We start from the raw sequence: 55,727 nt of genomic DNA, 5'->3' as shown, positions 1-55,727 counted from the left end.
GGGACGCGCGAGGTCGTTCATCGCGGCATCGACGATGGCGAAGTTCTTTTCCTCGCCCGGCTTCAGGAACTCGACGCGCGTCAGCAGCACGCCCGCGTTGCCGACGAGCGAGCGCCCCGGCTCGAAATACACTTCGCGCTGACCGTGGCCGCGCTTCTCGATGTGATCGAGCAGCGTCTTCACGAACACGCCGATATCGGGCGGCGTTTCGTCGTCGTAGGTGATGCCGAGACCGCCGCCGACATCGACGTGACGAATGCTCATGCCGTCCGCTTCGATCTGCTCGACGAGTTCGAGCAGCTTGTCGAGCGCGTCGAGATACGGGCTGATTTCGGTGATCTGCGAGCCGATATGGCAATCGATGCCGACGACATCGAGATTCGGCATGGCATGCGCTTGCGCGTACGTCGCGCGCGCATCGCTGAACGCGACGCCGAACTTGTTCGACTTGAGGCCGGTGGAGATGTACGGATGCGTTTTTGCATCGACGTCGGGATTCACGCGCAGCGAAACCGGCGCTTTCTTGCCGAGCGACTTCGCGACTTCGTTGAGCGCGTGCAACTCGGGAATCGACTCGACGTTGAAGCACTTGACGCCCGCTTCGAGCGCCTCGCGCATTTCGGCCACCGTCTTGCCGACGCCCGAAAACACCGTGTTCTCCGCCTTGCCGCCGGCCGCGAGCACGCGCGCGAGCTCGCCCGACGACACGATGTCGAAGCCCGCGCCCATGCGCGCGAACACGTTGAGCACCGCGAGATTGCTGTTCGCCTTCACCGCGACGTGCACCGTTGCCTTGCGGCCGGCGCAGGCATCGGCGTAAGCGTGATAGGCGCGCGTGAGGGCATCGCGCGAATAGACGTAGAGCGGCGTGCCGAACTGGTCCGCGAGCGACGCGGCTGAGACGCCTTCGACGTGCAACACGCCGTCGACGTAGTGGAATGCGGAATCACTCATGCGTGGAATCGAAAGTGCGCCACGAAGGCGTTAAGGCTCGAGGATCAGTAAGCGGACGACGCGGCTTTCGGCGCCGATGCACCATTGGGACTGGTTTTGAGATCGGTCTCGGGCGAAAGCGAGAGCGGCTGTCTCGATGCCGTTTCGCTGTCCGGAGCGACGTTCGAAGGCGGCGTATTCTGGAGGTCGTTGGGACGTTGCGGCAGCGGCGGCACTCTTGGCAGATACAGCGGACCGCGTTGCCCACAACCGCCGAGCGAGAGCGTTGCCGCGGCGCCGATGCTCAAAGCCGCTACAATCGCGCTCATCTTGAAAACGACTCGCATGACCGTCCCTATACGTTTAATCGATGGAGTTTAGCATGACAGACCAGGAATACCTGACGCTGGCGGAGGCCGCGCTGACGGCCATCGAGCGCTCGGTGGACAACGCCGAAGCGGACATCGAATTCGAGCGCAGCGGCAATGTGCTCACGCTGGAATTCGAGAATCGCACGAAGGTGATCGTCAACTTGCAGCCGCCGAAGCACGAAATCTGGCTCGCGGCGAAGGCGGGCGGATTCCACTACAAATACGTCGACGGCGCCTGGCGCGACACGCGCGACAACAGCGAATTCTTCGCGACGCTGAGCAAATATTCGAGCGAGCAGGCCGGCGAGCCGATCCGCTTCAAGGCATAAATCGAGGCGTAAAAAAAAACGAGCGGCCTTTCGGTCCGCTCGCTTTGCTTCGCAGGGGCCGGGTTACTGCCCCTTGAACAGATTCATGATGTCCTGTTTTTCCTGCTCGCCAACCTCGGGCGCGGGCGCAGTCACGCCTGACACGCCTTCCTGCGGCGGCGCCTGGCTCACACCGATCGTTGCGACGAAGCCGCGGCCCGGCGTCATGTCGTCGTAGTACAGCTCGTTGCCGAGCGACGTGATATCGGGCGGCATCATCGGCTTGTACTCGGGCACGCCCTTCAGCGCGCGGCCCATGTAATCCATCCACACCGGCAGCGCGAGACCGCCGCCCGTTTCCTTGTCGCCGAGGCTGCGGGGATTGTCATAGCCGATCCACGCGATCGCCACGAGCGTGCGCTGATAACCGGCGAACCACGCATCGCGCGAATCGTTCGTCGTGCCCGTCTTGCCGGCCAGATCGCCGCGCTTCAGTTGATTCGTCTTCGCGCCCGTGCCGTGCTGCGCGACGCTCTGCAACAGGCTGTTCATCACGAAAGCGTTGCGCGGCGTGATCGCGAGCGGCGCGCTTTGCTGCGCGACGAGCGGCTGCGGATGCGACACGACGCGCCCGTACGGATCGGTGATATCGGCGATCAGATACGGATTCACACGATATCCACCGTTCGCGAACACCGCGTAACCGGCTGCCATTTGCAGCGGTGTGACGAGGCCGGCGCCGAGCGCCATCGGCAGATAAGCGGGATGACGGTCCGCATCGAAGCCGAAGCGCGTGATGTACTGCTGCGCGTACTTCGTGCCGATATGACTCAGGATGCGGATCGACACCATGTTCTTCGAGCGCTGCAACGCGGAGCGCATGGTCATCGGGCCGTCGAAGCCGCCGCCGTAGTTCTTCGGCTCCCACGCCTGGCCGCCCGTCTCGGCGGCGCTGAAGAAAAGCGGTCCGTCGTTGATGATCGTCGCGGGCGAGAGACCCTTTTCGAGCGATGCCGAATAGATGAACGGCTTGAAGCTCGATCCCGGCTGGCGCCATGCCTGCGTGACGTGATTGAACTTGTTCTTGTTGAAGTCGAAGCCGCCGACGAGCGCACGGATCGCGCCGTCCTGCGGCACCATCGACACGAGCGCGCCTTCGACTTGCGGCAATTGCGTGATGATCCAGTCGCCGTCGTCGTCCTTCATGAGACGCACGATCGCGCCCGGACGAATGCGCGAGTTCGGCTGCGCGCGCGACGAGAGCGCGAACTGCACGAAACGCAGATCGTTGCCGCTGATGGTTGCCGTGTTGCCGTCGATGAAGCTCGCCTTCACTTCCTTCGGACTCGCCGACGTCACGACCGCCGCGACGATCTCGCCGTTGTCGGGATGCTCGGCGAGCGCATCGTCGATGGCCTGCTCGCGGTCATCCGCGTTCGCCGGCAGATCGATGTAACCTTCCGGCCCGCGATAGCCGTGCCGGTGCTCGTAATCCATCAGGCCCTTGCGCACCGCGCGATACGCGGCGTCCTGGTCGGCGGAATCGATCGTCGTCACGACATTCAGGCCGCGCGTGTACGCTTCTTCGCGGTATTGCGCGTACAGCATCTGACGCACCATTTCCGCGACGTACTCGGCGTGCACGCTGAATTCGCGGCCCTGTCCCTTCACGACGAGCGGCTGCTGCACGGCCTGCTCGTACTCAGCCTGCGTGATGAAGTTCAGCTCGCGCATGCGTTGCAGGATGTACTCCTGCCGCACCTTCGCGCGCTTCGGATTGACGACCGGGTTGTACGCCGAGGGCGCTTTCGGCAGACCCGCGAGCATCGCCGCCTCGGCGAGCGAGACGTCCTTCAGATCCTTGCCGAAATAGACCCGCGCCGCGCTCGCGAAACCATACGCGCGCTGCCCGAGATAGATCTGATTCATATAGACCTCCAGAATCTGATCCTTCGTCAACGCGCGCTCGATCTTGTACGCGAGCAGCATTTCATAAATCTTGCGCGTGTAGGTCTTCTCGCTCGACAGGAAGAAATTGCGCGCGACCTGCATCGTGATCGTGCTCGCGCCTTGCGACGCGTGGCCGTTGGTCAGGGCGACCGAGCCCGCGCGCAGAATGCCGGTGAGATCGACGCCGCCGTGATCGTAAAAGCGCGCGTCTTCGATGGCGAGCACGGCTTTTTTCAGATGATCGGGCACGTCCTGAATGCGCACGACACTGCGGCGCTCTTCGCCGAATTCGCCGATCAGAACGTGATCGGCCGTGTAGATGCGCAGCGGCACCTTCGGCTTGTAATCGGTGAGCGCTTCGAGCGACGGCAGGTTCGGCATCGCAACGACGAGCGCGTAGCCGAGCACCAGACCCGCGCAGACGACGAGCGCGAAAACGCTGACGAACAATCCGAGCATGAGCCTCGCCCACCATGGGCGTTTGGCTTTTTTCGGCTTCTCGGGCGGCGTGGACGGCGGGTTGGACGGGGAAGAGGATTGCATAGCACCACCAAAAACAGTCACGCGATTATAGCTGCCCGGGTTTCGGACTTTTCTTGACGCACACGGCGCACGCTGCCGCCGTGTGCGCCTGCACACGCGTCTGCCGTTGTCTTCAAGATACGCGCGATCCTGCGCGGAAGCATCCCTCCGACGCGAGCGTTGGCCATTCGGCCGAGTGTTCGCCGCGATCGGCGCTCGCGACAATTCTTCCGACATCAAGCGCCCGAACGGTTCGGTGCGCGATCGAATGGAAGGAGCGGTCATGAGCAAGGAAAACATGCTGCGCGGCACGATGCTGACGGTCACGCGGCGCTACGCGGCGGGCATCGACGTGAGCGAGGACGCGGTGCGCCTCGCCATCGTGAGCAGGCGGTTGAGGGCGAATGCGGCGGTGTGCGTCGAGCATCTGGAGTCGGTGGCGCTGCCGTCAGGTGCGGTGGTCGGCGGCGATTTCGTCGATCGCGCGCCTATCGTCGCGGCGTTGCGCGAGGCGTTCGGGCGGCTGCCGGAAAGCGGCGCTTGGCGTGCGCTGCGTTGCGCGATGGGCTTGCCGTCGTCGGCGACGCTTACGACGCAAGTTCCGCTCGCCCGACTCATCGACACCCACGAGCAGCTCGCAGCCCCGATCGGCGGCGATCCGCGCGGCTTGCTCGAGCCGGCCGTACTCGCCGAAGCCGAGCGCGCGGCGGGCATCGAACGCGGCGCGCTGGCGGTCGACTGGTCCGTGCAGACGCGGGAAGACGGCGACGCGCTGGTCGCGATAGCGGCGACGGCGCGGCGACACGTCGAGGCGCGGGTCGAGACCGCGGCGGAGGCGGGCATCGCGCTATCGGCCATCGACAGCGAGCCGGCCGCCGCATTACGCGCGATGCGCCATGCAGGTTCCGTCGAACTGGACGCCGACGCGCGCTATCTCGTCTGCTGGCTGGAAAGCAGCGGCTTGCACGGCTGGCTCGTCGGCTCGCGCGGCGTCGAAAACGAAGTCCGGTATCCCGCGCCCGAGCATCGGAGCATTTCGGACGCGTTGCACGAACTCGCTGGCGAACACGCGCCGCTCGATTGCATCTACGTCGGCGGGCAGATCGAGTTGATGGCGCACGCGGGCCTTCCGCTTCCCGTGCTCGGCAAGACTTTCGGCTGCGCGGCATTGCCGTTCGAAGCCGCGCCGTATTGCAACGGGGTGGCCGAGATTCAGACGGTGCACAAGCATTCGCCGCGTTTCGCGGTTGCGGTAGGCCTGGCGTTGCGCGAGGTGATGCAATGAACGCTGCCATGTTCGACGGATTCAATCTGTTGCCTTATCGCGCGCGAAAGCGACGCGAGCTACGGCGGCAGCGGCTCGCGCTGATCGGCGCGGTGACGCTCGCGGGCTGCGCGGCCGTTGGCGCCGTCGCTGGCCGCGACTTGTTCGAGCGCGCGCGACTGGATGAACGGCGTGTCGCGCTGGAGACGTCGCTGCGTGCTTCGAGCGCGCAGATCGACGAACACGCACGGCTCGTGCGCGCAGAAAGCGAACGGCGGCGCGCGCGTGAGGCCGCGCAGCCGTTGGCGTTGCCGCGCGAGCGTTTCCTCGCGCTGCTCGAAGCGCTCGCCGACTCGCCTCTTCAACGCGGCGTCGCGCTTCAACGCGTGTCGCAGCGAACGAATGAGGTCGAGCTGGCGGCGCTCGCACCCGATTCGCAGGCAGCGTCGCAATGGCTCAAGCGGCTGGAGCGCCTGCGCGGCGTGCAGGCGGTGGAAGTGATCGAAATGAAACGGCGCGCGAACGGAATTCCGTCGACGCAGCCTGCCAGGCGCGCTGCATCGACGGCCTCCGACGAGCACGCCGCGCGATTCGAGTTCGTCGCGCTGGTGCGCTATGCGCCGGATCATTCGCGCGATGAAACGGCGTCGCGTCAGGCACGTCCGGTTTTGGCGGCAACGCAGGGGGAACGCCCATGAGCACGATTCCGATGAACATCGCCATGAAGACGCGCTCGCGCGGCGCGCTCTCCATCCTGCAACCGCTCGACGACTGGTCGTGGCGACGGACCGCGTGTGTCGCGCTCGCGTTGAGTGTCGTCGTGTTTGCGTTCGGCCTGCGCGCGTGGCGCATGTCGGACGCGAGCCGGCTCGATGAAAGCCGCGTCGCGTTGGCCGCGGCACAAGCGAAGGCGCAGGACGCGGCGCGCATTGCCGACGAACTGTCCGGCTTGCGAGCGCGCGCGTCGTCGGGGCGCCTCGATCCGGAGCACTGGAGCGCCGCCGACGCGTTGCGCGCGGTCGCGGATCTGGCCGCCCAGAGCGGCGTGCGCGTCGCGGACATCGAGCCTGTCGCCGTCAAGGGCGGGGAGCCGAAGCAGCGCGAGCCGTTTCCTGAGCGCGCGCTCAAGCTGCGCGCGGACGGCAGCTTCGCGGAGCTACGGCGCTTTCTCGATGCGCTCGCCGGCCTGCCGCGACTCGTCGTTCCCGAGAACGTGCAGATCAAGCGGCAGGCGAACGCGCTCGCCATAGAAGCGACATTGCGCATCTTCGAAACGTTGCCGGCGGTCGCGCCCGCCGCAGTGTCGCGCGCCAACGCGTTCGTCATCGATCCGTTCGGCAGCGCGGACGCCGCCGCGCAGGGAAGCGACATGCTGCTGGTGGGCACGTTCGTCGCACGGCGTCGCGCGATGGCGCTTTTGCAAAGCGGCCGCGACGTCGACAGCTTCGCGCCGGGGCAGAAAATCGGCGACGAACGGCTCGGGCGCGTCGTGCCGCGCGCAATCGAACTCGCCCGAGAAGACGGCATGTCGCGCAAGCTGACTTTCGCGGAGGATCGCACGTGAGCCGGTTCGCGAAGCTTTCAGGCAGATTCATCGGAATGGCGGCTGCGCTGTCGATGTCTGCGCACACGGCGTTTGCCGCCGATAGCGCCGATGCGATCGTCCCGCCGCTTCCGCCGCTGCCCGCATCGTTCGACGCGCAGGCTGTCGACCCGCCTATCGTCGCGACGTCCGACGCGCAGCCCGCGAAGCCCGCGGCGGAGCAGGCGGAAACGGAGAAGACAGAAACGGCAGAGGCGCTGGAAGGCCCGCCCGTGCCTTTGCCGAAACTCGAGCGTCTGAGCGACGCATCGCAGAGCGACGACGACGACGGCAAGCCGATCACGCTCGATCTGAAAAACGCCGACTTGAGCGCCGCGCTGCACGCATTCGCGCGCTTCACCGGCCTGAACATCGTCGCGAGCGAAAAGGTGCGCGGACAAGTGTCGATGAATCTCGTCGCCGTGCCGTGGCGGCGCGCGTTCGACACGTTCCTCGAAGTCCACGGACTCGCGATGGAGCGGCACGGCAATGTCATTTGGGTCGCGCCGCTCGCGGAACTGGCGGCGCGCGAGAAGCTGCGGTTCGAGGCCCACGCGCGCGCCGCGGACCTCGAGCCGCTCGCGAGCCGTACGTTCGTGCTGCGCTATTCGCGCGCGGAAGAGCTGCGCAAGATGCTGTCCGGCTCGGGCAGCCAGCGCGTGCTGTCGAAGCGCGGTTCCGCCATCTCCGATGCGCGCACGAATCTGCTCTTCATCACCGATCTCGACGCTCGCGTGCGGCAGATCGCCGAACTCGTCGCGCTGATCGACAAGCCGACGCCGCAGGTGATGATCGAGGCGAAGATCGTCGAGGGCGAGGCGGGACTGTCGCGCAATCTCGGCGTCAAGCTGGGCATCGCGGCGCAGAACGATCCGGCGACCGGGTTCGCGGGCGGCGCGGACGGTGTGGTATACGATTTGTCGGCGGGGCCGATCAACGGTTTCGACGCGGCGACGGCCGGGCTCACGTTGTTCGTCGCGCAGGCCACCCGGCTGCTCAACGTGCAACTGAGCGCGCTGGAGGCGCAAGGGCGCGGACAAATCGTTTCGCGGCCGCGCGTCGTGACGGCGGACCGCGTGAAGTCGATCGTCGAGCAGGGCATGGAAGTGCCGTACCAGGCGAAGGTTGGCAATGGCATGTCGGGCGTGCAGTTTCGGCGCGCAACGCTCAAACTGGAGGTTGAGCCGCAGATCACGCCGCATGGCCACGTCATTCTCGATCTCGACATCACGAAAGACAGTGTCGGCGAGCAGACGGCGAACGGGCCGGCAATCCACACCAAGCATATCCAGACGCGCGTGGAAGTGGAAAACGGCGGCACCGTGGCGATCGGCGGCATTTATTCCGATGACGAACACGAAGACACGACCGGCGTGCCGGGACTGTCGAAATTGCCGCTGATCGGCTGGCTGTTTCGCAACGACGCGCGGCGCAGCTCGAAGAGCGAGCTCGTCATTTTGATTACGCCGCATGTGATCGCGTCGAGCGGCTAGGCCCGTCACGAGGGCCGCGAAACTCGACAAAGCGGGCGGTTTGCCCTTAAGCTGCCGCACGAACAAATTGCATCGAACTGGAAGGAAACCGAGTTGCAGGAAGGGCACGCGAACGCGAACATTTTTTTCGTCGGACTCATGGGGGCGGGTAAAACCACCGTGGGACGTGCGGTTGCGCGCCGTCTGCAGCGCTCCTTCATCGATTCGGATCATGAGATCGAGGCGCGCACGGGCGCCCGCATCCCGGTGATCTGGGAACTCGAGGGCGAAGCGGGTTTCCGCCAGCGCGAGGCGAACGTCATCGACGAGCTGTCGCAGCGCGATGGCATCGTGCTCGCGACGGGCGGCGGCGCGGTGCTACGCCCCGACAATCGCGAACATCTGAAGAATCGCGGCATCGTCATCTATCTGCGCGCCAATCCGCACGATCTCTGGCAGCGCACACGGCGCGACAAGAATCGCCCGCTGCTGCAGACCGAAGATCCGCGCGGCAAGCTCGAAGCGCTCTTTCAGGCGCGCGATCCGCTGTACCACGAATGCGCGCATTTCGTCGTGGAAACCGGACGGCCGACCGTGAACGCGCTCGTCAATATGGTCCTGATGCAACTGGAGGTCGCCGGCGTCGTCAAACCGGCCTGAAGATCACATGTCCGCCATGATTACCGTCAACGTCGAACTGGGCGAGCGCGCCTATCCCATTCATATCGGTGCAGGGCTGATCGGCCGCACCGAGCTCTTTGCTCCGCACATCAAGGGCGCGTCCGTGGCGATCGTCACGAACTCGACCGTCGATCCGCTCTACGGCGAGCAGTTGCGCGCGGCTCTCGCGCCGCTCGGCAAGAAAGTCACGACCGTCGTGCTTCCGGACGGCGAAGCGCACAAGAACTGGGAAACGCTCAACACGATCTTCGACGCGCTCTTGACCGAGCGCGCCGACCGCAAGACGACGCTGATCGCGCTAGGCGGCGGCGTCGTCGGCGACATGACGGGCTTCGCGGCCGCATCGTACATGCGCGGCGTGCCGTTCATCCAGGTGCCGACCACGCTGCTCTCGCAAGTGGATTCGTCGGTGGGCGGCAAGACGGGCATCAATCATCCGCTCGGCAAGAACATGATCGGCGCGTTCTATCAGCCGCAAGCGGTAATCGCGGACATCGGCGCGCTGCACACCTTGCCGGAGCGCGAGCTGGTGGCGGGCATCGCGGAAGTCATCAAGACGGCCGCCATCGCGGACGCCGAATTCTTCGACTGGATCGAAAGCAATATCGACGCGCTGAATCGCCGCGACGACGACGCCCTCGCGCACGCGGTGAAGCGTTCGTGCGAGATCAAGGCGTCGGTGGTGGCATCCGACGAGCGCGAGGGCGGGCAGCGCGCGATTCTCAATTTCGGCCATACGTTCGGTCATGCGATCGAAGCCGGTCTCGGCTACGGCGAATGGCTGCACGGCGAGGCGGTCGGTTGCGGCATGGTGATGGCGGCGGATTTGTCCGTGCGCCTCGGCAGGCTCGACGAAGCCGCGCGCCAGCGTCTCGTGCGCGTGATCGAAGCGGCGAAGCTGCCGGTCACGGCGCCGAAGCTCGGCGACGACCGCTACGTCGATCTGATGAAGGTCGACAAAAAGGCCGAAGCCGGTGAAATCAAATTCATTTTGCTGACTCGCTTCGGCGCGACCGAGATCACGAGCGCGCCAGATCAGGCCGTGCGCGCGACGCTCGCAGCCAGCGTCTGATCCGCGCGAGCGGCGGCCAGAACCATGACGATGCGGAGCAGCCGGTGAGCGAAGAAGAGCATCAAGTTTTGCCGGGCGCGCCGTCGACGCTCGCGCTCGAAGCGCATCTCGCGGCGTACGCCGCGCACGCGTCGCAATCGCGCGGACGGCGTTTCGCCGAAGCGCCCCCGGCGGCGCGCACCGAGTTCCAGCGAGATCGCGACCGCATCGTGCATTCGACCGCGTTTCGGCGGCTCGAATACAAGACGCAGGTCTTCGTCAATCACGAAGGCGACCTGTTTCGCACGCGCCTCACGCACAGCCTCGAAGTCGCGCAGATCGCGCGTTCCGTCGCGCGCAATCTGCGGCTGAACGAGGATCTCGTCGAAGCCATTTCGCTCGCGCACGATCTCGGCCATACGCCGTTCGGTCACGCCGGACAGGACGCGCTGCACGACTGCATGCGCGATCACGGCGGCTTCGAGCACAACCTGCAAAGCCTCGCGGTGGTCGATCAGCTCGAAGAGCACTACGGCGCGTTCAACGGCCTGAACCTGTGCTTCGAGACGCGCGAAGGCATTCTCAAGCATTGCTCGCGCGAGAACGCGCGCAAGCTCGGCGATCTCGGCGAGCGCTTTCTCACGGGCAAGCAGCCTTCGCTCGAAGCGCAGATCGCCAATGTCGCCGATGAAATCGCGTACAACAATCACGATGTCGACGACGGCCTGCGCTCCGGCCTCATCACGCTCGAGCAGCTTGCCGAAGTGAGCCTCTGGCACACGCATTTCGACGCGGCGCGCGCGGAGTATCCGGACATCGAAGGGCGCAGGCTCATTCACGAAACCATCCGCCGCATCATCAATACGCTGATCGTCGATCTGATCGAGGCGACGAGCCGCAATCTCCAACGCGTCGCGCCGCAATCGCTCGACGACGTGCGCAACGCGCCCACGCTCGTCGCGCACAGCGATGAAGTCGCGGCACAGGCGGCGCAACTCAAGCGTTTCCTGTTCAAGAACCTGTACCGGCACTATCGCGTGATGCGTATGGCCAACAAGGCGAAGCGCGTCGTGACGGGCCTTTTCGAAGCCTTCTCCGACGATCCGCGTCTCTTGCCGCCCGCGTATCAGGCGCGCGGACCGGTGACGGAGGAATCGGCGAACGACGCGGCTTCGTCGAGCCACGACAGTTCGCAGGCGCGGCTCATCGCGCATTACATCGCCGGAATGACGGACCGTTACGCATTGAAGGAATATCAACGACTGTTTGTCATCGATAACAATTAACTTATAACGTTTCATACGGAGACTCATCGATGGTCCGCAAGCCCCTGTTTCGCCTGGTCACGACCGCTGCCGCCTTGACGTTCGGCGTCAGCACCGCCGCGCACGCCGCGACGGAAATCCAGTTCTGGCACGCGATGGAAGCCGCGCTCGGCGAGCGCGTGAACGACATCGCCAACGATTTCAACAAGTCTCAGAGCGATTACAAGATCGTCCCGGTGTTCAAGGGCACGTATGACCAGGCGCTCGCAGCGGGCATCGCGGCGTATCGCAGCGGCAATGCGCCCGCGATCCTGCAAGTCTACGAAGTCGGCACCGCGACGATGATGCAGGCGAAAAAGGCCGTCATCCCGGTCTCCGACGTGTTCAAGCAGGCCGGCGTGCCGCTCGACGAAAAGGCGTTCGTGCCGACCATCGCCGGTTACTACAGCGACGCGAAGACCGGCCATCTCATCTCGATGCCGTTCAACAGCTCGACGCCCGTTCTCTACTACAACAAGGACGCGTTCAAGAAGGCCGGCCTCGATCCGAACCAGCCGCCGAAAACCTGGGCCGATGTCGAAGCCGACGCGAAGAAGCTGAAGGCCGCGGGCTATTCGTGCGGATATTCGTCGGGCTGGCAGAGCTGGATTCAGCTCGAGAACTACAGCGCGTGGCACGCCGCGCCGTTCGCGACGAAGAACAACGGCTTCGACGGCCTCGATGCGAAGCTCGAATTCAACAAGCCGCTGCAGGTCGCGCACATCCAGTTCCTGCAAAACATGGCGAAGGAAGGCACGTTCACGTATGTCGGCCGCAAGGACGAGCCGGTGTCGAAGTTCTATAGCGGCGATTGCGGGATCATCACGAATTCGTCGGGTTCGCGCGCGACCATCGCGAAATTCGCGAAGTTCGATTACGGCGTCGGCATGATGCCGTACGACGCGAATGTGAAGGGCGCGCCGCAGAACGCGATCATCGGCGGCGCGAGTCTGTGGGTTCTGGCGGGCAAGGATCCGGCCGTCTATAAGGGCGTCGCCAAGTTCCTCGCGTATCTCGCGACGCCGGAAGTGGCGGCGAAGTGGCATCAGGACACGGGCTATCTGCCGGTCACGCAGGCCGCGTACGAGCTCACGCAAAAGCAGGGCTTCTACGACAAGAATCCCGGCGCGGACATCGCGATCAAGCAGATGCTGAACAAGCCGCCGCTCGCGTACACGAAGGGCCTGCGCCTCGGCAACATGCCTCAGATCCGCACGATCGTCGACGAAGAGCTCGAGCAAGTTTGGGCCGAGAAGAAGACGCCGCAACAGGCGCTGGACGCGTCGGTGCAACGCGGCGACGAACTGCTGCGCCGCTTCGAGAAGGCGGGCAATTAAGGTCACGCGCCCGCGTGTAGAAGCGCGGGCGCTTCCGGGAAATCAAAGCATGGAAAAGCGCTCTCGTTTCGATACGAGCGTCTTGCCGTATCTGCTCGTCGCGCCACAACTCGCGATCACCGCGCTGTTCTTTCTCTGGCCCGCGGGCGAAGCCCTCTGGCAGGCCACGCAAAGCCAGGATGCGTTCGGCACGTCGAGCGAGTTCGTCGGCCTGCAGAACTTCAAACAACTGTTCGCCGATCCGCTCTACCTGTCGTCGTTCAACACGACGATGATCTTCTGCGCGCTCGTCACCGTGTCGGGCCTCGTGATCTCGCTTCTGCTCGCCGCGTGCGCCGATCGCGTGACGCGCGGCGCGAAGGCGTATCAGACGCTGCTCATCTGGCCGTATGCGGTCGCGCCCGCGATCGCCGCCGTGCTGTGGTCGTTCCTGTTCAATCCGAGCATCGGGCTCGTGACGTATGCGCTGGCGAAGCAGGGCGTCATCTGGAATCACGCGTTGAACGGCACGCAGGCCATGTTCCTCGTCGTGCTCGCGTCGGTGTGGAAGCAGGTCAGCTACAACTTCCTGTTCTTCTATGCGGGTCTTCAGGCGATCCCGAAATCGCTGATCGAAGCCGCCGCCATCGACGGGGCCGGTCCGGTGCGCCGCTTCTTCGGCATCGCGCTGCCGCTCCTGTCGCCGACGTCGTTCTTTCTGCTCGTCGTGAATCTCGTCTACGCGTTCTTCGATACGTTCCCCGTCATCGACGCCGCGACCGGCGGCGGTCCCGCGCAATCGACCAAGACGCTCATCTACAAGATCTTCGCGGAAGGCTTCCAGGGACTCGACATCGGCAGTTCGGGCGCGCAGTCGGTCGTGCTGATGGTGATCGTCGTCGTGCTCACCGTGGTCCAGTTCCGCTTCGTCGAACGCAGGGTGCAATACTCATGATCGAAAACCGTCGCGGCTTCGATATCTTCTGTCACGCGGTGCTGTTGCTCGGCGTCGCGCTGATCGTGTTTCCTGTGTACGTCGCGTTCTGCGCGGCCACGATGAATTCGAAGGAAGTGTTCAGCGTGCCGCTCTCGCTCGTGCCGAGCACCCATCTGTTCGAGAACATCGCGTATATCTGGGCGCACGGCAGCGGCAACGCGGCCGCTCCCTTCGGACGCATGCTGGCGAACAGTCTCGTGATGGCGCTGGTCATCTCCATCGGCAAGATCGCGGTGTCGATCGTGTCCGCCTATGCAATCGTCTTCTTCCGCTTTCCGCTGAAGAACCTCGCGTTCTGGCTCATCTTCATCACGCTGATGCTTCCCGTCGAAGTGCGTATCTTCCCGACGGTGCAAGTCGTTTCGTCGATGCATCTGTCGAACACGTATGCGGGATTGACGCTGCCGCTGATCGCCTCCGCAACGGCTACGTTCCTCTTCCGGCAGTTCTTCATGACGCTGCCCGACGAACTGATGGAAGCGGCGCGCATCGACGGCGCGGGGCCGCTGCGTTTCTTCTGGGACGTTGTGCTGCCGCTTTCGAAGACCAACATCGCGGCGCTTTTCGTCATCACGTTCATCTACGGCTGGAATCAATATCTCTGGCCGATTCTCATCACCAACGAAGTGTCGCTGCAGACGGCGGTGGTCGGCATCAAGAGCATGATCGCGTCCGGCGACACAGCGACCGAATGGCACTACGTGATGACCGCGACGCTGCTCGCGATGCTGCCGCCGCTCGCGGTCGTCCTGACGATGCAGCGCTGGTTCGTGCGCGGACTCGTCGATTCCGAGAAATAAAACATGGCTGCATTGAATCTAAAAAGCGTCAAGAAAACATACGACGGCTCGAACTACGTACTGCACGGCATCGACGCCGCGATCGAGGACGGCGAATTCGTCGTGATGGTCGGGCCGTCGGGCTGCGGAAAGTCGACTTTGCTGCGCATGGTCGCGGGGCTCGAAAGCGTGTCCGAAGGCGCGATCGAAATCGGCGGCAAGGTCGTGAACAAGCTGGAGCCGAAGGATCGCGACATCGCGATGGTTTTTCAGAACTACGCACTTTATCCGCACATGAGCGTCGCGCAGAATATGGCGTACGCGCTGAAGATCGGCGGCGCGGACAAGAAGACCATCGAGTCGCGCGTCGCGAATGCCGCGCGTATCCTCGAACTCGAACATCTGCTCGAACGCAAGCCGCGCGAATTGTCGGGTGGTCAGCGGCAGCGCGTTGCAATGGGCCGCGCGATTGTCCGCGAGCCGGCGGTGTTCTTGTTCGACGAACCGTTGTCGAATCTCGACGCCAAGCTGCGCGTGCAGATGCGCCTCGAAATTCAGCGGCTGCACGCGCGTCTCGCGACCACGAGCCTTTACGTTACGCACGATCAGATCGAAGCCATGACGCTCGCGCAGCGCGTCATCGTGATGAACAAGGGTCACGCGGAGCAGATCGGCGCGCCGACCGCAGTGTACGAACGCCCGGCAACCGTATTCGTGGCGAGCTTCATCGGATCGCCGGCGATGAATCTGCTCGAAGGACGTCTGTCCGAAGACGGATCGACTTTCGAGATCGCGGGCGGCGGTCCGAAGCTGCCGGTCGCGGGCGCGAATGGCGTGACGAGCGCGATGCACGGGCGCGAGTGGATCGTGGGCATTCGTCCCGAGCATATGACGCCCGGCAACGAAAACGCGCCAAGCGCCACGCTCGATGTGGATTCGGCTGAACTGCTTGGCGCGGACAATCTCGCGCACGGCAAGTGGGGCAAGCACGACGTCGCAGCGCGCTTGCCGCATGAGCATCGCCCGCAGCGTGGCGAGCGGTTGAGCGTATCGTTGCCCGCGCGGCATCTGCATTTTTTCGATCCGGCAACGCGACTGCGCGCGAACTAAAGGAGGCGATGCGATGAGAACCTGGCCTTATCCCGCGATCGTCGCGCATCGCGGCGGCGGCAAACTCGCGCCGGAGAACACGCTCGAAGCAATCGACGTGGGCGCGCGCTTCGGCCACACGATGATCGAGTTCGACGCGAAGCTTTCTGCTGACGACATCGTCTTCCTGCTGCACGACGACGCGGTCGATCGAACGTCGAACGGACGCGGCGCGGCAAAAGCGATGACCTACGCGCAGTTGCGCGCGCTCGATGCAGGCACCTGGTTCGGCGCCGAATTCGCAAACGCGCGTATGCCGACGCTCGCCCAAGTGCACGAGCGATGCGTGAAGCATGGGCTTGCGGTGAACATCGAGATCAAGCCGAGTCAGGGGCGCGACGTGGAAACAGGCGTGCTCGTCGCGCGTGAGGCGGCGCACTTGTGGGCAGACGCTGAAGTTGCGCCGCTGATGTCGTCGTTCTCATATGCGGCGCTGGAAGCCGCACGCGACGTCGCGCCGAATCTTCCGCGAGGGATGCTTTACGAGCGCGTTCCCGTGAACTGGCGCGCGCAAACTTCAGCGTTATCGTGTGTGTCGCTGCACGCGAACCATCGCACGCTCGATGAAGCGCTCGTCGCGCAGATCAAGGATGCCGGCTTGCGCATTCTCGCCTACACGGTGAACGATCCGGCGCGCGCGCGGTTGCTCGCGCAATGGGGCGTCGATGCGATCTGCACGGATCGCATCGACATTATTGGCGCGGATTTTCTGGAGGCGTCGTAGGGTTGAAATGTCAGCGAACGCGAGCGAGCAGCACGCCCGCAACCAGCGCCAACCCGCCAACCAATGCAATGGTTTGCCAGGGCTTTTCGTGAAGGAAGGCGTCGGCGTCTTCGAACGCTGCGCCCGCGCGCTCGCGAAGCGCCGCGTGCGTGTCGTTCAGACGTGCGCGCGCGCTGACGAGCCGGTCGCTGATCTGCGCGCGTAGCGCAGCCGCATCGGCCGACGTGCCTTCGGCCAGGGTGTTTTCGAGTTCGCTGAGAAGGGTGCGCAGTTCGGAGCCGATATCCTCGGCTGCTTCGCGGCCATGCCGTGCCATGCGTCGTGCGCGGCGGCTCGTCGTGGTCCAGGAATCTCCGATGGCGTCTCGCGTGTTAGGCAGTGCGTTCATAGATCGCTCCGTCGATGGATGAGTCGTGGATAGCCCGCGCGAGGTGGCGGGGAAACTCATCATGCAGCAAATTCGATGCCGATGCTTCGACGTTGCGCAGAGCTTCGGTAAGCGCGACCGCGAAACACATTCCGCGCGCAATCGCGCGTAAGAACTGCAAGCAATCCGTTTTACGAAGGTCACATTTACAAGGGCGATGCAAAAAGTAACGCCGGCATATGTGAATCATGCCGGCGTTATCTCTTTTTTTGGCGCTTATATCGTCGTTACATGCTTGTGAGCAGTCTCACTTCAGAATCGATAGCCCACTCGCAAATATGTGACGATCGGGTTCAGGGTGATTTTCGCCTGCGATTGAACGTTGAGCGTGCCGACAGGCGTTTGAGCCTGCGTGTTCAACTTCGCGGTGGCCTTCAACGGAATGAACGACACGGAAAATCCGGCGAACCAGTGCTCCGTGAAATTGTAGGTTGCGCCGACATTAAACACGGGCGCCCACGAACTATCCGTGTCGACGGTGGTCGGACCATGCAGGACCGAGCCCTCGAATTGCTGATTCGTGATCTGCGCGTCGGTAAACCAGGTGCGCGTCACGCCAAGACCCACGAACGGACGGAACTTCGCCGTGGGAGCATTGAAGAAGTATTTGAATAGCAGCGTCGGGCTCCACTGCTTCGCGCTGCCGAGCTTTCCGTACTGGGACAAGGTGCCCTTGCCTTCGAGATCGAACGTGGGCGGCACGCCCATTTCGAGTTCGGCGGCAATGTGGTCGGTCGCGAAGTAGCCCAACGTGAAGCCGGCGGTGTCGGCGCTCGAAATGCCTGCGCCTGTGCCGGGAACGTCGATATTGACCGGAGATCCGCCTACACTTGTTTCTTTGAGCGGACCACTACTGTCTTGCGGGGCGAAGTGAAACCAGCCTGCTGTTGCATAGAAGGATCCAGCAGATTGCGCATGTGCCGCGGTGGACACACACGCTAATGCCGCGATCCCCGTGATGACTTGTTTTATTTTCAATTTGTGCTCCTCCGAAAAAGCACGCTCATTATGAACACAAGATTTCACATTAACCATAGCGGTGCCGTAGAGCATTCTCCCTAGGGCAAAGAGCGGCTTTGGGGTCTGGTTGCACGGCAATTGCATGTGTTTTGTCCACGCTGCCGCAACGGCTCCAAAAGGTCCCCGAACGGGGTAACACAAACGCGTCCAACGGAAAATCCAGAATGGCACGGCTTGCACGACTCTACGTTCCCGAACAGCCGCAGCATGTCATCCTGCGTGGTCTCGACCAGCAACCCGCCTTCGTCGACGACCAGGACTACGAGCTCTTCATCGACTGCTTGAGGACTGCTTCACGTGATCATCACCTCTCTATCCACGCCTATGCGCTGATGCCGCAGGCGGTACATCTGCTCGTCACGCCGCGCGACGAATCCAGTCTGCCCAAAGCGATGCAAGCGGTGGGACGTCGTTACGTGGCGCACTTCAATCGTCGATACATGCGACGCGGCACGCTCTGGGAAGGCCGCTATCGCGCGACGGTCATCGAGGGCGAACGATACTTTCTGCTCGCCACGCGCGTCGTAGAAATGGCGCCCGTGCGCGCGCAACTGGTCGCGGCGCCGCAGGACTACAAATGGTCCAGCTTCCGTCATCACATCGGGCTCACGCTCGATAGCCTCATCACCGACCATCCGCTGTTCTGGTCGCTCGGCAATACGCCGTTCGAACGCCAGCACGCCTACAAGGAACTGTGCGAGCAACCGCCCGATGAGCGCGAGGCCAACCGTCTCCTGCAAGCGACACTTAAAGGCTGGGTGCTGGGCAGCGATGCCTATCGGGAATGGGCGTCGCATGCTGCCAACCGCCGGGTGTCGCCGCTGCCGCGCGGACGTCCGCGCAAGATTCGCGAAACTCCACAGACTCAATAACGGCCTTCACGGGCGTTCCTGAAGCAAAAAACGAAACGGCGTCTCGAATTTTCCGAGTCTCGCCGTTTCTTTTTCGCTAACTACGATGCGGCCCTAATATGTTGGGGCACGTTTGCACCATATCGATAATCGGTGTCAGATCATCAAGTTTTATTTGCCATCGCTTTGATTCGTCGCGTATATTTCGATTTCCGGCAATTGCCGCGGTGCAGCGTGCCGCGCACGACCGTGCTTCGTGACACATCAAGTTGAAAGAAACCGTCGCAAGCGACAAGAAAATGGTTCAACGGCCGAGTCGATTCGGCCCCTCACAGTAGAGACGGTGTCCCCATGAACGATCATCAGCAGCCGGCAGCCGGTTCGCTTCCCGCCGCGCAGGGCATGTACGACCCTGCGAACGAACACGACGCGTGCGGCGTCGGTTTCGTCGCCCATATCAAGGGAAAAAAGAGCCACGAGATCATTCAGCAGGGTCTCAAGATTCTTGAGAATCTCGATCACCGCGGCGCGGTCGGCGCCGATCCGCTGATGGGCGACGGCGCCGGCATCCTCATACAGGTGCCGGACGGCTTCTATCGCGAAGAAATGGCCAAGCAAGGCGTGACGTTGCCGCCTGCTGGCGAATACGGCGTCGGCATGATCTTCCTGCCGAAGGAGCATGCATCGCGTCTCGCATGCGAGCAGGAACTGGAGCGCACGGTCAAGGCCGAGGGCCAAGTCGTGCTCGGCTGGCGCGACGTGCCGGTCGATTCCACCATGCCGATTTCGCCGACCGTGAAGGCGAGCGAGCCGCTGATCCGCCAGATTTTCATCGGGCGCGGCAAGGACATCGTCGTGACGGACGCGCTCGAGCGCAAGCTGTACATCATCCGCAAGACGGCGAGCCATCGCATCCAGGCGTTGAAGCTAAAGCACGGCAAGGAATACTTCGTGCCGTCGATGTCGTCGCGCACGGTCGTCTACAAGGGTCTGCTGCTGGCCGGCCAGGTCGGCGTGTATTACCGCGATCTGCAGGACGAGCGCGTCGTGTCGGCGCTCGCGCTCGTGCACCAGCGCTTCTCGACGAACACGTTCCCCGCGTGGGAACTCGCGCACCCGTATCGCATGATCGCGCACAACGGTGAAATCAACACCGTGAAGGGCAACGTCAACTGGCTGAACGCGCGCACCGGCGCGATCGCGTCGTACGTGCTCGGCGACGATCTGCCGAAGCTCTGGCCGCTGATCTATCCGGGCCAGTCCGACACGGCTTCGTTCGACAACTGTCTCGAACTGCTCGTGATGGCCGGCTACCCGCTCGTCCACGCAATGATGATGATGATCCCGGAAGCGTGGGAACAGCACACGCTGATGGACGACAACCGCCGCGCGTTCTACGAATACCACGCCGCGATGATGGAACCGTGGGACGGCCCCGCCGCCATCGCGTTCACGGACGGCCGCCAGATCGGCGCGACGTTGGACCGTAACGGCCTGCGTCCGGCGCGCTATCTCGTCACCGACGACGATCTCGTGATCCTCGCGTCGGAATCCGGCGTGCTGCCTATTCCCGAGTCGAAGATCGTCAAGAAGTGGCGTCTGCAGCCGGGCAAGATGTTCCTGATCGACATGGAGCAGGGCCGCATCATCGAGGACAAGGAGCTGAAGGACAACCTGTCCAACGCGAAGCCGTACAAGAGCTGGATCGACGCGGTTCGCATCAAGCTCGACGAGATCGAGCCGAAGGCGGAAGACGTCGAAACGCAGCGCCGCGAAGCCGCCGCACTGTTGGACCGTCAGCAGGCGTTCGGCTACACGCAGGAAGACCTCAAGTTCCTGATGGCGCCGATGGCGCAATCGGGCGAAGAGGCCGTCGGCTCGATGGGCAACGACTCGCCGCTCGCGGTCATGTCCAACAAGAACAAGACGCTCTACAACTACTTCAAGCAGCTGTTCGCGCAGGTGACGAACCCGCCGATCGACCCGATCCGCGAAAACCTCGTCATGTCGCTCAACTCGTTCATCGGCCCGAAACCGAACCTGCTCGACACGACGAACATCAACCCGACGATGCGCCTCGAAGTGTCGCAGCCCGTGCTCGACTTCAAGGACATCGCGAAGATCCGCGCGATCGACAAGTACACCGGCGGCAAATTCAGCTCGTATGAGCTGAACATCTGCTATCCGGTGGCGTGGGGCAAGGAAGGCATCGAGGCGCGTATCGCGTCGCTGTGCGCGGAAGCCGTGGATGCCGTGCGCTCCGGCTACAACATCCTGATCGTGTCCGACCGCAAGATGGACCGCGACAACGTCGCTATCCCGGCGCTGCTCGCCACGTCCGCGATCCACTCGCATCTCGTCGCGCACGGTCTGCGCACGAGCACGGGTCTCGTCGTGGAAACGGGCTCGGCGCGCGAAACGCATCACTTCGCGCTGCTCGCGGGCTACGGCGCGGAAGCCGTTCACCCGTACCTCGCGCTGGAAACGCTCGCCAACATGGCCGAAGGCCTGAAGGGCGATCTGTCGGCGGACAAGGTCATCTACAACTTCACGAAGGCGGTCGGCAAGGGCCTGTTGAAGGTCATGTCGAAGATGGGCATTTCGACGTATATGTCCTACACCGGCGCGCAGATTTTCGAAGGCGTCGGCCTGTCGTCGGAACTCGTCGAGAAGTATTTCAAGGGCACGGCGACGAAGGTCGGCGGCATCGGCATCTTCGAAGTGGCGGAAGAAGCGATTCATCTGCATCGCGAAGCGTTCGGCGACAACCCGGTCCTCGCGAACATGCTCGACGCGGGCGGCGAATATGCGTATCGCGTGCGCGGCGAAGAGCACATGTGGACGCCGGATGCGATCGCCAAGCTGCAGCACTCGGCGCGCAGCAACTCGTATCAGACGTACAAGGAATACGCCCACATCATCAACGACCAGACGAAGCGTCACATGACGTTCCGCGGTCTGTTCGAGTTCAAGGTGTCGCCGTCGAAGGCGATTCCGCTCGATGAAGTCGAATCGGCGAAGGAAATCGTCAAGCGCTTTGCGACGGGCGCGATGTCGCTCGGCTCGATCAGCACGGAAGCGCACGCCACGCTCGCCGTCGCGATGAACCGCATCGGCGGCAAGTCGAACACGGGCGAAGGCGGCGAGGACGAAACGCGTTATCGCAACGAACTGCGCGGCATTCCGATCAAGAACGGCGACACGCTGCAATCGATCATCGGCAAGGAAGTCGTCACCGACATCCCGCTGAAGGAAGGCGATTCGCTGCGCTCGAAGATCAAGCAGGTCGCGTCGGGACGTTTCGGCGTGACGGCGGAGTATCTGTCGTCGGCGGACCAGATCCAGATCAAGATGGCGCAGGGCGCGAAGCCGGGCGAAGGCGGTCAGCTGCCGGGCCACAAGGTGTCCGAATACATCGGCAAGCTGCGTTATTCGGTGCCGGGCGTCGGCCTCATTTCGCCGCCGCCGCACCACGACATCTATTCGATCGAAGACCTCGCGCAACTCATTCACGATCTGAAGAACGTGAATTCGTCGTCGAGCATTTCGGTGAAGCTGGTGTCGGAAGTCGGTGTCGGCACGGTGGCCGCGGGCGTTGCGAAGGCGAAGGCGGATCACGTTGTGATCGCGGGCCATGACGGTGGCACGGGCGCATCGCCGCTGTCGTCGCTCAAGCACGCTGGCACGCCGTGGGAACTCGGCCTCGCCGAAACGCAGCAGACGCTGGTGCTGAACCGTCTGCGCGGGCGCATTCGCGTGCAGGCCGACGGTCAGATGAAAACCGGCCGCGACGTCGTGATCGGCGCGCTGCTCGGCGCGGACGAATTCGGCTTCGCGACGGCGCCGCTCGTCGTCGAAGGCTGCATCATGATGCGCAAGTGCCATCTGAACACGTGCCCGGTCGGCGTCGCGACGCAGGACCCGGTGCTGCGCGCGAAGTTCTCGGGCCAGCCGGAACACGTCGTCAACTTCTTCTTCTTCGTTGCGGAAGAAGTGCGCGAAATCATGGCGCAGTTCGGTATCCGCAAGTTCGACGACCTGATCGGCCGCGTCGATCTGCTCGACATGAAGAAGGGCATCGAGCACTGGAAGGCTAAGGGCCTCGACTTCTCGCGCATCTTCTATCAGGTGCCGGTGGGCGAAGACGTCGCGCGCAAGCACGTCGACGTGCAGGATCACGGTCTCGACAAGGCGCTCGATCACGTGCTGATCGAGAAGTCGAAGGCGGCGATCGAGAAGGGCGAGCATGTGTCGTTCATCCAGCCGGTGCGCAACGTGAATCGCACGGTCGGCGCGATGCTGTCCGGCCTCATCGCGAAGACGCACGGTCACGACGGCCTGCCCGACGACTCGATTCACATCCAGTTGAAGGGCACGGCGGGCCAGAGCTTTGGCGCGTTCCTCGCGAAGGGCGTGACGCTGGATCTCGTCGGCGACGGCAACGACTACGTCGGCAAGGGCCTGTCGGGCGGGCGCATCATCATTCGCCCGACCAACGACTTCCGCGGCAAGTCCGAGGAAAACATCATCTGCGGCAACACGGTGATGTACGGCGCGATCGAAGGCGAATCGTATTTCCGCGGCGTCGCGGGCGAGCGCTTCTGCGTGCGCAACTCGGGTGCGACGGCGGTCGTCGAAGGCACGGGCGATCACGGCTGCGAATACATGACGGGCGGCACGGTGGTCGTGCTCGGCGAGACGGGCCGCAACTTCGCGGCGGGCATGTCGGGCGGCATCGCGTTCGTGTACGACCCGGAAGGCGCGTTCGCCGGCAAGTGCAACAAGTCGATGGTCGCGCTCGATCCGGTGCTGCAGCAGGCCGAACAGGAGCGCACGGTGGATCGCACGCTGTGGCACGCCGGCAAGACCGACGAAGCGCTGCTCAAGGGGCTGATCGAGCGTCACTTCCAGTTCACCGGCTCGCCGCGCGCGAAGTCGCTGCTGGAAAACTGGGATTCGGCTCGCCGTCAGTTCGTCAAGGTGTTCCCGACCGAGTACCGTCGCGCGCTCACCGAAATGGGCGCGAAGAAGGGCAAGGAAGCGGTCGCGGCTTAAGCCTCGTTCAATCAGACAGACGCGCGCTCCGGGAGCGCGCGCGATCCTCACCAAATACAGAGAAAGAAATGGGCAAGGCAACCGGTTTTCTCGAGTTCGAACGCCGCCACGAGGCGTACGAAGCTCCGCTTACCCGCGTCAAGCATTACAAGGAATTCGTCGCCGCGCTGACCGATGAAGACGCGAAGGTTCAAGGCGCGCGCTGCATGGACTGCGGCATTCCGTTCTGCAACAACGGCTGCCCGGTCAACAACATCATTCCGGACTTCAACGATCTCGTGTTCCAGCAGGACTGGAAGAGCGCGATCAACGTGCTGCATTCGACCAACAACTTCCCGGAATTCACGGGCCGCATCTGCCCGGCGCCGTGCGAAGCGGCGTGCACATTGGGCATCAACGACGATCCGGTCGGCATCAAGTCGATCGAGCACGCGATCATCGACAAGGCTTTCGCCGAAGGCTGGGTCGTGCCGCAACCGCCGAAGCACAAGACGGGCAAGAAGGTCGCCGTCGTCGGTTCGGGGCCCGCGGGTCTCGCGGCCGCGCAGCAACTCGGACGCGCGGGCCATGAAGTCGTCGTGTTCGAGAAGAACGATCGCATCGGCGGTCTGCTGCGTTACGGCATCCCCGATTTCAAGCTGGAGAAGTGGCTGATCGATCGCCGCATGCGTCAGATGGAGGCGGAAGGCGTGTCGTTCCGCACGAACGTGTTCATCGGCAAGGATGCGCTGCCGGAATACATCGCGAATACGGCGAAGGAAACCATCACGCCCGACGAGCTGAAGGAACAGTTCGACGCGGTCGTGATCGCGGGCGGCTCGGAAACGCCGCGCGATCTGCCGGTGCCGGGGCGCGAGCTCGAAGGCATCTACTACGCGATGGAATTCCTGCCGCAGCAGAACAAGGTCAACGCGGGCGACAAGCTGCCGGATCAACTGCTCGCGAAGGGCAAGCATGTCGTCGTGATCGGCGGCGGCGATACGGGTTCGGATTGCGTGGGCACGTCGAATCGTCATGGCGCGAAGAGCGTGACGCAGTTCGAACTGCTCGCGCAGCCGCCCGAGGAAGAGAACAAGCCGCTCGTGTGGCCGTACTGGCCGATCAAGCTGCGTACGTCGTCGTCGCATGAAGAAGGTTGCGAGCGCGACTGGTCGGTTGCGACGAAGCGCTTCGAAGGCAAGAACGGCAAGGTCGAGAAGCTGATCGCCGTGCGCGTCGAGTGGAAGGGCGGCAAGATGCAGGAAGTGCCGGGTTCCGAGTTCGAGATGAAGGCCGATCTCGTGCTGCTCGCGATGGGCTTCACGCAGCCGGTGTCGCCGGTGCTGGATGCGTTCGGCGTCGAGAAGGATGCGCGCGGCAACGTGCGCGCCGCGACCGAAGGCGACAAGGCGTATTACACGTCGGTCGATAAAGTCTTCACCGCCGGCGATATGCGTCGCGGGCAGTCGCTGGTCGTCTGGGCGATTCGCGAAGGACGTCAGTGCGCACGATCGGTGGATGCGTATCTGATGGGATCGAGCGAGTTGCCGCGGTAAGCGTCGCTCGACGCTTCATGCAAAAAGGCCACGCGATCGCGTGGCCTTTTGCTTTTGAGCGCGGACGGGTCAAACCTCCGCCATCGCCCTCTCGATCTCGATCTTGTAATCATGGAACATCGCGACCGACTCGCGATGCGCCACGCTCACAATCGCCGCCTTCGGCAGCCGCTCGACCAGCATGTTGTAGATATGCAGCTCGTTCTCGGCGTCGAGCGCGCTCGTGGCTTCGTCGAGGAACACGAAGTCCGGCTTGTGCAACAGCACGCGCGCGGCAGCAAGCCGTTGCTGCTCGCCCGGCGACAGACTCCGCGCCCAATGCGCGCTTTCCTCCAGCCGATCCGCATACGCCTCGAGATTGCACAGACGCAGCGCGTCGCGCGACTCTTCAACGCTGAACGTTCCGCCCCCCGACGGATACGAAAGCGCCGCGCGCAACGTGCCGATCGGCAGATAACTCATCTGCGGGACGAACATCATCTTCGCGTCGACGGGCGCGTCGATCGTGCCGTCGCCGAACGGCCAAAGACCCGCGAGCGCGCGCATCAACGTGCTCTTGCCCGAGCCCGATGGACCGACGACCAGCCAGCGCGAACCCGGCTCGATCGACACGTTCGCCACGCGCGAAAGCGGCGTGCCGTTGGGCAGCGCGAGCATGAGCCCGTTGGTCGTGAGCGACGGCGTGCTCGTGTAGTGCAGGTTGATGCCGCCGCGCTCCGTCGCCGGCGACGTTTCTTCGCGGATATGCGTCGAGCGCATTACGCGCTTGAATTCGCGCAGACGATTCACGGTCGCGCGCCATTCGACCAACGTCGAATAACTGTTGATGAACCACGAAAACGAATCGCTGACCGTGCCGAACGCCGATGAAATCTGCATCAGCACGCCAAACGAAAACGCGCCCGCGAAGTAGCGCGGCGCGGCGACCATGATCGGGAAAATGATCGCGATCTGCCCGTAGAACGACAGCACGAAGGTCATGCGCTTCGTGTACTTCATGATCATCCACCAGTTGTCGCGAATGCGCTGGAAGATGGTCTTTGCGTTCGCCGTTTCGGTCGCGATGCCGTCATAAAACGCAATCTGTTCGGCGTTCTCGCGCACGCGGATCAGGCCGAAACGGAAATCGGCCTCGACCTTCTGCTGCTGATAGTTGATCGACACGAGCGGATGCCCGACCTTCTGGATGATCAGCGAGCCGAGAATCGCGTAGAGCGCGGCGGCCCAGACCATGTAGCCCGGAATCGTGATCGGCGTGCCGCCGAGCGAGAAGGTCAGCGCGCCCGCGATGGTCCAGAGAATCGTGATGAAAGTGACGAGCGTGACGAGCGTCGAAAGCAGATCGAGCGAGAGCGAAAGCGTGGTGGTGGCGAAGGATTGCAGGTCGTCGGAAATACGCTGGTCGGGGTTGTCGGCGAGGCGGTCGCGCTCGATGCGGTAGAACGCCTTGTCACCGAGCCATTGTTCCAGAAAGCGGTTGGTGAGCCATTGACGCCAGCGAAACGCGAGCATCTGCCGCAGATATCGACCGTACACCGCGAGCAGGATGTACGCGAACGCGAGGCCCGTGAAGATCAGCAGCAGATGCGGAAAGTCCTTGACGTTCTTGTTCTGCAGCGCGTTGTAGAAGTCGGCGTTCCAGCTGTTGAGCCGGACGTTGATCCACACAACGGTCATGTTGATCGCGATGATCGCGACGAGAAGGCCCCACGCGAAGCCGCGCTCCTCCGACACCCAATAGGGCTTGATGAGGCTCCACGCCGAGACTTCGTCGGCCTTCTGCTGCGTGCTATCGGTATGGGTGTTGGTCATGAGCTTCCTGCTGATGCGCCTCGTGGCGCCCGATTGTTACGTCCGCGGCCGGGCCGCGCGCGGCGTTTTCCGGCTCCGCAGATTGTTCCGGGGTTCGCTTAACGCTCACTTAATTTCGGGCGATCGTCCTGCGAACCATGTTCGCGGCATTGTGCCAGAGTGCCGCCGCGCACGATAAAAGGCGGGGAATCCCGGTTTGCAGCGCCTTCGCCTTTCATGTTTTAATGACCCTCGACGAAACAGGGGTGCTTCGCGTGCATCGGCGGCCGGAACGGTCGGCAGCGCGGCGAGGCTGAGAGAGACCCTTTGCACCCGATCCGGGTAATACCGGCGAGGGAAGTTTCCGGAGACCGCGCGAGCCTCGCGCCATTCCTCCAGTCTCTTCCAGTCCTTTCTTCGCGCCCGGCGCGCTTCATGCGCTGCCGAGCCGGTCTCTCCCGCTGATTTCGTCCTCGTGATGTGGCGCCGCGCCAGCACGATCGGGATCGCGTCTTTCGTCTCCATCGTGCAGCGCAGCGTTACGCGTATGGAGACATCGAATTGATGAACAGAATCGATCAGGGCGCCGCGCGCCGGCCGGATTTCGCCGTCGTCGGCGGCGGGCTCGTCGGACGGCTCGTCGCCTGGCAACTCGCGGGCGCGGGTCACGACGTCGCGCTTTACGAACGCGGCGACGCCGCCGGCACGCAGTCGGCCGCGTGGGTCGCCGCCGCCATGCTCGCGCCGCTCGCGGAAGCGGCGAGCGCGGAGCCGCTCGTCGTCGGGCTGGGGGCGGCATCGCTCGAACGCTGGCCTGAACTCATCGCGCAATTGCCCGAGCCGGTTTTCTTTCAGCGCAACGGCACGCTCGTCGTCTGGCACGGCGCGGATCGCGCCGAAGCGCCGCTCTTCGAACGCCGTCTCAAGGCCAATTCGCCCGCCGATCTGCTCGACGGCGGCTTCGTCAAGCTCGCGGGCGCGCAAGTCGCGCAAGCCGAACCGGCGCTCGGAACGCGCTTCGCGCAGGGCTGGCTGCTGCCGAACGAAGGCCAACTGGACAACCGTCAGGCGCTTGGCGCACTCGCCGCCGGACTTGCCGAGCGCGGCGTGCGTACGCACTGGAACACCGCCGTCGATGCGATGCCCGACGCGCGCTGGATCATCGATTGCCGCGGCCTCGGCGGCAAGCCCGCGTGGCCCGCGCTGCGCGGCATTCGCGGCGAGGTCGCGCGCGTGCACGCGCCGGGCATCGGGCTGACGCGGCCGGTGCGGCTCTTGCATCCGCGCTATCCGCTCTACATCGCGCCGAAGGAGAACGATCTCTACGTGATCGGCGCGACGGAAGTCGAGGGCGAGGACATGTCGCCCGTGAGCGTACGTTCGGCGCTCGAGCTGCTGAGCGCCGCGTTCGCGGTGCATCCGGGTTTCGGCGAGGCGCGCATCCTCGAACTGAACTCGCATTGCCGGCCGACCTTGCCGGATCACCGGCCGGCGATCGTCTGGGACGGGGCGCGGACCTTGCGCGTGAACGGCTTGTACCGGCACGGCTTCATGATCGCGCCCGAAGTCGCGGATGCCGCGTGCCGTCTCGCCGACGCGCTCGCTTCCGGCGATATCGCCGATGCCGAGGCCTTCTCCGATTTCCGCAGCGCCGCGCGCTGGCCCGAACTGCTGCACGGCGAGTTCGCGGTTGCGCCAGCGCTCTAGTCATCAGGAAACAACCATGAACATCCACATCAATCAGCGCGTCTTCGATTTGCCCGACGCCACCACCGTCACCGACGCGCTCGCCGCGTTCGGCGCGAAACCGCCGTTCGCGGTCGCGCTGAACGGCCAGTTCGTCGCGCGCGGCGAACACGCCACGAAAACGCTCGTCGCAGGCGACAAGCTCGACGTCGTGTCGCCCGTCGCGGGCGGCTGAACTCCGAACCGAAGGATCGAACCATGACCATTTCCACCGCCGACGTCCTCACGCTCTACGGCGAGACGTTTCCGAGCCGCGTGCTGCTCGGCACGTCGCGTTATCCGTCGCTGCAATCGCTTTCCGACTCCATCGACGCCGCTCGGCCGGGCATGGTCACGGTCGCGCTGCGCCGTCAGTCGGAGACCGGGGAAGCCGGCTTCTTCGATGTGCTCAAGCGCCACGGCGTCGCGCTTTTGCCGAACACGGCGGGCTGCCAGAGCGTCGACGAGGTGCTGACGACCGCGCACATGGCGCGCGAAGTGTTCGAGACGCCGTGGATCAAACTGGAATTGATCGGCGACGACTACACGCTGCAGCCCGATCCGATCGGCCTCGTCGAAGCGGCGGCCAAGCTGATCCGCGATGGCTTCAAGGTGCTGCCTTACTGCACGGAAGATCTCGTCATCGGCCGGCGTCTGCTCGATGCCGGCTGCGAAGCGCTGATGCCGTGGGGCGCGCCCATCGGCACGGGCAAGGGCGTGACGAATCCATACGGGCTGCGCACCTTGCGCGAGCGTCTGCCGGATGTGCCGCTGATCGTCGATGCCGGTCTCGGCGTGCCGTCGCATGCGTGTCAGGTGATGGAATGGGGCTTCGATGGCGTGCTGCTCAACACGGCCGTCTCGCAGGCAACCTTCCCGCCGCAGATGGCGCGCGCGTTCGCGCTCGGCGTCGAAGCGGGGCGCACCGCGTTCCTCGCGGGCCCCATGGCCGAGCGCGACAGCGCGCAGGCGAGCACGCCGGTCGTCGGCATGCCGTTCTGGCATCAGGACGGAGGCGCGGCATGAGCTTGTTGAATCGTGAAGTGTTCTGGCCGCCGGCGGACGAGCTGACTGAAGTCGCCGAGCGGATTCGCGCGCGTCTCGGCGAATGGCCGACGGCGGAAACGCGCTGGCGCATCTGCCTGACCGCGCCGGAATCGCCGCAGGCGAGCGACATCATCGTGTTCAACGAGCCGCACGATGTGGCCGCGAACGGCGCCGCGGCAATCCTCGAAGCGCATGGCGATCGCGTCACGCTGCGTCGTGGCGACGAGCGTTTCGCGCTCGAAGGCGAATGGTCGGATGATTGGCTGTCCGCGCTCGCCGCTTTCCTCGACTGCAACTTCGAGCCGCACGACGCGCTGACGCTCGCGCTCGCCTGGCGCGCGGGCGATGAGAACAAGGACGACGCGTGGCCCGTCGAATTCGCGACGTTTCCGCGCGTCGCCGATCTGCCCGCCGCGCCCGAAGGCGGATTCCCGGCGTGCCCCGATCGGCTCGGCCTGTATCCGGTGCTGCCGAGCGCCGACTGGGTCGAGCGCGTGCTCGGTCTCGGCGTCCGCACGACGCAACTGCGCCGCAAAACCGCCGACGCCGCCGACTTGCAGCGCGAAATCTCGCGCTCGGTCGAGGCGGGACGTCGGCATGACGCACAGGTTTTCATCAACGATCATTGGCGCGAGGCGATTGCGGCGGGCGCGTACGGCGTGCACCTCGGACAGGAAGACGTGCAGACGGCCGACCTGAGCGCCATCGCGAAAGCCGGCGTGCGGCTCGGTCTGTCGACGCACGGCTATTACGAGATGTTGCGCGCGCTGCACTTCAAGCCGAGCTACCTTGCGCTCGGCGCCGTCTTCCCGACCACGACGAAAGTCATGCCGACCAAGCCACAAGGATTGGCGCGCCTGTCGCGCTACGTGCAACTGCTGTCGGGTCGGGTGCCGCTTGTCGCCATTGGTGGAATCGACGCCAAGGCGATGCCGGGCGTGCTGGAAACCGGCGTGCGCAGCGCGGCGGTCGTGCGCGCGGTCACCGAGGCACCGGACACAGCCGCGGCGGTTTTGTCACTGCAAAAAATGTTCGCAGGTCAACGGTGAAAAGTTCCAAAAGCAAGGGGATACACGCCTAGGCAAAGCACCGATTGCGCGCAGGCCCTATAATTCGGCCTCTTGCGCCAACGGAATCTCTTACCCAGTGCCTGCTTTCTCCGAGACTCTGCTAGAGCTACGCGACGTCGACTTCGGCTACGGCGACCGGCTCGTCCTGTCGAACCTGAACATGCGATTCACGCGTGGGCAGGTGGTCGCGGTCATGGGCGGCTCAGGCTGCGGCAAAACCACGACCTTGCGTCTGGTCGGCGGTCTCGTGAAGGCGAGTCGCGGCAAAGTCATGTTCGACGGACAGGACGTCGGTGCCCAGACGCGCGACGGTCTGTACGCGCTGCGCCGGAAGATGGGCATGCTGTTCCAGTTCGGCGCGTTGTTCACCGACCAGACGGTGTTCGAGAACGTCGCGTTCCCGCTGCGCGAACACACGGACCTTCCGGAAGCGCTGATCCGCGATCTCGTGCTGATGAAGCTGAACGCGGTCGGCCTGCGCGGCGCGCGCGATCTCGCGCCGTCGGAGATTTCGGGCGGCATGGCGCGCCGCGTGGCGCTCGCCCGCGCAATCGCGCTCGATCCCCAGTTGATGATGTACGACGAGCCGTTCGCCGGCCTCGATCCCATTTCGCTCGGCATCACGGCGCAACTCATCCGCACGATCAACGACGCGCTCGGCGCAACGTCCATTCTCGTTACGCACGACGTACCGGAATCCTTCGCGATCGCGGACTACGTGTATTTCATCGCGAACGGCGGCATTCACGCCGAAGGCACGCCGGCGCAACTGCGCGCATCGCAGGATCCGACCGTGCGCCAGTTCATCGACGGCACGCCCGACGGCCCATTCAAGTTCCACTATGCGAGCACGCCGCTCGCCGCAGATTTCGGCATCGGAGGGCAGGCATGATCAGCGCGCTCGGACGCTGGGTGCTCGACGGTTTCGGCACCGCAGGCTACGCAACGCGCATGTTCCTGCGCCTCGTGGTCGAATTTTTTCCGCTGTTGCGCCGCCCGCGCCTCGTCACGAAACAGATCCACTTCGTCGGCAATTATTCGCTCGTCATCATCGCGGTGTCGGGTTTGTTCGTCGGCTTCGTGCTCGGCTTGCAGGGCTATTACACGCTGAGCCGCTACGGTTCGGAACAGGCGCTCGGGCTTCTGGTGGCGCTCTCGCTCGTGCGCGAGCTCGGGCCGGTCGTCACGGCGCTACTGTTCGCGGGGCGCGCGGGCACGTCGCTGACCGCCGAAATCGGCTTGATGAAAGCCGGCGAGCAACTCACCGCAATGGAAATGATGGCGGTCGATCCGCTCAAGGTGGTCGTCGCGCCGCGCATGTGGGCGGGCATCGTCGCCATGCCGGTGCTGGCGGCCATTTTCAGCGCGGTCGGCATCATCGGCGGCTATGTCGTCGGCGTGATGCTGATCGGCGTCGATCCGGGCGCGTTCTGGTCGCAGATGCAAGGCGGCGTGGACGTGTGGCGTGATGTCGGGAACGGCGTCATCAAGAGCATCGTGTTCGGCTTCGCGGTGACGTTCATCGCGTTGTTCCAGGGCTACGAAGCACGGCCAACGCCCGAAGGCGTGTCGCGCGCGACGACGAAAACGGTCGTATATGCGTCGCTCGCCGTGCTCGGGCTCGATTTCCTGCTCACCGCACTGATGTTCAGCTAATGAACCAAGCGCAGGCGCCGCACGAGGCGCAGGCGTTGTGAAGGGCACAGACCGTCACGCGCCATCTGCGAAAAGATTCTCTTTGGGAAGACGATGAAAAAGACTGCTCTCGACTTTTGGGTCGGCCTCTTCGTGGTGCTCGGTTTCGTGGCGCTGCTCTTTCTCGCGCTGAAGGCGGGCAACATGAGCTCCCTGTCGTTCCAGCAAACCTACGCGGTGAAACTGAAGTTCGACAACATCGGCGGACTGAAGGCGCGCGCGCCCGTGAAGAGCGCGGGCGTGACGGTCGGGCGCGTCGGCAGCATCGGCTTCGATGCGAACACGTATCAGGCCGTGGTAACGATCGATATCGACAAGCAGTATCAGTTTCCGAAGGATTCGTCCGCGAAGATCCTGACTTCCGGCTTGCTCGGCGAGCAATACATCGGCCTCGAGCCGGGCGGCGACGATCAGATGCTCAAGAACGGCGACACCATCACGATGACGCAATCGGCCGTGGTGCTCGAAAACCTGATCGGCCAGTTCCTCTACAACAAGGCGGCGGATTCGGGCGCCTCGAAATCGTCGGGGGCGCCGGCTGTGCCCGAGCCCGCACCCGCGCCGGCTTTCCCGGGCGCGGCGAGCGCGATGGGCGCATCGGGTGCGGCGGGCGCGGCAGGTGCGGCAGGTGCGAGCGCCGCATCGGCCGCCGCTCAATAAGGAGAAGAACATGCAGGCGATTGGGATGCGGCGCGCAATCATGGTGGCGGGCGTCGTTGCGCTCACCGGTTGCGCGACGGTGACGACGCCGACCAAAGGGGACCCATTCGAGAGCTATAACCGGACGATGTTCACGATCAACGACACTGTTGATCAGTACGCGGTGAAGCCGGTGGCGAAGGGTTACGTGTGGCTCGTACCGGAGCCGGTGCGCAACAGCGTGACCAACTTCTTCTCGAATATCGGCGACGTGTACATCGCCGCGAACAATCTGGCGCAACTGAAAATTGCGGACGGCGTGTCGGACATCATGCGCGTCGCGATCAACACGCTGTTCGGCGTCGGCGGCCTGTTCGACGTCGCGACCATCGCGCGGCTGCCGAAGCATTCCGGCGATTTCGGGCTGACGCTCGGCCACTATGGCGTGCCGTCCGGTCCGTACGTGGTGCTGCCGCTGCTCGGGCCGAGCACGGTGCGAGATTCCGCCGGACTCGTGGTCGACTATTTCGGCAATCCGCTCACCTACGTGAGCCCGGATTCGGTGAGCTGGGCGCTCTATGGCGTGAACCTCGTCAACGTGCGCGCGAATCTTCTGGGGGCGACCGACGTGCTCGCCGATGCCGCGCTCGACAAGTATTCGTTCGTCCGAAACGCATACTTGCAGCGTCGTCAGTATCTGATTTCGGGCGGCGACGGCAGCATGCCGGACTACGGCGAAGCGCCGCTGCCGAATTACGGCGATGAAGGCACGGAAGGCGCATCGGCGACGGCGGCGCCTGCCGCGGCCGCATCGGCGGCTTCGGGTACGGCGGCGGCACCCGCACCGGCGAGCGGTAGCGCCAACACCGTGCCGGGCAACCAGTATGTTCCGCCGCGCGCGCCGCCGGGTTTCCCTTCATTCCGCTTGCGTTGAGCGGCCTGTCGCTAACGCGCGGTAACATATCTAACGATATTTCTTACGCTTTGGATGCCGCGTCGCCTGAACTCGAATCGGGCGGCGCGCTCAAACCGGAGCATCTACTTTTGCAGGGTCCGTGATGAAAAAATTCTTGCTTCTTCCCATCTTCGCGATGTTCGTCGCGTTTTGTGGCACAGCGTCGGCGCAAAGCGTCGATACGAGCTCGCCCGACACGATGATCAAGACGGTCACGCAACAAGTCCTCGACGAAATCAAGTCGGACTCGAAGATCCGCTCGGGCGACATCAACAAGATCACCGAGCTCGTCAATCAAAAGATCCTGCCGTACACGGATTTCACGCGCACGACGCGTCTCGTGATGGGCCGCAACTGGAATTCGGCGACGCCCGAACAGCAGAAGCAGATCGTCGAGCAGTTCAAGATGCTCCTGATCCGCACGTATTCCGGCGCGCTCGCGCAAGTGCGCGACCAGACGGTTCAATACAAGCCGTTCCGCGCCAATCCGGACGACACCGACGTCGTTGTCCGCTCGGTCGTGATGAACAACGGCTCGCCGGTCGAGCTCGACTATCGCCTGTACAAGACGGCGCAAGGCTGGCGCGTGTACGACATCAACGTGCTCGGCGCGTGGCTGATCCAGGCGTATCAGCAGCAATTCAACGAGCAGATTTCGCGCAATGGCGTGAGCGGCTTGCTGCAGTTCCTGACGCAGCGTAACGAGCAACTCGCGAGCGGCAAGGCATCGTGAGCACGCCAGCCACAGGCGGCCGTTTTCAGACGGCCGCGACGCTGACCCACGAGAGCGCGAAGGCCGCGCTCGAAGCGGGTCTGTCGCGCATCGCTGCGGGCGCGACCGAAGTCGATTGCGCGCCGCTCACGCAGTTCGATTCTTCCGCGCTCGCCGTGCTGCTCGCATGGCAGCGCGCAGCCACCGCGCGCGGCGCCGCGCTCGGCGTCGTCAATCTTCCTTCCGGGCTCGTCAGTCTTGCGCGAGCCTATGGCGTCGATACGCTCCTCTCGTTCCGACATTGATCCTGTTCTGACTCCGCGCAGAAGCGGCGGCGCTGCGTCGCCGCAATCAGGATCGCTCCGAAGTCGGCTCCAACGGCTTTGCCCTATAATCAAACGTTTTTTTCGCAGCCGCTCCCGGCCCTTTTTGTCTGAGGAAGGGAACGTCAGGCGAAAGTCCGCACAATCGAGGCGCGGCCGCACGAGGCGCGCGCACTGTCCATGTCAGCCATAGAAATCCGAAACGTCAGGAAGCGCTACAAGGATCTCCAGGCGCTCAAAGGCGTGAGCCTCACGGTGGAAGAGGGCGAGTTCTTCGGCTTGCTCGGCCCCAACGGTGCGGGCAAAACCACGTTGATCAGCATTCTGGCCGGTCTGGCGCGCGCCGATAGCGGCACGATCTCCGTGCGTGGCCACGATGTCGTCAGCGACTTCCGGGCCGCGCGCCGTGCGCTCGGCGTCGTGCCGCAGGAACTGGTGTTCGATCCATTCTTCACCGTGCGCGAGTCGTTGCGCATCCAGTCGGGCTATTTCGGCTTGCGCAACAACGACGACTGGATCGACGAGGTCATGGCCAATCTCGATCTCACCGAGAAAGCCGACGTCAACACGCGCGCCCTCTCGGGCGGGATGAAGCGCCGCGTGCTCGTGGCGCAGGCGCTCGTGCATCGGCCGCCGGTGATCGTGCTCGACGAGCCCACCGCCGGCGTCGATGTCGAACTGCGTCAGACACTCTGGAAATTCATCTCGCGCCTGAATCGCGAGGGCCACACGATCGTCCTGACGACGCACTATCTCGAAGAAGCCGAGTCGCTGTGTCATCGGCTCGCGATGCTTCGTCGCGGCGAAGTCGTCGCCCTCGAACGCACGAGCACGCTGCTGCAGCGCTTTTCGGGCATGCAACTGTATCTGCGTCTGTCGAACGGCGCGTTGCCGGCGGACTTGCGCGCGCTCGAAGTCGATCCGCACGCGGTGATGGGCGCGCAACATCTGCTGCGTCTCGCGAGCTATGACGACGTCGAGCCGATTCTCGCGAAATGCCGCGCGGCCGGCTGCACGTTCGATGAAATCGAAGTGCGCAAGGCGGATCTGGAAGACGTGTTCGTGCAGGTGATGAACGAGCCGGAAGTGGTCGAGGGACTTTCATGAGCGGCTTCCAGACGTTGTTCTACAAGGAGCTGCTGCGCTTCTGGAAGGTTTCGTTTCAGACGGTCCTCGCGCCGATCGTGACGGCGCTTCTGTACCTGACGATCTTCGGTCATGCGCTTTCCGGCCGCGTCGAGGTGTATCCCGGCGTCGGTTATACGAGTTTTCTCGTGCCCGGCCTCGTGATGATGAGCGTGCTGCAGAACGCGTTCGCGAACAGTTCGTCGTCGCTGATCCAGTCGAAGATCACCGGCAATCTGGTGTTCGTGCTGCTGCCGCCGATCGCGCATTGGGAGATGTTCTTTGCGTATGTGCTGGCGTCGGTCGTGCGCGGCCTGTGCGTCGGCTTCGGCGTGTTCGTCGTGACGATATGGTTCATCCCGATGTCGTTTTCCGCGCCGCTCTACATCATTGCGTTCGCGATCCTCGGTTCGGGCATTCTCGGCACGCTGGGTCTGATCGCGGGCATCTGGGCCGACAAGTTCGACCAGCTGGCCGCGTTCCAGAACTTCCTCATCATGCCGCTCACGTTTCTTTCAGGCGTGTTCTACTCGACACATACGCTGCCGCCCGTGTGGCGCGCGGTGTCGCATCTGAACCCGTTCTTCTACATGATCGACGGCTTTCGCTATGGCTTCTTCGGCCTGTCCGACGTGAATCCGTTGATGAGCCTCGGCATCGTCGGCGGATTTTTGGCCGTGCTGGCGTTGATCGCCGTGCGACTGCTCGCGAGCGGCTACAAGCTGCGTCACTAATTCTCAAGGAGACTTCCACCATGTTGCCGACTCCGGAGCAGGTGAAGGATTACATCGCCAAAGGCCTCGCTTGCCAGCATTTGGAAGTGGAGGGCGACGGCCAGCATTTTTTCGCGACCATCGTGAGCGACGCGTTCGTCGGCAAGCGGCTGATCGCGCGTCATCAACTGGTTTATGCGGCGCTCGGCGAGCGCATGAAACAGGAGATTCATGCACTCAGCATGAAGACCCTGACCCCCGACGAGTGGAAATCGGCCTGAGTCCACCCGGCGAAGCCAAATCAGGTCATACGACTCAACACACGTAACACCGGCATCACCGGAAAGACAAAGGCAGTAAAGAGTGCGATTCATTCAAGACAACGGCGGCGCTGAAAAGGGCACCGCAGGCAGCTCGGTCGAAGGACAAGCCATGGATAAACTGGTCATCACGGGAGGCGCGAAGCTCTCCGGCGAAATCACCGTTTCGGGTGCGAAGAACGCGGCGCTGCCGATTCTTTGCGCAAGCCTTCTCACCGCCGACGACGTCCATCTGTCGAACGTGCCGAATCTTCAGGACGTTCGCACGATGGTCAAGCTGTTGCGCCAGATGGGCGTGCAGTCCGAAGTGTCCGGCGACGGGCGCGTGAACCTCAACGCGTCGAAGGTCGACAAGCTCGTCGCGCCGTACGAAATGGTCAAGACGATGCGCGCGTCGATTCTCGTGCTCGGTCCGCTCGTCGCGCGCTTCGGCGAAGCGAAGGTGTCGCTGCCCGGCGGCTGCGCGATCGGCGCGCGTCCGGTCGATCAGCACATCAAGGGCCTGCAGGCGATGGGCGCCGAGATCAACATCGAGCACGGCTTCATCGAAGCGCGCGCGAAGCGTCTGAAGGGCGCGCGCATCATCACCGACATGATCACCGTCACCGGCACCGAGAACCTGCTGATGGCGGCGGTGCTGGCCGACGGCGAGACGGTCATCGAGAACGCCGCGCGCGAACCCGAAGTGAGCGACCTCGCGCATCTGCTCGTGAAGATGGGCGCGAAGATCGACGGCATCGGCACCGACCGTCTCGTGATTCAGGGCGTCGACAAGCTGCACGGCGCGAAGCACGACGTCGTGCCGGACCGCATTGAAGCGGGCACGTTCCTGTGCGCGGTCGCGGCCGCGGGCGGCGACGTCACGCTGCGTCGCGTGAGCTCGCATCTGCTCGACGCCGTGACGGCGAAGCTGCGCGAAGCCGGCGTGACGATCGAGGAAGGCGACGACTGGATGCGCGTGCGTATGGGCAAGCGCGCCGAGGCGGTGAATATCCGCACGTCCGAATACCCCGCGTTCCCGACCGACATGCAGGCGCAGTTCATGGCGCTCAACACGATCGCGAAGGGCACCTCGCAAGTCGTCGAGACGATCTTCGAGAACCGCTTCATGCACGTTCAGGAGCTGAATCGTCTGGGCGCGAGCATCACCATCGACGGCAACACGGCGCTCATCGCCGGCGTCGAGAAGCTGTCCGGCGCGAAGGTCATGGCGACCGATCTGCGCGCGTCGGCGAGTCTCGTGATCGCGGCGATGTGCGCGGACGGCGAAACGCTGATCGACCGCATCTACCATCTGGATCGCGGCTACGACCGCATGGAATCGAAGCTGACGGCGGTCGGCGCGAACGTGCGCCGCATCAAGGGCAGCGGGAGCGAGCAATGAGTTCGCTGCCGCAGACGTCGTCGTCGGTGCAGCCGAGCGCGCCCCTCACGCTCGCGTTGTCGAAAGGGCGTATCTTCGAGGAGACGCTGCCGCTGCTCGCCGCCGCGGGCGTGCAGGTGGCCGAAGATCCGGAAAGCTCGCGCAAACTGATCCTTCCGACGACGAATCCGAATCTGCGCGTGATCATCGTGCGCGCGACCGATGTGCCGACTTACGTCGAGTACGGCGCGGCCGATTTCGGCGTCGCGGGTAAGGACGTGCTGATCGAGCACGGCGGCAGCGGCCTGTATCAGCCGGTCGATCTCGATATCGCGCGCTGCCGTATGTCGGTGGCCGTGAAGAACGGGTTCGACTATGCGAGCGCGGTGCGCCAGGGCGCGCGTCTGAAGGTCGCGACGAAGTACACGGAAACCGCGCGTCAGCATTTCGCGGCGAAGGGCGTGCACGTCGATCTGATCAAGCTGTACGGATCGATGGAACTCGCGCCGCTCGTCGGCCTGGCCGATGCGATCGTCGATCTGGTCAGCTCGGGCGGCACGCTGCGGGCGAACAATCTCGTCGAAGTCGAAGAGATCATGCAGATTTCCTCGCGCCTCGTCGTGAATCAGGCGGCGCTGAAGCTGAAGCGCGCGGCGCTCAAGCCGTTCCTCGACGCGTTCGAGCGCGCGACGGTCAGCAAGGGAAATTAGGCGGGCCGCACGACGCGGCGCGCCAACAGCAAAACGGAAAACCAGCATGTCTATCAAGATTCGCAAACTCGATTCCAGCGCCGACGGTTTCCAGAAGGCGCTGCGTGCGGTCCTCGCGTTCGAAGCGAGCGAGGATGAGGCGATCGAGCGCTCGGTCGCGCAGATTCTCGCGGACGTGAAGGCGCGCGGCGACGAAGCCGTGCTCGAATACACCAACAAGTTCGATCGTCTGAAGGCGGACAGCGTCGCGGCGCTCGAACTACCGCTCTCGGAGATGGAAGCCGCGCTCGAAGGGCTCGAACCGAAGCGCCGCGCGGCGCTCGAAGCGGCGGCGGCGCGCGTGCGCGGCTATCACGAGAAGCAGCGCATCGAGTGCGGCAGCCATAGCTGGCACTACACCGAAGCCGACGGCACCGTGCTCGGCCAGAAGGTCACGCCGCTCGATCGCGCGGGCATCTATGTGCCGGGCGGCAAGGCGGCGTATCCGTCGTCCGTGCTGATGAACGCGATTCCGGCGCGCGTGGCGGGCGTGAAGGAAATCGTGATGGTCGTGCCGACGCCCGATGGCGTGAAGAATCCGCTGGTGCTCGCGGCGGCGCTGCTCGGCGGCGTGGATCGCGTGTTCACGATCGGCGGCGCGCAAGCGGTGGCCGCGCTCGCGTACGGCACGCAAAGCGTGCCTGCCGTCGACAAGATTTGCGGTCCGGGTAACGCGTATGTCGCGTCGGCGAAGCGGCGCGTGTTCGGCACGGTCGGCATCGACATGATCGCGGGGCCGTCCGAAATTCTCGTGATCTGCGACGCCACCACCGATCCGCGCTGGGTCGCGATGGACCTCTTCTCGCAGGCCGAGCACGACGAACTCGCGCAATCCATTCTGCTGTGCCCGGACGATGACTTCATCCAGCGCGTGGAAGACGCGATCGTCGAACTGCTGCCGGCGATGCCGCGTCGCGACGTCATCCAGCGCTCGCTCGAAGATCGCGGCGCGCTCATCAAGGTGAAGGACATGGCCGAGGCGTGCGCGATCGCCAACGATATCGCGCCGGAGCATCTTGAGATTTCCGCGCTCGATCCGCATCAGTGGGCCGCGCAAATTCACAACGCAGGCGCGATGTTCCTCGGCCGCTACACGAGCGAAAGCCTCGGCGATTACTGCGCGGGCCCGAACCACGTATTGCCGACGTCGCGCACCGCGCGCTTCTCGTCGCCGCTCGGCGTCTACGACTTCATGAAGCGTTCGAGCGTGATCGAAGTGAGCGCGGACGGCGCGCAGACGCTCGGCGAAATCGCGGCGGAACTGGCGTACGGCGAAGGCCTGCAGGCGCACGCGAAGAGCGCCGAATACCGGATGAAAAAAGTCGGCTGAAGCGAAAACCGGCCCGAATGAACGAGGCGGCCTGAGAGCCGCCACCCGAACCGGCGAGAGAGACGCCGGGAAAACATGACGACATCACAAGACATCATCCGACCCGACGTCCTCGCGATGACGAGCTATCCCGTGCCCGATGCCACGGGCCTCATCAAGCTCGACGCGATGGAAAATCCCTACACGCTGCCCGTCGACCTCGCCAAAGCATTGGGCGAGCATCTCGCGGGCGTCGCGCTGAACCGTTATCCCGCGCCGCGTCCGGCGGAATTGCTCGCCAAGATCAAGCGCACCATGAACGTGCCCGACGCCTGCGACGTGCTGCTCGGCAACGGTTCGGACGAGCTCATCAGCATGATGTCGGTCGCGTGCTCGAAGCCGGGCGCGAAGGTCGTCGCGCCGGTGCCGGGCTTCGTGATGTACGAAATGTCGGCGAAATTCGCGCATCTCGAGTTCATCGGTGTGCCGCTGAAGGCCGACTTCACGCTCGACGCCGACGCGCTCGTCGCCGCCATCGATGAGCACGCGCCGGCGCTCGTCTATCTGGCGTATCCGAACAACCCGACCGGCACGCTCTACGACGACGCCGACATCGAACGCGTGATCGCCGCGTCGAAGAAGAGTCTCGTCGTGATCGACGAGGCGTATCAGCCGTTCGCCGAAAAAAGCTGGATGCCGCGCGCGGCGGAGTTCGACAACGTCGTCGTGATGCGGACTGTCTCGAAGCTCGGGCTCGCGGGCATCCGTCTCGGCTACATGGCGGGCCGGCCCTCGTGGATCACGCAGTTCGACAAGGTGCGCCCGCCGTACAACATCAACGTGCTGACGCAGGCCACGGCCGATTTCCTGCTCGATCACCTCGACGTGCTCGACGCTCAAGCGGCCGAACTGCGCGCGCAACGCACGAAACTCGCACGCGAAGTGGCGGCGCTGCCCGGCATGACGGTATTCCCGAGCGCGGGCAATTTCCTGCTCGTGCGCGTTCCGGACGCCGCCGTTGCTTTCGAAACCCTTCTGACTTCGCGGGTTTTGGTAAAAAACGTGGGTAAAATGCACCCATTGCTGGCTAACTGCGTGCGTTTGACGGTCGGCTCTGCGGAAGAAAACGCGCAAATGATCGCCGCGCTCAAGAAGCTCCCCACTCTCGATTAAGTCTCAAGGAATCACCATGCGTATTGCGGAAGTCGTTCGCAACACCAGCGAAACGCAGATCCGTGTGAAGCTCGATCTGGACGGCACCGGCAAGCAGAAGCTCGCCACCGGCGTCCCGTTCCTCGATCACATGCTCGACCAGATTGCCCGTCACGGGCTCATCGATCTCGACATCGAAGCGCATGGCGACCTCCATATCGACGATCACCATACGGTAGAAGACACCGGCATCACGCTCGGAATGGCCATCGCGAAGGCCATCGGCGACCGCAAGGGCATTCGCCGTTACGGGCATTCGTACGTACCGCTCGACGAAGCGCTGTCGCGCGTCGTCGTCGATTTTTCGGGGCGTCCGGGGCTCGAGTTCCATGTGCCGTTCACGCGCGCGCGCATCGGCACGTTCGACGTCGATCTGACCATCGAATTCTTCCGCGGATTCGTGAATCACGCCGGCGTGACGCTGCATATCGACAACCTGCGCGGCATCAACGCGCATCATCAGGTCGAAACCGTGTTCAAGGCGTTCGGCCGCGCGCTGCGCATGGCGTGCGAAGTCGACGAGCGCGCGGCGGGGCAGATTCCGTCGACCAAAGGCAGTCTCTAAGCCGACTGACCGGTTCGGCGCGTTGCTGCGCCGGAAAAAAGATGGATTTGTTCAAGTCGTTTATCTCATTGCTCGCGCTGATCAACCCGATCGGCGCGATACCGTTTTTTCTCAGCCTGACCTCGCAGCAATCCGATCTCGAAAGACGCAACACGATTCGCGTCGCTTCGATTTCAGTCTTCTGCGTGATCGCGGTGACGGCGCTGCTCGGCCAGCAGATCATCGCGTTCTTCGGGATTTCGGTCGGGTCGTTCGAAGTGGGCGGCGGCATCATCATGCTGCTCATGGCGATCAGCATGTTGAACGCGCAGGTCGGCAATGCGCGTTCGACGCCGGAAGAACGCATGGAAGCCGAGGAGCGCAATAGCATCGCGGTCGTGCCGCTCGCGATTCCGCTGCTCACCGGTCCCGGCTCGATCAGCACGGTGATCGTCTATGCTGCGAATGCGCAACACTGGTACGACCGCTTCGGGCTCGTCGTGCTGGGCGCGATCATCGCGGGGCTGTGCTTCGGCGCGCTGAATCTCGCCGAGCCGATCGCGCGCGTCGTCGGGCGCACGGGAATCAACATCGGCACGCGTCTCATGGGTTTGATGTTGTCCGCATTGGCGGTGGAGTTCATCGTCGACGGGTTGAAGGCCTTGATGCCATCTTTGAAATGAATACTTCGATTGCGATTGTTGATTACGGAATGGGCAACCTGCGCTCGGTCTACCAGGCGCTGAAGAAGGCTGCACCCGAAGCGAACGTGGCGATCGTCGATCAGCCGCAAGGCATTCACGCGGCGGATCGCGTCGTGCTGCCGGGCCAGGGCGCGATGCGCGACTGCATGGGGCATCTCGCCGAATCCGGTTTGCAGGAAGCGGTGATGCAGGCGGCGCGCGAAAAGCCGATGCTCGGCGTGTGCGTCGGCGAGCAGATGCTCTTCGACTGGAGCGAGGAAGGCGACACGAAGGGCCTCGGTCTTCTGCCCGGCAAGGTCGTGCGCTTCCAGCTCGACGGTCTGCTGCAGGACGACGGCTCGCGCTTCAAGGTGCCGCAAATGGGCTGGAATCGCGTGCGTCAGACACAGGCGCATCCGGTCTGGGACGGCGTCGCGGACGGCGCGTTCTTCTACTTCGTCCACAGCTACTACGTGGTGCCGGACAATCCGGCTCACACATCCGGCGAAACCGTGTACGGCAGCGCGTTCACGTCGGCGGTTGCGCGCGACAATATCTTCGCCACCCAATTCCACCCCGAAAAGAGCGCGGACGCAGGATTGCGTCTCTATCGCAATTTCGTGCACTGGAACCCGTGAAATACCGTGCCCGCTAGCGTTTTCGCCTATTACTACGGGCGCATGACCGTTGCAAGACTTGTACTACACTAGCGAGACGGCCCGCGGCACAGGCACGAAAGACCGCACGCGCGCCGTTTTGATCAACTTCACCCAGAAAATACGCGATACCTATGCTGCTCATTCCGGCCATCGATCTTAAGGACGGTCAGTGCGTGCGCCTCAAGCAGGGCGATATGGACCAGGCGACCATTTTTTCAGAGGATCCGGCGGCCATGGCCCGACATTGGGTCGATCGCGGCGCACGGCGATTGCATCTGGTCGATCTGAACGGCGCGTTCGCCGGCAAGCCCAGAAACGGCGACGCGATCCGCGCCATCCTCGATGAAGTCGGCAGCGAGATTCCCGTGCAGTTGGGCGGCGGCATCCGCGATCTGGAAACCATCGAGCGCTATCTGGACGACGGCCTGTCGTACATCATCATCGGCACGGCGGCGGTGAAGAATCCGGGCTTCTTGCAGGACGCGTGCAGCGCGTTCGGGGGACACATCATCGTCGGGCTGGACGCGAAGGACGGCAAGGTCGCGACGGACGGCTGGAGCAAGCTCACGGGTCACGAGGTCGTCGATCTCGGCCGCAAGTTCGAAGACTACGGCTGCGAATCGATCATCTACACGGACATCGGCCGTGACGGCATGCTTCAGGGCCTCAACCTCGAAGCAACCGTGCGTCTCGCGCGGGCGGTGAAGATTCCGGTGATTGCGAGCGGCGGGCTGTCGAGCATCGCGGACATCGAATCGCTCTGCGAAGTCGAGGACGAAGGCATCGAAGGCGTGATCTGCGGCCGCGCGATCTACTCCGGCGATCTCGATTTCAAGGCCGCCCAGACCCGCGCCGACGCGCTGCGCGAGGCCGACGGCGCCTGATACGCCCGCGCGCGAGCACATCTGAGCAGCACTCCGGGCGGCCGCGGCGCCGCCCTTACTCCGTAAGTGGCAAGAACATGGCTCTCGCAAAACGCATCATTCCCTGTCTCGACGTAACCGCCGGCCGCGTCGTGAAGGGCGTCAATTTCGTCGAACTGCGCGACGCGGGCGATCCCGTCGAAATCGCGCGGCGTTACGACGATCAGGGCGCCGACGAACTCACGTTCCTCGATATCACCGCGACTTCCGATCAACGCGATCTCATTCTGCCGATCATCGAATCGGTGGCGTCGCAGGTGTTCATTCCGCTGACGGTCGGCGGCGGCGTGCGCGCGGTCGAAGACGTGCGGCGTCTGCTCAACGCGGGCGCGGACAAGATCAGCATGAATTCGTCGGCGGTCGCGAATCCGCAACTCGTGCGCGACGCGTCGGACAAGCACGGCTCGCAGTGCATCGTCGTCGCGATCGATGCGAAACGCGTGTCGGCCGAAGGCGAAACGCCGCGCTGGGAAGTCTTCACGCACGGCGGCCGCAAGGCGACGGGCATCGACGCGATCGAATGGGCGCGCAAGATGGCCGAATTCGGCGCGGGCGAAATCCTGCTCACCAGCATGGATCGTGACGGCACCAAAGCCGGCTTCGATCTCGCGTTGACGCGCGCCGTGTCGGACGCGGTGCCGGTGCCGGTGATCGCGTCGGGCGGCGTCGGATCGTTGCAGCATCTGGCGGATGGCATCGTCGAAGGTCACGCGGACGCGGTGCTTGCCGCGAGCATCTTCCACTACGGCGAGCACACCGTCGGCGAAGCGAAGCGCTTCATGGCCGATCACGGCATTTCGGTGAGGACTTGAAACCGTGAGCGATCAGATGATCTGGCTCGACAAAGTCAAGTGGGACGCGAACGGCCTCGTGCCGGTGATCGCGCAGGAAGCATCGACCAACGACGTGCTCATGTTCGCGTGGATGAATCGCGAGGCGCTCGCAAAGACCATCGAACTGAAGCGCGCGGTGTATTTCTCGCGCTCGCGGCAGCGCCTGTGGTTCAAGGGAGAAGAGTCGGGCCACGTTCAGCACGTTCACGACGTGCGCCTCGATTGCGACGAAGACGTCGTGCTGCTCAAGGTCGAGCAGGTTTCGGGCATCGCGTGCCACACCGGCCGCCATTCCTGTTTTTTCCAGAAATTCGAAGGCACGGCGGAGAACGGCGAGTGGGTCGCCGTCGAGCCGGTCCTGAAAGACCCAGAAAGCATCTACAAATGACGCAAGCCAATACGCTGGACACGCTGCTGCGCCTCGCCTCGGTCATCGACAGTCGCAAGGGCGGCGATCCGGAACAATCCTACGTTTCCCGACTCTTTCACAAGGGCGACGATGCGGTCCTGAAGAAGATCGGCGAGGAAGCGACGGAAGTCGTGCTTGCCGCGAAGGACGCCCGTCATGGCGGCGCGCCGAAGGCGCTCGTCGGCGAAGTCGCCGATCTGTGGTTTCATTGTCTCGTCATGCTGTCCCATTTCGATCTGAGCCCCGCCGACGTGGTCGCGGAACTGGAACGTCGCGAAGGTCTGTCGGGAATCGAGGAAAAGGCGCTGCGCAAGTCGCGCGAGCGTGAGCAGAACGGCGGCTGACGAGCGTCTGGCATCAGCGAAGGAGGGCACGAATGAACCGGCAATATGAACCCTATCCGCCGCCCGTCGTTCAGAACGCGAACGATCCCGAACGCCTGCGCAACATGCGCACGTTCACGCATGTTCTGTACGGCTTGTACGCCGTCTATTGGCTGACCGGCGGTCTCACGGGACTGGTCGCGATCATCCTCAACTACATCAAGCGCGGCGATGCGGCGGGCACGCCGTACGAAGATCACTTCACCTGGCAGATCCGCACCTTCTGGTGGGCGGTGCTGGGCCACGTGATCGGTTTCGCGACGATCTGGATCGGCATCGGCTTTCTGATTCTCGGTGCGGTCAGCATCTGGACGCTTTATCGCATCATCAAAGGCTGGCTGTTTCTCTACGAGAACAAGCCGATCGAACCGCGCGCGTGGTTTTGATCACATCCGTCAACGAAATCCGGCAACTCAATGAGTCAAGACAACTGCATTTTCTGCAAGATCGCTTCCGGGCAACTGCCGAGCACGAAGGTCTATGAGGACGATGAGTTCGTCGCCTTCAACGACATCAATCCTGCCGCGCCGGTGCACGTGCTGGTCATTCCGCGCAAACATATTGAAACACTTTCCCACTGCACAGAAAGTGACAGTCCGCTACTTGGTAGAATGGTGAGTCTCGTCGGACGGTTGGCGAAAGATCTGGGTGTCTCCTACACGGGAGGCGACACCGGCTTTCGAACGGTAATCAATACCGGTCCGGGCGGCGGGCAAGAGGTGTATCACATCCACGCGCATTTGCTGGCCGGCGAGCGCCCGTGGCGCCGAATGGGGTAATGCTGCAATCTTTGTTTGCATTCTCCTTTCCAATGAAATATTGGGCGAGCAAAATCGATAGTTGAGCCGAGGCGACGTGCCTCGGCCGGGGCCGCCAGGCCGATCTTCCGTCATCGGTACCCAAATCGGGGCGGAATCACGGAGAGTTTTCATTCATGGGTTCGTTAAGCATTTGGCATTGGTTGATCGTTCTGCTGATCGTAGCGCTCGTGTTCGGCACGAAGAAGCTGCGCAATATCGGCGGCGATCTGGGCGGCGCGGTGAAGGGCTTCAAGGAAGGCATGCGCGAGGGCGACACGCCGGCGAATTCGGCCGATCAGCGCGAACTGCCGCGTAACGGCGCCGTGGACGTCGAGGCGAAAGACAAGTCGCGCTCGGGCGACTATCGCTGATCCGTCTGCCGACGGTAACTCTCCACTTTTCGTTCAATGCTCGATCTCGGTCTGACCAAAATGGCGGTCATCGGCGTCGTGGCGCTGGTGGTCCTCGGGCCGGAGCGCCTGCCCGGCGTCGCACGTACGGCGGGGGCGCTCTTCGGGCGCGCGCAGCGCTATATCAACGACGTCAAATCGGAAGTCGCGCGCGAGATGGAACTCGATGAGCTGAAGAAAATGCGGACCGAGTTCGAAAACGCGGCGTCGAATGTCGAATCGACGATTCACGACACGCTGAAGCGCCACGAATCCGAGCTGAACGATGCCTGGAAAGACGGCACGTCGGTCGCGCCGAGCATCGCTGGCGGCGCTGATTCAGCGGACAGCGCCGCGTCGGACAAGCCCTGGGCCGCTACGTCTTCATCGACGTCGACCCGGCGCAAGAACTGGCGCGTGAAGCAGGCGGCGATTCCCAACTGGTACAAGCGCACGACCTCGCGTCGCACGCGGGTTCAATCGGGCGCGGCGCGCGTCGCTCGCCACACGCCCGCCACCCTGCGCCGGCAGACGAAGTTCTTCTGAGCGTGCCGCGATTCCTTCATCGATGATTTCTACCGAGGGCCGGCGTGAGCGACCCGCAACACACTAAAGAAGAGCCCGTCGAAGAGACGTTCATTTCGCATCTGGTCGAATTGCGCGACCGCATCATCCGCGCGGGCGCATCGGTCATCGTCGTGTTCATCGCGCTTGTGTATTGGGCGCCGGACATCTTCAAGCTGCTGGCGCGTCCGCTGATGCAGAACCTGCCCGCGGACGGCAAGATGATCGTCACGGACGTCACCGGCTCGTTCTTCGTGCCGATGAAAGTCACGATGCTCGTCGCCTTCGTGATCGCGCTGCCCTTCGTGCTGTATCAGGTCTGGGCGTTCGTCGCGCCGGGTTTGTATCAGCATGAAAAGAAGCTCGTCGGGCCGCTCGTTTTCAGCAGCTATACGCTTTTTCTGTGCGGCATGGCGTTCGCGTACTTCGTCGTGTTCCCGACCATCTTCCGCGTGATGGCGCACTACAACGCGCCGCTCGGCGCGGAGATGACCACGGATATCGACAATTACCTGAGCTTCGTGCTGACGATGTTCATCGCGTTCGGCGTGACGTTCGAGGTGCCGATCGTCGTCGTGCTGCTTGCGCGCATGGGCGTCGTGTCGATTCAAAAGCTCAAGCAGATTCGTCCTTACGTGATCGTCGGCGCGTTCATCATTTCCGCGGTCGTCACGCCGCCCGACGTTTTCTCGCAACTCATTCTCGCGATTCCCCTCGTCATTCTTTATGAAGCGGGGATCATCGCGGCGCGGCTCGTCGTCGGCAAGGAACAGGTCAAGAACGAGGAGCCGGCGGCGGAGTAAAGTGCGGCGTATTGTCGCGCCAGAGCGAGTGTTCGAGATAAGAAAAAGGCAGCTTCGAGCCATCGAAGCTGCCTTTTCGTTTTACGGACGTCGCGTTTTACTCGTCGCCCTGATCGCCTTGATCGTCATCCGGCATTTGCGGTGCGCGCGGCGGCGCGGGGCGCTTGCCGATCATCACGTTGAGATCCAGTTCCTTGTTCTTGCGCATCAGATGGACCTTCACCGACGTGCCCGGCTTGATCTGCGCGACGACGTTGAGCAGGCGCGTCGTGTCGGTGATCGTGTCGTCGTTGATCGACACGAGGATATCGCCCGGCTTGATGCCCGCCTTGTCCGCCGGGCCGCCCTGCAGCACGCCCGCGACAATCGCGCCGGACTTCTGATCCAGCCCGAACGATTCGGCGATCTCCGGCGTCACGTCCTGCGGTTCGACGCCGATCCAGCCGCGCGTCACGCTGCCCGTCGTGATGATGCTTTCCAGCACGCTGCGCGCGGTCGACACGGGAATCGCGAAGCCGATGCCGAGCGAGCCGCCGCTGCGCGAATAGATCGCCGTGTTGATGCCCAGCAGGTTGCCGTTCACGTCGACCAGCGCACCGCCCGAATTGCCGGGGTTGATGGCGGCGTCGGTCTGGATGAAGTTCTCGAACGTGTTGATGCCGAGGTGATTGCGCCCGAGCGCGCTGACGATGCCCATCGTGACCGTCTGGCCGACGCCGAACGGATTGCCGATCGCGAGCACGACATCGCCGACGCGCGTCTGATCCATTCGCCCGAGCGTGATGGTCGGCAGGTTGGTCATGTTGATCTTCAGCACGGCGAGGTCGGTTTCCGGATCGACGCCGATCACTTTCGCGCTGGACGTGCGACCATCGGCGAGCGCGACTTCGATTTGATCCGCCCCGTCGACGACATGCTGGTTCGTTAGAATGTAACCTTCCGAGCTGACGATGACACCGGAGCCGAGATTCGACGCGGGCGGCTCGTCGCTCTTGCGCTTGTTCTTGTCGCCGAAGAAGTAGCGGAACAGCGGGTCTTTCGCGCGCGGGTCGGGCGGCAGATTGCCGTCCTTGCTGGAGAACACGTTCACGACGGCCGGCATCGCCTTTTGCGCGCCTTCCGAAAAGGACGACTGAACGGGGCGCGAGCCGATGCTCGGCGCCACTTCCTGCAACGCGACGATCGGCTCGGCAAGCTGCTTGCCGAATTGACCCTGACGTTGAAGCCACTGCGGCTTCAAGGTCGCGATGATGAACATCAGGGCCAAAAGCACGGTGACCGCTTGGGCAAAAAATAGCCAGAAGCGTCTAAGCATTTGAAGGGATAGAGGAATTCATGGATCGGATCGAACTCGAATTGTATCTGAACAATCTGCTGGAAATCGGCCGCTTCAAGGACTATTGCCCGAACGGTCTGCAGGTTGAAGGCGCGCGCCGCGTGCAGAAGATCGCAACCGGCGTGACCGCCTCGCAAGCCTTTCTCGAAGCCGCGCTGGAGTGGGGCGCGGACACGGTGCTCGTGCATCACGGCTACTTCTGGCGCAATGAGGCGCCGCAGATCACCGGGCGCAAGCATCGAAGATTGCGCACGCTGATTGCCAACGACATCAATCTCTTCGCCTATCATCTTCCGCTCGACTCGCATCCGGAACTCGGCAACAACGCGCAGATCGGCGCACGCCTCGGACTGATCGCGGACGCGCGCTTCGCGAATCAGGATCTCGGCTGGATCGCGACGCTCGGCATGCCGCTCCCGCTCGAGCACTTCAGCGCGATGGTCGAGAACGCGCTCGGCAGGAAGCCGCTCGTGTTCGGCGACACAGACAAGGAATTGCGCCGCGTGGCGTGGTGCACGGGCGGCGCACAAGGTTACTTCGAAGAGGCCATCGCGGCGGGCGCGGACGTGTATCTGAGCGGCGAAGTCTCGGAGCAAACCATGCATATCGCGGCGGAATCGGGCGTGGCGTACATCGCGGCCGGGCATCACGCGACGGAGCGCTACGGCGTGCAGGCCGTGGGCGCGCATCTGTCCGAGCAATTCGATATCGAGCATCTTTTTATCGATATCGATAATCCGGTTTAATGACCGATTAAGCTGTGGGCGCGATTATCTGCGCTTGCGGTTGCCTTAAATGAACGCTTCACGATGTTGCGCGAAAAACGTGGGGAAAACCCTGAAGCATCAATCACTTCGAGTGATTTTTGCTAGTCAGCCCTTGTAAATGCCAACTCCATTCGCGCACACTAACGGCGGAACAACTGATGTGACGGTATAAATCCAACTCAGAAGTGGGGCGTGTGATGCGAGACAAGGATGAAAAACGCGTCGACGGCGGCCGCCGTACCTGGCTGATTGCGACGACCGCAGCAGGTGGTTTCGGAGCAGTGGCAACCGTAGTTCCCTTTGTAGGTTCGTTTGCTCCATCGGAGAAGGCCAAGGCGGCGGGCGCGCCTGTCGAGGTCGATATCAGCGGACTGAAGCCGGGCGACATGATGACCGTCGCCTGGCGCGGCAAGCCGGTGTGGATCGTGAATCGCACCGACGAAATGCTGGCCGACGTCAAGAAGGCCGACAACGAAGTAGCCGACCCGAAGTCGAAGATGGAATTCTCGATGCCGTTGCCCGAGTACTGCAACAACGAGTATCGTTCGCGCGCGGATCACAAGAACATTTTCGTGGCGGTTGCCGTGTGCACGCATCTGGGCTGCACGCCGACGCCGCGTTTCACCGAGGGTCCCCAACCCAATCTCCCCGATAACTGGCCGGGCGGCTTCCTTTGCCCGTGCCACGGCTCGACCTATGACATGGCCGGCCGCGTCTTCAAGAACAAGCCCGCGCCGCAGAACCTGGACATTCCACCGTTCATGTTCACTTCCGCGACGCAACTCGTGATCGGCAAGGACGAAAAGGGAGAGGCGTAAATGGCGACCGCAGACAAGGAAGTAGAGACAACGGGCCTGACCGGTTGGATCGATCGCCGGTTTCCGCTGACCTCGACCTGGAAGAAACACGTATCCGAGTATTACGCGCCGAAGAACTTCAACTTCTGGTACTTCTTCGGCTCGCTCGCGTTGCTGGTGCTGGTGAATCAGATCGTCACCGGTATTTTCCTCACGATGAACTACAAGCCCGATGCGACGCTCGCGTTCGCCTCGGTCGAGTACATCATGCGCGAGGTGCCGTGGGGCTGGCTCATTCGCTACATGCATTCGACGGGCGCGTCGATGTTCTTCGTCGTCGTGTATCTGCACATGTTCCGCGGGCTGATGTACGGGTCGTATCGCAAGCCGCGCGAACTCGTGTGGATCTTCGGTTGCGCGATCTTCCTGTGCCTCATGGCCGAAGCGTTCTTCGGCTATCTGCTGCCGTGGGGGCAGATGTCGTTCTGGGGCGCGCAGGTCATCGTCAACCTGTTCTCGGCGATTCCGTTCATCGGTCCGGATCTGTCGCTGTGGATTCGCGGCGATTACGTCGTCTCCGATGTCACGCTGAACCGCTTCTTCGCGTTCCATGTCATCGCGATTCCGCTCGTGCTGATCGGACTCGTGGTCGCGCACCTCGTCGCGCTGCACGAAGTCGGCTCGAACAATCCGGACGGCGTCGAGATCAAGGCGAAGAAGGACGCGAACGGCATTCCGCTCGACGGCATTCCGTTTCATCCGTACTACTCGGTGCACGACTTCATGGGCGTGTGCGTGTTCCTGCTGATCTTCGCGGCGATCATCTTTTTCGCGCCGGAAATGGGCGGCTATTTCCTCGAAGCCAACAACTTCGTGCCGGCCAATCCGTTGCAGACGCCGCCGGAAATCGCGCCGGTGTGGTACTTCACCGCGTTCTACGCGATGCTTCGCGCGACGACCGATCCGTTCAAGATCGTGCTGATGATCGTGATCGCGCTGCTCGGCGTGCTCGCGCTCGTCAAGGCGCGCGGGAAATGGAAGCTCGGCCTGCCGGTGCTCGCTGTGCTCGTGCTGATTTTCATGGCGCTGACGGAGTCGAAGTTCTGGGGCGTCGTCGTGATGGGCACGGCGGTCGTGTCGCTGTTCTTCCTGCCCTGGCTGGACCGCAGTCCGGTGAAGTCGATTCGCTATCGGCCGCTCTTTCACAAGGTCTTCTACGCGATATTCGTGTTCGCGTTCCTGATGCTCGGCTTCCTGGGCACGCGACCGCCATCGCCGGCCGCGACGCTGATCGCGCAGATCTGCGCGCTGATCTACTTCGCGTTCTTCCTCGGCATGCCTTTCTGGACGCCGCGCGGCAAATTCAAGACGCCGCCTGAGCGAGTGCACTACAAACCTCACTGAGCGCACGTCCGGAGACGAATACGATGAAAAAATGGCTCTCTACAATAGCGATGATCGGTGCGGCGATGCTCTCGTTCTGCGCACCGCCGGCGTTCGCGCAGGAAGAAGCGGTGCTCGATCGGGCGCCCGACAGTTCGGACAATCTCGCGTCCTTGCAGCACGGCGCACAAGTTTTTGTAAACTACTGCCTGAATTGCCACAGCGCGACGTTGATGCGGTACAACCGGCTGACCGATATCGGCATCAGCGAGAAGCAGATTCGAGAGAATCTGCTCTTTACTACGGACAAGGTCGGCAACACGATGTCGATCGCGATGCGCCCGGAAGATGCGAAAGCGTGGTTCGGTGCGTCGCCGCCGGATCTGTCCGTCGAAGCGCGGGCGCGCGGCAGGGACTGGCTCTACACGTACCTGCGGAGTTTCTATCACGATCCGACGCGGCCGACCGGCTGGAATAATCGCGTCTACGAAAACGTCGGCATGCCGCACGTGCTTTGGACGCTCCAAGGCGTCCGGGACGCGAAATTCGAGACCGATACGGACGAAAAGACGGGCGAAAAGGTACGAAGATTCGTCGGTTACACTCAGGTTACACCTGGTGCCATGTCGTCCGTGGATTATGATTCAACTGTGGCCGATCTCGTTTCGTACATGTCGTGGATGGCGGAACCCGCGCAGCAGACGCGCAAGCGGCTCGGCGTCTGGGTTTTGCTGTTCCTGGCGTTCTTGAGCTTCCTCGCGTGGCGCCTGAACGCGGCATACTGGAAAGATATCAAATAGCGCGCCTTCGAAGGCGTGGGTCGGCGCGACGGCGTTTTCCGCGAGGAAACGCCGCGGCCGGCCCTTCGAGTTTACTGAAGGAACTTTAAAAACATGATGGTTCTGTATTCCGGCACTACTTGCCCCTTCTCCCAGCGCTGCCGGCTGGTGTTGTTCGAAAAGGGCATGGATTTCGAGATTCGCGACGTTGACCTGTTCAACAAGCCGGAAGACATCGCGGTGATGAACCCTTACGGACAGGTCCCGATCCTCGTCGAGCGCGACCTGATCCTGTACGAGTCGAATATCATTAACGAATATATCGACGAGCGTTTCCCGCATCCGCAACTCATGCCGGCCGATCCGGTGCAGCGCGCCCGCGCACGCCTGTTCCTGCTGAACTTCGAAAAGGAACTGTTCGTTCACGTCGGCACGCTCGAAAACGAAAAGGGCAAGGCCGCCGAGAAGAATCACGAGAAGGCGCGCAGCGCGATCCGCGATCGCCTCACGCAGCTCGCCCCGATCTTCCTGAAGAACAAGTACATGCTGGGCGAGGAGTTCTCGATGCTCGACGTCGCGATTGCGCCGCTGCTGTGGCGTCTGGATCACTACGGCATCGAACTGTCGAAGAACGCAGCACCGTTGATGAAGTACGCTGAGCGGATTTTCAGCCGTCCGGCCTATATTGAAGCGCTGACGCCTTCCGAAAAGGTGATGCGTCGATAGTTTGAGTGCGTTGGGACGCGGCGGCGCGCGTTTGCGCGGCCGCATTCCGACAGAGGAAAGTTGATGCAAGAAATTTCCACCAAGCCGTATTTGTTGCGCGCACTGTACGAATGGTGCACGGACAATGGTTTTACGCCTCACATCGCCGTTCGGGTCGATGCGGCTACGCGCGTGCCGCGCCAGTTCGTCCGCAACGACGAGATCGTGTTGAACATCAGTTTCGAGGCGACGAGCCAGTTGCAGATGGGCAACGAGTGGATCGAGTTCAGCGCGCGTTTCTCCGGCAAGTCACACAAGATCGAAGTGCAGGTCGCGAACGTGCTCGCTATCTACGCACGCGAGAACGGACAGGGGATGGCGTTCCCGGTCGAGCAGTCGCATTCCGGCTCGGATTTGACGAGCGCTCCCGTGGGCGCGCGATCGGCCGAGCGCGATACGCGGCAGATCGAGGAACCCGCAGACACCGCGCCGAAAGAGGATGCGCAAACTGCAGCGGATGACGATTCGAAATCGCCTGCGAGGTCTCACCTCAAAGTCGTTAAATGAAGTAGAATTCCGTGCTTCGCCGGCTTAGCTCATCTGGTAGAGCAGTTGATTTGTAATCATCAGGTGGCGGGTTCGAGTCCTGCAGCCGGCACCAAGACTTATGTCGACGGGTCGTGCGATGTCCGCACGACCCGTTTGCTTTGAGTCGGTAAGACGAGTAGGTCGAATCGATAAGAAACGTTTCAAAAACTTGTTGACACGAACCGAAACGTTCTTCATAATCTCGTTTCTCTGCTGCTGATGCAGCGACGCAAGACGGAAGTTGAAGTAAGGCTTGTCTTGCGATGTGCTCTTTAAAAACTAACAGCCGATAAGTGTGGGCGCTTGATGGCGAGTGCGGCTGGTTCTTCGGAATCGGCAATAG

General features: G+C 63.1%; 58 protein-coding genes, 1 tRNA gene and 1 riboswitch (1 of these 60 running past the window's edge). Of the genes, 52 read left to right on the top strand and 7 right to left on the bottom strand.

Annotation, left to right across the window (positions count from 1 at the left end; genetic code table 11):
• Both lysA and lptM read right to left on the bottom strand, forming a co-directional pair.
• Positions 1-954, bottom strand: partial view of a diaminopimelate decarboxylase gene (gene lysA, locus NCT05_RS15375; RefSeq protein WP_008344066.1) — the 5' portion only. 309 nt of this gene lie to the left of the window's left edge; only the first 954 of its 1,263 coding nucleotides appear in the window; the start codon lies at positions 952-954; the stop codon falls past the left edge of the window.
• 44 nt (positions 955-998) lie between these two features.
• Positions 999-1,280 carry an LPS translocon maturation chaperone LptM gene (lptM, locus tag NCT05_RS15370; RefSeq protein WP_008344068.1) on the bottom strand — a complete coding sequence of 94 codons (282 nt, stop codon included), beginning with the start codon at positions 1,278-1,280 and terminating at the stop codon, positions 999-1,001.
• A 35-nt stretch (positions 1,281-1,315) separates the two neighbouring features.
• On the opposite strand from lptM, the gene cyaY reads away from it, so the two are divergent.
• Complete coding sequence (gene cyaY, locus NCT05_RS15365; RefSeq protein WP_008344070.1) at positions 1,316-1,633, top strand: iron donor protein CyaY; 318 nt, start codon at positions 1,316-1,318, stop codon at positions 1,631-1,633.
• Positions 1,634-1,696: 63 nt separating this feature from the next.
• On the opposite strand, the gene NCT05_RS15360 is transcribed toward cyaY, so the two are convergent.
• Positions 1,697-4,105, bottom strand: coding sequence for a penicillin-binding protein 1A (locus tag NCT05_RS15360; protein WP_250502668.1), 2,409 nt, complete (start codon positions 4,103-4,105; stop codon positions 1,697-1,699).
• Positions 4,106-4,367: 262 nt separating this feature from the next.
• On the opposite strand from NCT05_RS15360, the gene pilM reads away from it, so the two are divergent.
• From pilM to ugpQ, 12 genes are all read left to right on the top strand, one after another.
• Positions 4,368-5,369, top strand: coding sequence for a type IV pilus biogenesis protein PilM (gene pilM / locus NCT05_RS15355; RefSeq protein ID WP_175983049.1), 1,002 nt, complete (start codon positions 4,368-4,370; stop codon positions 5,367-5,369).
• A complete protein-coding gene (locus tag NCT05_RS15350; protein WP_250440242.1) occupies positions 5,366-6,046 on the top strand; it encodes a PilN family protein in 681 nt (226 codons plus the stop codon). The genes pilM and NCT05_RS15350 overlap by 4 nt, the downstream gene beginning before the upstream one ends.
• Positions 6,043-6,912 (top strand): type IV pilus inner membrane component PilO, encoded by an 870-nt coding sequence (locus NCT05_RS15345; RefSeq protein ID WP_250502667.1) that lies wholly within the window; start codon positions 6,043-6,045, stop codon positions 6,910-6,912. The genes NCT05_RS15350 and NCT05_RS15345 overlap by 4 nt, the downstream gene beginning before the upstream one ends.
• 53 nt (positions 6,913-6,965) lie before the next feature.
• A complete protein-coding gene (locus NCT05_RS15340; protein ID WP_250502666.1) occupies positions 6,966-8,423 on the top strand; it encodes a type IV pilus secretin PilQ in 1,458 nt (485 codons plus the stop codon).
• A 93-nt stretch (positions 8,424-8,516) separates the two neighbouring features.
• A complete protein-coding gene (locus tag NCT05_RS15335; RefSeq protein WP_008344080.1) occupies positions 8,517-9,062 on the top strand; it encodes a shikimate kinase in 546 nt (181 codons plus the stop codon).
• Between the two features lie 16 nt (positions 9,063-9,078).
• Positions 9,079-10,155 carry a 3-dehydroquinate synthase gene (gene aroB, locus NCT05_RS15330; protein ID WP_250502673.1) on the top strand — a complete coding sequence of 359 codons (1,077 nt, stop codon included), beginning with the start codon at positions 9,079-9,081 and terminating at the stop codon, positions 10,153-10,155.
• A gap of 44 nt (positions 10,156-10,199) precedes the next feature.
• On the top strand, positions 10,200-11,420 hold the full coding sequence (locus NCT05_RS15325; RefSeq protein WP_250435266.1) for a deoxyguanosinetriphosphate triphosphohydrolase: 1,221 nt from the start codon (positions 10,200-10,202) through the stop codon (positions 11,418-11,420).
• Between the two features lie 29 nt (positions 11,421-11,449).
• The gene (ugpB, locus tag NCT05_RS15320) at positions 11,450-12,775 is read left to right on the top strand and encodes a sn-glycerol-3-phosphate ABC transporter substrate-binding protein UgpB (protein ID WP_034473119.1); all 1,326 of its coding nucleotides are present in this window, start codon (positions 11,450-11,452) and stop codon (positions 12,773-12,775) included.
• A 49-nt stretch (positions 12,776-12,824) separates the two neighbouring features.
• Positions 12,825-13,709 carry a sn-glycerol-3-phosphate ABC transporter permease UgpA gene (ugpA, locus tag NCT05_RS15315; RefSeq protein ID WP_008344088.1) on the top strand — a complete coding sequence of 295 codons (885 nt, stop codon included), beginning with the start codon at positions 12,825-12,827 and terminating at the stop codon, positions 13,707-13,709.
• Positions 13,706-14,551: a sn-glycerol-3-phosphate ABC transporter permease UgpE gene (ugpE, locus tag NCT05_RS15310; protein WP_008344090.1), complete on the top strand. Its 846-nt coding sequence runs from the start codon at positions 13,706-13,708 to the stop codon at positions 14,549-14,551. The genes ugpA and ugpE overlap by 4 nt, the downstream gene beginning before the upstream one ends.
• 3 nt (positions 14,552-14,554) lie before the next feature.
• Positions 14,555-15,640 (top strand): sn-glycerol-3-phosphate import ATP-binding protein UgpC, encoded by a 1,086-nt coding sequence (locus NCT05_RS15305; protein ID WP_250480715.1) that lies wholly within the window; start codon positions 14,555-14,557, stop codon positions 15,638-15,640.
• 13 nt (positions 15,641-15,653) lie between these two features.
• A complete protein-coding gene (ugpQ, locus tag NCT05_RS15300) occupies positions 15,654-16,403 on the top strand; it encodes a glycerophosphodiester phosphodiesterase (protein WP_250502665.1) in 750 nt (249 codons plus the stop codon).
• A 10-nt stretch (positions 16,404-16,413) separates the two neighbouring features.
• Here the strand turns inward: ugpQ and NCT05_RS15295 are convergent, their stop codons facing one another.
• Both NCT05_RS15295 and NCT05_RS15290 read right to left on the bottom strand, forming a co-directional pair.
• Positions 16,414-16,791 carry an ElaB/YgaM/YqjD family protein gene (locus tag NCT05_RS15295; RefSeq protein WP_033536968.1) on the bottom strand — a complete coding sequence of 126 codons (378 nt, stop codon included), beginning with the start codon at positions 16,789-16,791 and terminating at the stop codon, positions 16,414-16,416.
• 291 nt (positions 16,792-17,082) lie between these two features.
• Positions 17,083-17,808, bottom strand: a complete 726-nt coding sequence (locus tag NCT05_RS15290) for an OmpW/AlkL family protein (RefSeq protein ID WP_034473121.1) — start codon at positions 17,806-17,808, stop codon at positions 17,083-17,085.
• 206 nt (positions 17,809-18,014) lie between these two features.
• On the opposite strand from NCT05_RS15290, the gene NCT05_RS15285 reads away from it, so the two are divergent.
• The 3 genes from NCT05_RS15285 to NCT05_RS15275 all read left to right on the top strand — a co-directional run bounded on the left by NCT05_RS15285 (position 18,015) and on the right by NCT05_RS15275 (position 25,291).
• Positions 18,015-18,722: a transposase gene (locus NCT05_RS15285; protein ID WP_008344100.1), complete on the top strand. Its 708-nt coding sequence runs from the start codon at positions 18,015-18,017 to the stop codon at positions 18,720-18,722.
• Positions 18,723-19,052: 330 nt separating this feature from the next.
• Complete coding sequence (locus NCT05_RS15280; RefSeq protein WP_250440239.1) at positions 19,053-23,756, top strand: glutamate synthase-related protein; 4,704 nt, start codon at positions 19,053-19,055, stop codon at positions 23,754-23,756.
• A gap of 68 nt (positions 23,757-23,824) precedes the next feature.
• Positions 23,825-25,291 (top strand): glutamate synthase subunit beta, encoded by a 1,467-nt coding sequence (locus tag NCT05_RS15275; protein ID WP_008344103.1) that lies wholly within the window; start codon positions 23,825-23,827, stop codon positions 25,289-25,291.
• Positions 25,292-25,360: 69 nt separating this feature from the next.
• Here NCT05_RS15275 and NCT05_RS15270 read toward each other — a convergent pair whose 3' ends face one another.
• Positions 25,361-27,103: an ABC transporter ATP-binding protein/permease gene (locus NCT05_RS15270; protein ID WP_250502664.1), complete on the bottom strand. Its 1,743-nt coding sequence runs from the start codon at positions 27,101-27,103 to the stop codon at positions 25,361-25,363.
• A gap of 231 nt (positions 27,104-27,334) precedes the next feature.
• Positions 27,335-27,459: riboswitch (TPP riboswitch) on the top strand.
• A gap of 187 nt (positions 27,460-27,646) precedes the next feature.
• Between NCT05_RS15270 and NCT05_RS15265 the strand changes: the two genes are divergently transcribed.
• From NCT05_RS15265 to tatC, 29 genes are all read left to right on the top strand, one after another.
• Entirely contained in the window at positions 27,647-28,789 is a 1,143-nt protein-coding gene (locus NCT05_RS15265; RefSeq protein ID WP_250502663.1) for an FAD-dependent oxidoreductase, read from the top strand.
• A gap of 16 nt (positions 28,790-28,805) precedes the next feature.
• Positions 28,806-29,003: a sulfur carrier protein ThiS gene (gene thiS, locus NCT05_RS15260; RefSeq protein WP_175983054.1), complete on the top strand. Its 198-nt coding sequence runs from the start codon at positions 28,806-28,808 to the stop codon at positions 29,001-29,003.
• A gap of 23 nt (positions 29,004-29,026) precedes the next feature.
• On the top strand, positions 29,027-29,833 hold the full coding sequence (locus NCT05_RS15255; protein ID WP_008344109.1) for a thiazole synthase: 807 nt from the start codon (positions 29,027-29,029) through the stop codon (positions 29,831-29,833).
• Complete coding sequence (gene thiE / locus NCT05_RS15250) at positions 29,830-30,903, top strand: thiamine phosphate synthase (protein ID WP_063936113.1); 1,074 nt, start codon at positions 29,830-29,832, stop codon at positions 30,901-30,903. The genes NCT05_RS15255 and thiE overlap by 4 nt, the downstream gene beginning before the upstream one ends.
• Positions 30,904-31,000: 97 nt before the next feature.
• Positions 31,001-31,816 (top strand): ABC transporter ATP-binding protein, encoded by an 816-nt coding sequence (locus NCT05_RS15245; protein WP_008344112.1) that lies wholly within the window; start codon positions 31,001-31,003, stop codon positions 31,814-31,816.
• Positions 31,813-32,580 carry a lipid asymmetry maintenance ABC transporter permease subunit MlaE gene (gene mlaE / locus NCT05_RS15240; protein ID WP_008344114.1) on the top strand — a complete coding sequence of 256 codons (768 nt, stop codon included), beginning with the start codon at positions 31,813-31,815 and terminating at the stop codon, positions 32,578-32,580. The genes NCT05_RS15245 and mlaE overlap by 4 nt, the downstream gene beginning before the upstream one ends.
• Before the next feature lie 93 nt (positions 32,581-32,673).
• On the top strand, positions 32,674-33,279 hold the full coding sequence (gene mlaD / locus NCT05_RS15235; RefSeq protein WP_250502662.1) for an outer membrane lipid asymmetry maintenance protein MlaD: 606 nt from the start codon (positions 32,674-32,676) through the stop codon (positions 33,277-33,279).
• Between the two features lie 10 nt (positions 33,280-33,289).
• Positions 33,290-34,192 (top strand): MlaA family lipoprotein, encoded by a 903-nt coding sequence (locus NCT05_RS15230; protein WP_008344117.1) that lies wholly within the window; start codon positions 33,290-33,292, stop codon positions 34,190-34,192.
• Between the two features lie 124 nt (positions 34,193-34,316).
• The gene (locus NCT05_RS15225; RefSeq protein ID WP_008344118.1) at positions 34,317-34,946 is read left to right on the top strand and encodes an MlaC/ttg2D family ABC transporter substrate-binding protein; all 630 of its coding nucleotides are present in this window, start codon (positions 34,317-34,319) and stop codon (positions 34,944-34,946) included.
• A complete protein-coding gene (locus NCT05_RS15220; RefSeq protein ID WP_081851876.1) occupies positions 34,943-35,230 on the top strand; it encodes an STAS domain-containing protein in 288 nt (95 codons plus the stop codon). Before NCT05_RS15225 ends, NCT05_RS15220 begins: the two co-directional genes overlap by 4 nt.
• Before the next feature lie 198 nt (positions 35,231-35,428).
• On the top strand, positions 35,429-36,355 hold the full coding sequence (locus tag NCT05_RS15215; RefSeq protein WP_008344124.1) for an ABC transporter ATP-binding protein: 927 nt from the start codon (positions 35,429-35,431) through the stop codon (positions 36,353-36,355).
• Positions 36,352-37,107: an ABC transporter permease gene (locus tag NCT05_RS15210; protein WP_008344126.1), complete on the top strand. Its 756-nt coding sequence runs from the start codon at positions 36,352-36,354 to the stop codon at positions 37,105-37,107. Before NCT05_RS15215 ends, NCT05_RS15210 begins: the two co-directional genes overlap by 4 nt.
• Before the next feature lie 20 nt (positions 37,108-37,127).
• A complete protein-coding gene (locus NCT05_RS15205) occupies positions 37,128-37,367 on the top strand; it encodes a BolA family protein (protein WP_008344127.1) in 240 nt (79 codons plus the stop codon).
• Between the two features lie 151 nt (positions 37,368-37,518).
• A complete protein-coding gene (gene murA / locus NCT05_RS15200) occupies positions 37,519-38,790 on the top strand; it encodes a UDP-N-acetylglucosamine 1-carboxyvinyltransferase (RefSeq protein WP_008344128.1) in 1,272 nt (423 codons plus the stop codon).
• Positions 38,787-39,479 carry an ATP phosphoribosyltransferase gene (hisG, locus tag NCT05_RS15195; RefSeq protein ID WP_008344130.1) on the top strand — a complete coding sequence of 231 codons (693 nt, stop codon included), beginning with the start codon at positions 38,787-38,789 and terminating at the stop codon, positions 39,477-39,479. Before murA ends, hisG begins: the two co-directional genes overlap by 4 nt.
• A gap of 46 nt (positions 39,480-39,525) precedes the next feature.
• Positions 39,526-40,848 (top strand): histidinol dehydrogenase, encoded by a 1,323-nt coding sequence (gene hisD / locus NCT05_RS15190; protein WP_008344133.1) that lies wholly within the window; start codon positions 39,526-39,528, stop codon positions 40,846-40,848.
• Positions 40,849-40,923: 75 nt separating this feature from the next.
• Positions 40,924-42,000, top strand: a complete 1,077-nt coding sequence (gene hisC, locus NCT05_RS15185) for a histidinol-phosphate transaminase (RefSeq protein ID WP_250502661.1) — start codon at positions 40,924-40,926, stop codon at positions 41,998-42,000.
• A gap of 16 nt (positions 42,001-42,016) precedes the next feature.
• Entirely contained in the window at positions 42,017-42,604 is a 588-nt protein-coding gene (hisB, locus tag NCT05_RS15180) for an imidazoleglycerol-phosphate dehydratase HisB (protein ID WP_244807661.1), read from the top strand.
• A 41-nt stretch (positions 42,605-42,645) separates the two neighbouring features.
• Complete coding sequence (locus NCT05_RS15175) at positions 42,646-43,266, top strand: YchE family NAAT transporter (protein WP_008344137.1); 621 nt, start codon at positions 42,646-42,648, stop codon at positions 43,264-43,266.
• Positions 43,263-43,904 (top strand): imidazole glycerol phosphate synthase subunit HisH, encoded by a 642-nt coding sequence (gene hisH, locus NCT05_RS15170; RefSeq protein WP_008344139.1) that lies wholly within the window; start codon positions 43,263-43,265, stop codon positions 43,902-43,904. The genes NCT05_RS15175 and hisH overlap by 4 nt, the downstream gene beginning before the upstream one ends.
• A 152-nt stretch (positions 43,905-44,056) precedes the next feature.
• A complete protein-coding gene (gene hisA, locus NCT05_RS15165) occupies positions 44,057-44,809 on the top strand; it encodes a 1-(5-phosphoribosyl)-5-[(5-phosphoribosylamino)methylideneamino]imidazole-4-carboxamide isomerase (protein WP_008344140.1) in 753 nt (250 codons plus the stop codon).
• A gap of 77 nt (positions 44,810-44,886) precedes the next feature.
• A complete protein-coding gene (hisF, locus tag NCT05_RS15160) occupies positions 44,887-45,660 on the top strand; it encodes an imidazole glycerol phosphate synthase subunit HisF (protein WP_008344141.1) in 774 nt (257 codons plus the stop codon).
• Positions 45,661-45,676: 16 nt separating this feature from the next.
• Positions 45,677-46,069, top strand: a complete 393-nt coding sequence (gene hisI / locus NCT05_RS15155) for a phosphoribosyl-AMP cyclohydrolase (protein ID WP_174447750.1) — start codon at positions 45,677-45,679, stop codon at positions 46,067-46,069.
• A complete protein-coding gene (locus tag NCT05_RS15150) occupies positions 46,066-46,434 on the top strand; it encodes a phosphoribosyl-ATP diphosphatase (protein WP_008344143.1) in 369 nt (122 codons plus the stop codon). Before hisI ends, NCT05_RS15150 begins: the two co-directional genes overlap by 4 nt.
• Before the next feature lie 32 nt (positions 46,435-46,466).
• Positions 46,467-46,859: a DUF4870 family protein gene (locus NCT05_RS15145; RefSeq protein WP_008344144.1), complete on the top strand. Its 393-nt coding sequence runs from the start codon at positions 46,467-46,469 to the stop codon at positions 46,857-46,859.
• A 30-nt stretch (positions 46,860-46,889) separates the two neighbouring features.
• Entirely contained in the window at positions 46,890-47,252 is a 363-nt protein-coding gene (locus NCT05_RS15140) for a histidine triad nucleotide-binding protein (protein ID WP_008344145.1), read from the top strand.
• Positions 47,253-47,407: 155 nt separating this feature from the next.
• A complete protein-coding gene (gene tatA, locus NCT05_RS15135) occupies positions 47,408-47,644 on the top strand; it encodes a Sec-independent protein translocase subunit TatA (RefSeq protein ID WP_008344146.1) in 237 nt (78 codons plus the stop codon).
• A gap of 36 nt (positions 47,645-47,680) precedes the next feature.
• Complete coding sequence (tatB, locus tag NCT05_RS15130; RefSeq protein ID WP_008344147.1) at positions 47,681-48,208, top strand: Sec-independent protein translocase protein TatB; 528 nt, start codon at positions 47,681-47,683, stop codon at positions 48,206-48,208.
• 44 nt (positions 48,209-48,252) lie between these two features.
• A complete protein-coding gene (gene tatC, locus NCT05_RS15125; protein WP_008344148.1) occupies positions 48,253-49,029 on the top strand; it encodes a twin-arginine translocase subunit TatC in 777 nt (258 codons plus the stop codon).
• A 97-nt stretch (positions 49,030-49,126) separates the two neighbouring features.
• Here tatC and NCT05_RS15120 read toward each other — a convergent pair whose 3' ends face one another.
• Positions 49,127-50,344, bottom strand: coding sequence for a S1C family serine protease (locus tag NCT05_RS15120; protein WP_008344149.1), 1,218 nt, complete (start codon positions 50,342-50,344; stop codon positions 49,127-49,129).
• Between the two features lie 20 nt (positions 50,345-50,364).
• On the opposite strand from NCT05_RS15120, the gene NCT05_RS15115 reads away from it, so the two are divergent.
• The 7 genes from NCT05_RS15115 to NCT05_RS15085 all read left to right on the top strand — a co-directional run bounded on the left by NCT05_RS15115 (position 50,365) and on the right by NCT05_RS15085 (position 55,457).
• Positions 50,365-51,111, top strand: coding sequence for a Nif3-like dinuclear metal center hexameric protein (locus tag NCT05_RS15115; RefSeq protein ID WP_008344150.1), 747 nt, complete (start codon positions 50,365-50,367; stop codon positions 51,109-51,111).
• A 218-nt stretch (positions 51,112-51,329) separates the two neighbouring features.
• Positions 51,330-51,950 carry a ubiquinol-cytochrome c reductase iron-sulfur subunit gene (gene petA, locus NCT05_RS15110; protein WP_008344151.1) on the top strand — a complete coding sequence of 207 codons (621 nt, stop codon included), beginning with the start codon at positions 51,330-51,332 and terminating at the stop codon, positions 51,948-51,950.
• Positions 51,951-53,333 (top strand): cytochrome b, encoded by a 1,383-nt coding sequence (locus NCT05_RS15105; protein WP_175983058.1) that lies wholly within the window; start codon positions 51,951-51,953, stop codon positions 53,331-53,333.
• A 23-nt stretch (positions 53,334-53,356) separates the two neighbouring features.
• Positions 53,357-54,112 carry a cytochrome c1 gene (locus NCT05_RS15100; protein WP_008344153.1) on the top strand — a complete coding sequence of 252 codons (756 nt, stop codon included), beginning with the start codon at positions 53,357-53,359 and terminating at the stop codon, positions 54,110-54,112.
• Positions 54,113-54,205: 93 nt separating this feature from the next.
• A complete protein-coding gene (locus tag NCT05_RS15095) occupies positions 54,206-54,817 on the top strand; it encodes a glutathione S-transferase N-terminal domain-containing protein (RefSeq protein WP_008344155.1) in 612 nt (203 codons plus the stop codon).
• Positions 54,818-54,880: 63 nt separating this feature from the next.
• Positions 54,881-55,363, top strand: a complete 483-nt coding sequence (locus NCT05_RS15090) for a ClpXP protease specificity-enhancing factor (RefSeq protein ID WP_008344157.1) — start codon at positions 54,881-54,883, stop codon at positions 55,361-55,363.
• Positions 55,364-55,381: 18 nt separating this feature from the next.
• Positions 55,382-55,457, top strand: a tRNA-Thr gene (locus NCT05_RS15085).
• Positions 55,458-55,727: the final 270 nt, after the last annotated feature.

Source organism: Caballeronia sp. AZ7_KS35 (genome assembly GCF_023631045.1).
Lineage (GTDB): Bacteria > Pseudomonadota > Gammaproteobacteria > Burkholderiales > Burkholderiaceae > Caballeronia > Caballeronia zhejiangensis.
The sequence above is the reverse complement of the archived record's forward strand: the minus strand, read 5'-3'. Positions and strand labels throughout refer to the sequence as shown.

What these genes read in the sequence shown, in the direction of transcription:
- lptM (WP_008344068.1), bottom strand. Translation starts at nt 1,280, where the DNA reads ATGCGAGTCGTTTTCAAGATGAGCGCGATTGTAGCGGCTTTGAGCATC.
- cyaY (WP_008344070.1), top strand. Translation starts at nt 1,316, where the DNA reads ATGACAGACCAGGAATACCTGACGCTGGCGGAGGCCGCGCTGACGGCC.
- NCT05_RS15360 (WP_250502668.1), bottom strand. Translation starts at nt 4,105, where the DNA reads ATGCAATCCTCTTCCCCGTCCAACCCGCCGTCCACGCCGCCCGAGAAG.
- pilM (WP_175983049.1), top strand. Translation starts at nt 4,368, where the DNA reads ATGAGCAAGGAAAACATGCTGCGCGGCACGATGCTGACGGTCACGCGG.
- NCT05_RS15350 (WP_250440242.1), top strand. Translation starts at nt 5,366, where the DNA reads ATGAACGCTGCCATGTTCGACGGATTCAATCTGTTGCCTTATCGCGCG.
- NCT05_RS15345 (WP_250502667.1), top strand. Translation starts at nt 6,043, where the DNA reads ATGAGCACGATTCCGATGAACATCGCCATGAAGACGCGCTCGCGCGGC.
- NCT05_RS15340 (WP_250502666.1), top strand. Translation starts at nt 6,966, where the DNA reads ATGTCTGCGCACACGGCGTTTGCCGCCGATAGCGCCGATGCGATCGTC.
- aroB (WP_250502673.1), top strand. Translation starts at nt 9,079, where the DNA reads ATGATTACCGTCAACGTCGAACTGGGCGAGCGCGCCTATCCCATTCAT.
- ugpB (WP_034473119.1), top strand. Translation starts at nt 11,450, where the DNA reads ATGGTCCGCAAGCCCCTGTTTCGCCTGGTCACGACCGCTGCCGCCTTG.
- ugpA (WP_008344088.1), top strand. Translation starts at nt 12,825, where the DNA reads ATGGAAAAGCGCTCTCGTTTCGATACGAGCGTCTTGCCGTATCTGCTC.
- ugpE (WP_008344090.1), top strand. Translation starts at nt 13,706, where the DNA reads ATGATCGAAAACCGTCGCGGCTTCGATATCTTCTGTCACGCGGTGCTG.
- NCT05_RS15305 (WP_250480715.1), top strand. Translation starts at nt 14,555, where the DNA reads ATGGCTGCATTGAATCTAAAAAGCGTCAAGAAAACATACGACGGCTCG.
- ugpQ (WP_250502665.1), top strand. Translation starts at nt 15,654, where the DNA reads ATGAGAACCTGGCCTTATCCCGCGATCGTCGCGCATCGCGGCGGCGGC.
- NCT05_RS15295 (WP_033536968.1), bottom strand. Translation starts at nt 16,791, where the DNA reads ATGAACGCACTGCCTAACACGCGAGACGCCATCGGAGATTCCTGGACC.
- NCT05_RS15285 (WP_008344100.1), top strand. Translation starts at nt 18,015, where the DNA reads ATGGCACGGCTTGCACGACTCTACGTTCCCGAACAGCCGCAGCATGTC.
- NCT05_RS15280 (WP_250440239.1), top strand. Translation starts at nt 19,053, where the DNA reads ATGAACGATCATCAGCAGCCGGCAGCCGGTTCGCTTCCCGCCGCGCAG.
- NCT05_RS15275 (WP_008344103.1), top strand. Translation starts at nt 23,825, where the DNA reads ATGGGCAAGGCAACCGGTTTTCTCGAGTTCGAACGCCGCCACGAGGCG.
- NCT05_RS15270 (WP_250502664.1), bottom strand. Translation starts at nt 27,103, where the DNA reads ATGACCAACACCCATACCGATAGCACGCAGCAGAAGGCCGACGAAGTC.
- NCT05_RS15265 (WP_250502663.1), top strand. Translation starts at nt 27,647, where the DNA reads ATGAACAGAATCGATCAGGGCGCCGCGCGCCGGCCGGATTTCGCCGTC.
- thiS (WP_175983054.1), top strand. Translation starts at nt 28,806, where the DNA reads ATGAACATCCACATCAATCAGCGCGTCTTCGATTTGCCCGACGCCACC.
- NCT05_RS15255 (WP_008344109.1), top strand. Translation starts at nt 29,027, where the DNA reads ATGACCATTTCCACCGCCGACGTCCTCACGCTCTACGGCGAGACGTTT.
- thiE (WP_063936113.1), top strand. Translation starts at nt 29,830, where the DNA reads ATGAGCTTGTTGAATCGTGAAGTGTTCTGGCCGCCGGCGGACGAGCTG.
- mlaE (WP_008344114.1), top strand. Translation starts at nt 31,813, where the DNA reads ATGATCAGCGCGCTCGGACGCTGGGTGCTCGACGGTTTCGGCACCGCA.
- mlaD (WP_250502662.1), top strand. Translation starts at nt 32,674, where the DNA reads ATGAAAAAGACTGCTCTCGACTTTTGGGTCGGCCTCTTCGTGGTGCTC.
- NCT05_RS15230 (WP_008344117.1), top strand. Translation starts at nt 33,290, where the DNA reads ATGCAGGCGATTGGGATGCGGCGCGCAATCATGGTGGCGGGCGTCGTT.
- NCT05_RS15225 (WP_008344118.1), top strand. Translation starts at nt 34,317, where the DNA reads ATGAAAAAATTCTTGCTTCTTCCCATCTTCGCGATGTTCGTCGCGTTT.
- NCT05_RS15215 (WP_008344124.1), top strand. Translation starts at nt 35,429, where the DNA reads ATGTCAGCCATAGAAATCCGAAACGTCAGGAAGCGCTACAAGGATCTC.
- NCT05_RS15210 (WP_008344126.1), top strand. Translation starts at nt 36,352, where the DNA reads ATGAGCGGCTTCCAGACGTTGTTCTACAAGGAGCTGCTGCGCTTCTGG.
- NCT05_RS15205 (WP_008344127.1), top strand. Translation starts at nt 37,128, where the DNA reads ATGTTGCCGACTCCGGAGCAGGTGAAGGATTACATCGCCAAAGGCCTC.
- murA (WP_008344128.1), top strand. Translation starts at nt 37,519, where the DNA reads ATGGATAAACTGGTCATCACGGGAGGCGCGAAGCTCTCCGGCGAAATC.
- hisG (WP_008344130.1), top strand. Translation starts at nt 38,787, where the DNA reads ATGAGTTCGCTGCCGCAGACGTCGTCGTCGGTGCAGCCGAGCGCGCCC.
- hisD (WP_008344133.1), top strand. Translation starts at nt 39,526, where the DNA reads ATGTCTATCAAGATTCGCAAACTCGATTCCAGCGCCGACGGTTTCCAG.
- hisC (WP_250502661.1), top strand. Translation starts at nt 40,924, where the DNA reads ATGACGACATCACAAGACATCATCCGACCCGACGTCCTCGCGATGACG.
- hisB (WP_244807661.1), top strand. Translation starts at nt 42,017, where the DNA reads ATGCGTATTGCGGAAGTCGTTCGCAACACCAGCGAAACGCAGATCCGT.
- NCT05_RS15175 (WP_008344137.1), top strand. Translation starts at nt 42,646, where the DNA reads ATGGATTTGTTCAAGTCGTTTATCTCATTGCTCGCGCTGATCAACCCG.
- hisH (WP_008344139.1), top strand. Translation starts at nt 43,263, where the DNA reads ATGAATACTTCGATTGCGATTGTTGATTACGGAATGGGCAACCTGCGC.
- hisA (WP_008344140.1), top strand. Translation starts at nt 44,057, where the DNA reads ATGCTGCTCATTCCGGCCATCGATCTTAAGGACGGTCAGTGCGTGCGC.
- hisF (WP_008344141.1), top strand. Translation starts at nt 44,887, where the DNA reads ATGGCTCTCGCAAAACGCATCATTCCCTGTCTCGACGTAACCGCCGGC.
- hisI (WP_174447750.1), top strand. Translation starts at nt 45,677, where the DNA reads ATGATCTGGCTCGACAAAGTCAAGTGGGACGCGAACGGCCTCGTGCCG.
- NCT05_RS15150 (WP_008344143.1), top strand. Translation starts at nt 46,066, where the DNA reads ATGACGCAAGCCAATACGCTGGACACGCTGCTGCGCCTCGCCTCGGTC.
- NCT05_RS15145 (WP_008344144.1), top strand. Translation starts at nt 46,467, where the DNA reads ATGAACCGGCAATATGAACCCTATCCGCCGCCCGTCGTTCAGAACGCG.
- NCT05_RS15140 (WP_008344145.1), top strand. Translation starts at nt 46,890, where the DNA reads ATGAGTCAAGACAACTGCATTTTCTGCAAGATCGCTTCCGGGCAACTG.
- tatA (WP_008344146.1), top strand. Translation starts at nt 47,408, where the DNA reads ATGGGTTCGTTAAGCATTTGGCATTGGTTGATCGTTCTGCTGATCGTA.
- tatB (WP_008344147.1), top strand. Translation starts at nt 47,681, where the DNA reads ATGCTCGATCTCGGTCTGACCAAAATGGCGGTCATCGGCGTCGTGGCG.
- NCT05_RS15120 (WP_008344149.1), bottom strand. Translation starts at nt 50,344, where the DNA reads ATGCTTAGACGCTTCTGGCTATTTTTTGCCCAAGCGGTCACCGTGCTT.
- NCT05_RS15115 (WP_008344150.1), top strand. Translation starts at nt 50,365, where the DNA reads ATGGATCGGATCGAACTCGAATTGTATCTGAACAATCTGCTGGAAATC.
- petA (WP_008344151.1), top strand. Translation starts at nt 51,330, where the DNA reads ATGCGAGACAAGGATGAAAAACGCGTCGACGGCGGCCGCCGTACCTGG.
- NCT05_RS15105 (WP_175983058.1), top strand. Translation starts at nt 51,951, where the DNA reads ATGGCGACCGCAGACAAGGAAGTAGAGACAACGGGCCTGACCGGTTGG.
- NCT05_RS15100 (WP_008344153.1), top strand. Translation starts at nt 53,357, where the DNA reads ATGAAAAAATGGCTCTCTACAATAGCGATGATCGGTGCGGCGATGCTC.
- NCT05_RS15095 (WP_008344155.1), top strand. Translation starts at nt 54,206, where the DNA reads ATGATGGTTCTGTATTCCGGCACTACTTGCCCCTTCTCCCAGCGCTGC.
- NCT05_RS15090 (WP_008344157.1), top strand. Translation starts at nt 54,881, where the DNA reads ATGCAAGAAATTTCCACCAAGCCGTATTTGTTGCGCGCACTGTACGAA.